The following is a 52,132-nucleotide window of genomic DNA, read 5'->3' as shown; positions in this document are numbered from 1 at the left end:
GCCAGGGCATCCATGTTGTTGTTGTCGATCACCGCGTTGGTTCCTCTCGCTCGTCTATCGCAGGACTGCAAGAGGCTGACGCGGTGATCGTCGCGTCAGGCGGACCCTTCGATCCCTACACCACTACCTGGGGCACAACTCAGGCGAACGGTCGATCTCTGACCGCCGACCTTTGGGCAGGGCCTCCATGCGATCGCAGCAACCGACCACCCGTGACCAGCTGATCGAGGCAGGCATTCGCCTGTTCCGTGAAGGTCGGGCCACGATCCTTCGCAGCCTCACTGCAGGAACCGTCGCCGCCGAGGCCGGCTACCACCGCCAGACCTTCTACCGGCACTGGGACACCCAGTGCGACTACGTGGGTGAGCTCATGGAGGTCGTCTTCTCGATCTCGGACGAGCCGCAGGAACGTCGATCGCTGATCGACCCGCCGGCCACCACCTTCGAGGATCGCGTGCGCCAGCACGCGCGTAAGGAGATCGACCGCCTGTGGGACGACCCGAAGGGGGCCGTACGCATCGGGCTGTTGGCCATGGGGCAGCTCGGCGACGGTCGGCCACGTGAGCTGGCCGAGGCCTTCTACCAGGACTCGGTGGAGCAGCTGGAGACCGCGTTGGCCGAGATCCTGACCGAGCACAACCGTCGGCCGTGCGCACCGCACACCCTCGAGGACGTGGCGCGCGGGGTGCGCGCGCAGATCAACGGCTTCGTCATCGAGGCCGCCTTCATGGGCGACGCCCGCCGGGCGCGTCGCCTGTTCGATGTGATGGTGGTCCAAGTGGTGACGGACCTGACCGAGCCCACCCTGGTCGAGTCCGCGGGCTGAACGCCGTCGAGGGGGCCGGGCGGCACGCTCACGTGCCGCCCGGGGCCGACCCGCGCCCCCGCGCGCCGACACGCGGGGCGCACGCGACGACCGCATTCGGTGGTCGATCGGTTGTCGATGGGTGGGCGCGCACTCCACCTCTGTCGTGTTGATCGACAGGACTGTCGACTGATGTGACGCGGCTGTCCACGCGAATTGTCGCGTGGCTGTAGCGCGACTCGACAGCCCGGTAGAGAGTCGTTACACCCCTGTCGCCGACGTGGACATGGGTGTCGAGGTTGGCGACAGTGATGTCCCTTGTGGAGTGACCTCCTGTGCGGCTTACTACGGCAAATGACGGGCCGGAGTACCCACTCGTCGCTGTATATGCACCCTGGGAGGGGCGAGACGATGTCCAAGTACCAGCGCGGCCGTGGCCGCATTCGACACCGGATGGTGGCGGTGGTGGCCGGTGCCGTGCTCGCCGTCGCCGGCAGCCCACTGGTGGCCACGCCGGCGGCGGCGAGCTCGCCCCCGCCCTCCGACTTCGAGGCCCCGGACTACGCGCCAGGGTCCGTCGACGGCCAGCAGGGCTGGGGCGCCCAGGGCCTCGCCATCCCGGTGAATCCCAACCTCGACCAGGAGGTCGTGACCAACGTCGACGCCCCGCCGTCGTTCGGAGCGCAGTCGTGGCGCTTCTCAAACGCCTTCACCCAGGGTTCGTTCGGGGACCAGGTCTTCTCGCCCTCCGCGCCCGACGAGGCCGGTGAGCCGTCCGCTGACGCCGGTGGGCTGTCGGGTGGCACCCGTCAGACCCGGTTCACCGCCCAGTGGGACTTCTCGTCCGCGAACCCGAGCGCCGAGCAGACCGGCCTGGGGATCACTGCCAGTCCCGACCGCGGCGACGGCGCCCGCATGAGCTGGGTGCGCATGGAGGACCACGCCGATGGCCTCGCGGTGCTCTTCAACGACTTCCAGAAGGGCGACGACCCCGGGTGTTCGGGTGACTTCGTACAGACCGAGATCGCCTCGGGCCTCGACCGCGGCGCCGCCCACACCATCACGATCGTCATGGACTTCGTCGACGGCGCCGCCAACGACGTCGTGCAGGTGTACGTGGACGGTGGCCTCGTCCACACGGGGACCAGCTGGGAGGACTACTTCCGGGATTGCGAAGGCAACCCCACCCGCACCGTCGACTCTCTGCTCTTCCGGTCGTCGGGTACCGCGGCGCCTGCCACGGACGGCTTCGGGTTCCTGATCGACAACCTCTCCATCGCCACCGAGACCCTGGCGGTCCCGGACGCCCCCACCAACCTGAGTGCCTCCGAGTCGGCCAGCACCGTCGACCTCGACTGGGACGCCCCCGCCGGCGACGGCGGGAGCCCGATCACCGGCTACACCGTCTACCGGGACGGCAGCCCCATCGGGACCACCGACGCGGTCACCACCAGCTTCCAGGACACGACCGCGCCGGCGAGCAGCCAGGCGCACACGTACAAGGTCACCGCCGAGAACGCCGTGGGCTCGTCGGCGGACAGCAACACCGACACGGCCATCGTGGACCTGTCCTGGAAGGGTCAGGTCTGGGACGTCGTCAACGGCACCGCCGTGGTCAACGGTGACGGCGGCGTCGACCTGACCCGCCTGAGCAGCGGTGAGAGCTACCTCCACCTCGTCGGCGACGCGCCCATCAACGAGAACGGCACGCCCTGGGTCCGCTTCGACTACCAGGACGACGGCACGTCGTGGCAGGGCATCGACCTGTTCATCGACTCCGAGGAGAACCCCGGCGACGATCCCCGCATCTCGGCGGGCTCGCTGTTCAGCTGCGACAGCCTCGGCTACGCCCGCCACTCGATCCCCGCGGTGGAGGAGATCGTCTACCCGAGCGACGACCAGGCCTGCGTCGGGCCCCGCTCGGCGACGGCCCACTCGCTCTACGTCGGCCAGCGTTCGGACGGCACGGTCGACTACGAGGTCGACGGCGACTGGCACTCCAACACGTTCCTGAAGGACTTCACCGGGACGTTCGCCTTCAACGACATCATCCTGCGCTGGCGGTGCGGGAGCACCACGCCAGCGCCCTGGGTGGTGCCGTGCGCAGGTGGCGAGACCGTCACCTTCGACGACTTCGCCATGGGCGACGACCACCACGAGGACCCGCCCGTGGTGACCATCACCACCCCGCCGGACGGCGTGACCTACTACAACGGCCTCTCCGTCCCGGCCGACTACACCTGCGCCGACGCCAGCGGCATCGCCTCGTGCACGGGTGACGTTCCCGACGGCGACCCGATCGACACCTCCACCGACGGTGAGCACGAGTTCACCGTCACGGGCGTGGACGACCAGGGCCAGGAGACCTCGGTCACCCACACGTACAACGTGCTCACGCCGGCGCCCGCGCTGACCATCACCAAGGCAGTCGACGAGCCGACCGCGGTGGCGGGGGCCGCGCTGCACTACCACCTCACCGTCACCAACGCCGGGAACATCCCCTTGACAGGGCTGGGCGTCGTGGACCCGAACGCGCCGACGTGCGCGGGCCCGATCGCGAACCTCGCAGTCGGCGCCAGCACAACGGTCGACTGCACCTACGCCACCACCACGGGCGACGTGGGCACCCGCGCCAACGCCGCCGCGGTGATGAGCGCCGAGTACGCCTTCGCCCTCTCGAACATCGTGACCACCACGGTCACCCCGGCCCTGCCGGGTGCGCCCACGGGGTTCACCGCCACCGAGGACGGCAGCGTGGTCGACCTGGCGTGGACGGCGCCGGCCAGCAACGGTGGCAGCCCGATCACGGGCTACGACGTCTACCGCGACAACGCGCTGATCCACACGACGGACGGCTCGACGCTGACCTACCAGGACGCGGGCGCCGCAGCGAGCAGCGCCCCCCACACCTACAAGGTGCGGGCCAAGAACGTGGCCGGCGCCGGACCCGACAGCAACGCCGACACCGCCATCGTCGACCTGACCTGGAAGGGCGAGGTCTGGGACGTCCTCAACGGCACCGCCGTGGTCAACGGCGACGGGGGCGTGGACTTCACCCGCCTCGCCGCCGGCCAGAGCTGGCTGCACCTGGTGGGCACGCCCGACATCAACGACGACGGCACCCCGTGGGTGGAGTTCTCCTACACCGACGACGGGACCTCGTACCAGGGCATCGACATGTTCATCGACTCCACCCGCCCGGTGGACGACCCCCGGCTCCAGGCTGGGTCGCTGTTCGCCTGCGGTGCCCTGGGCTACGCCCGGTACAACCTCGCTCCCGCCCTCGAGGAGATCGTGTACCCCGAGGACGACCAGGCCTGCGTCGGGCCCCGTCCGGCGGAAGGCCACACGGTCTACGCCGGTGAGCGCACGGACGGCACCGTCGACTACATCGCCGACGGCGAGCTGCACACCACCACGTTCCTGAAGGACGCCACCGGCCCGTTCGCCTTCAACGACATCATCCTGCGCTGGCGCTGTGGAGCCGGTCAGCAGCAGCCGTGGGTGGTGCCCTGCGCCGGGGGTGAGACCGTCACCTTCGACGACTTCACCATGGGTGACGACCACGACGTGGTCGGCCCCCACATCACCATCAACACGCCGGTGGACGGCGCGGTCTACGAGCTCGACGACGAGGTCCTCGCCGACTTCACCTGCGTCGACGACACCGCCGTCTCCTCGTGCGAGGGCAACGTCGCCGACGGCGACCCCATCGACACCTCGACCGAGGGTGAGCACGACTTCACCGTGACCGCGGAGGACGAGGACGGCCACGAGACGACCCTGACCCGCACCTACACGGTGATCGTCCCCGACCCGGCCCTCGAGGTCGTGAAGTCGGCGGACGAGGAGGACGTCGATCTCGGCGAGACCATCCACTACCACCTCGCCATCGAGAACACGGGCAACGTCGACCTCCATGACGTCGACGTGACCGATGCGGCCGCCCCCGACTGCGGTGACGACCCGGTGTTCGACCTGGCCGTGGGCGCCTCCACCGTCGTGGACTGCACGTACACACCGGTCGCCGCCGACGTGGGCGAGTACCCGAACACCGCCCAGGTCGACTCCGACCGGACCGATCCGGTCGACTCGAACGAGGTCGTCGTCACGGTGAACGAGCCGCTGGCCGTGGCCCTGACCGCCGACGAGGACCACGTCATCGCCGGCGAGACGATCCACTACCACCTGGACCTCCACAACACCTCGGCGCTCACCCTGACCGGGATCGACATCGCCGACCCGGCGGTGCCGGACTGCGCCGCCCAGGTCGTCGCCGACCTGGCGCCGAACGAGGAGGTGACGGTCGACTGCGAGTACACGCCGACCAACGCCGACGCCGGCACCTTCGAGAACGCCGCCACGGTCGACGCCGACCAGATCGACGCCGTGCAGTCGAACCAGGTCGACGTCGAGGTGGAGGCCCGCGCCCCGGCCATCACCCTCGAGAAGGAGGCCGCTGAGACCACGGTGGCCGCCGGGTCGCCGATCCACTACCAGCTCACCGCCACCAACACCGGCAACGTGCCCCTGACCGGCATCGGCATCATCGACGGCAACGCCCCCGCCTGTGCCGGGCCCGTCGCCGACCTGGCGGTCGGGGCCGACGTCACCGTGGACTGCACCTTCACGCCGTCCAACGCCCACGTCGGCACACGCATCAACGTCGGTGCGGTGACCACGGCGGAGTTCGCCGCCGCCCTCTCGAACGTCGTGACCACGACGGTCACGCCGGCACCCGGGCAGGCTGCGGGCACCGTCACGGAGTCCGGTTCCGGCGACCCGCTGGCCGACATCTGGGTGGTCGCCCTGCGCACCGACGACTTCCAGTTGGTGGGCAGCGACATCACCGACGCTCAGGGCGACTACGCCCTGACGTTGCCACCGGGCACCTACTTCCTGTACCTGGTGGACGCCTCCGGCGATCACACCAGTGGCTTCTTCGGGGCCCCGGACCTGGTGGTCGTCGCCTCGGAGGCCACGGTCGACGTCGACCCGGCCATGGACCCGACGAAGGGCACCGTGCAGGGAACGGTGACCGACGCCGGTAGCGGTGACCCCCTGCCCGGGGCGTGGGCGGTCGCCGTGGGCGGCACGCCGTTCGGTCCCGAGCAGATCGTGGCCGTCGACGGCAACGGGGACTACACCCTGGGCCCGCTGCCGACCGGTGACCACTTCGTGGCCTGGGTCGATCCGACGGGCGCCCACTCGCCTCGCTTCGCCCCCGACTCGCCCACCATCCAGCAGGCGACCCCGGTCGCCGTGGACGCGGGCGTGGCCGCGACCTCCGACGGTGCCCTCCCGGTGGCGACGCCGCCCCCCGGCGGCTCCACCCTCACCGGGACGGTCACCGAGGAGGGGACCGGAGTGCCGCTCGCCGGGGTGCACGTCATCGCCCTGACGGCCGCCGACTACACGATGGCGAGGGGAACCGTCACCGATGCCAACGGGGAGTACTCCCTCGACGTGGCGGCCGGTGACTACAAGCTCGAGTTCGTCCCGAGCGACGGTGCCCACGCGATGGAGTGGTACGACGACCTCGACCTCACCGGCATCGCCGACGCGGTCAGCGCCACCGCTCCGGGTATCGCGGATGCCGACCTGCCGTCCCTCACCGGCACCATCACCGGCACCATCACCGACGAGGAGACGGACGATCCCCTCGGCGGCGCCTGGGTGATGGCCATCGGGCCCCAAGGCCCGGCGGGCGGGGCCATCGCCGGTCCCGACGGGAGCTACACGCTGTCGGGGTTGCCCGCGGGGGACTACCACCTCGTCTTCGTCGACGGGACGGGCGCCCGGCAGGTCGAGTACTGGGATGGCCATCCCGAGTTCGACGGCAGTGACGTGCTGGTCGTGGGCGGCGGGGCCTCGGTGACGGCGGACGCCGCTCTGGCGCCGCCCGAGCCGGACGCATGACGGGCGGGGTGGTGGAGGTGCCCCCCACCAGCGCCTCCACCACCACCACCGCCACCATCGGCGGCGCCACCCGGGGCGGGGGTGGCGCCGGCGATCGGCCGGCGCCGCGAGCCACCACGAGCGGTCCCGGTCGGTTCCGACGGCGGCGGCGGTCGTGTCCGCAGGTGGTGCTGATCGCCTCGGACACGGCCGCCGTTCGCCGGTACCTCGCCCGTCGGCCCCCACCCGGCGGCGAGGTGCTGGCGCTCGTCGGGCCGGGCTCGATGGCCCTGCTCGACGGGGCCGAGTTGCGGCGGGGCGACCGGATCGTCTGGTTGCCGGGCTGGTCGGCCGGCCCGCATGGGCGCGACCTGGCGATCGCGGTCGAGCGGGCCGCAGCCGTCGGCCTCTTCGGAACGGCTCGCCATGTGTTCGCCGTGGACGCGTGAGCGGGGGCGCCGCCGGGCGACGGCGTTCGTGCTCGTCGTGTTGGGGGCGTCGTTGCTGGCGGGCTGCTACGGGATGGAGTACCGCTTCCTCGCCGTGGGCGGTGGGGGCGCGCCGGTGGCGCAGCGTTGCGGTCCGATGCCGTTCCGCATCAACCCCCACGGTGCCGCCGGCGACTGGCAGCTCGTCGCCGTGGTGCGAGCCGTGCAGCGGCTCGAGGCCGCCACCGGCGTCGACTGGAGGTTCCAGGGGTACACCAGCGAGCGCGTCGGCACCGGGTTCGACCCTCGTGCGCACGGCGGCCGGGTGATCATCGAGTTCACCACCTTCGATGCCCCGGGCCGACCGGTCGCGTACGGCCACCCCAAGCCGTCCGGGGCGGGCGACCGCTACCTCGGCGGCTACGTGTACCTCTGGCCGTCGCGGATCCGGGCGCTGTCGCCCTCCGGGCTCCGGGCGCTGGTCGCCCACGAGCTCGGCCACGTCTGGGGCCTCGACCACGCCGGCGACCCACCCGAGCAGGTGCTGATGAACGCCGCGCCGGTTCGCCGCGACGACTACGGCCACGGTGACCTTGCCGGGCTCCGGGCGCTGACGGGGGCGTGTCGTCGGAGCTGACGCTACAGGGGTGTCTATTGCGGACAGCGGACCCGGTGCTTATGGTCCGAATGGTCGATGCGGCTCGCCCCTTCTTCCGTCGGTCGAGCCGCCGACCGGTTCCACCCGTCCGGTTCCCCCGTCCGGTTCCACCCGTCGATCGTCCCCGGGAGGTGCGGTGCCCCTACGAGGCAACGGCAGTACGTGGCCCGGTCCCGTGGAGCGCCTGCGGCGCCTGCGGCGGCCTCGGGTCGTGGTGGTCGCTCCCGGACGCGTGTGGGGCGAGCTCTACGCCTCCGACCGCCGGCGCGAGGCCGACGACGTCATCGTGCTGAGCGGGATCGAGGACGTGCCCGAGGTGGCGGGCACGGCCGGGGTCGCCCAGTTGCGGCTGCGGCGCTGCGATCGGGTCGAGTGGCTGGCGGGCTGGTACCGGGGCCCGGACGGCGACGCGTTCGCGGCCAGCCTCGAGCGCTATGCGGCCGCCGGCGGCTTCGGCGCGGCCCGTCACGTGTTCGACGTCGCCGCCGCCTGAACGCGAGGCCTCAGGTGACGGTGACGGTGCGGGTGGGGTAGCCGGTGGCCCCGTCGGGCGCGGGGGGAGCGGTGTCCTCGGTCTGGGTCTCGCCGTCGCCATCGGTGGCGCGTGCCCGGAGTCGGTAGCGACCCGGCTCGGGCCGCCAGTCGTACACCCACTGTCGCCAGGTGTCGTCGCTCGTGCCGGGACCGAGCCGCGCCTCCTCCCAGGGCCCGTCGTCGACCTGCACCTCGACCTTGGCGATGCCTCTGGTGGGGGCCCAGGCCACGCCGGCGACGGGGACCGATCCGGCGTGCTGGTCACTGCTGCGTGGGGTGTCGATGCGGGTCTGGGTCTTGATGGGGGCCTCCTTGGCCCAGCCCCGCGGGATCCAGTAGCCGTCGGCGGCGTCAAGGGTGGTCAGCTCGATGCGTTGGAGCCACTTGGTGGCGGACACGTAGCCGTAGATCCCACCGATGATCAGACGGGCGGGGAACCCGTGCTCGAGGGGAAGCGGCTCCCCGTTCATGCCGACCGCCACCAGGGCGGGGCGGTCGTCGTCGAGGAGCTCGGTGGGGAAGCCGGCCGTGAAGCCGTCGACCGAGTGGCCCATGACCTGCGTGGCGCCGTCCTGCACACCCGCCTCGCGCAGCAGCGACCGGAGGGGGACGCCGAGCCAGCGGGCGTTGCCGACCAGGTCGCCGCCCACCTCGTTGGAGACGCAGGCGATGGTCACCTCACGCTCCACGAGCGGCAGGGCGAGCAACTCGGCGAAGGTCAGCTCGAGGGGCTCGTCCACCATCCCGTCGATGGTGAGCGTCCAGCCGGCGGGGTCCACCTGGGGGACGGTGAGGGCGGTGTCGATGCGGTAGAAATCGGCGTTGGGCGTCACCTGGGGGGTGATGCCTTCCACGTCGAGGCCGGCGTCGGCGGCGGTGGGGCGGGTGCCCCCCGTGACCTCGGGCAGGACCACGTCGGCACGGGCCGCCTCGACGGTGCGGCCGAGACCGAGCGATCGGCCCATCAGGCCCACGGCGGCGGCGAACACCCCGGTGGCACCCGCCAGCGCGAGGAACTGGCGTCGCCCGGCGTCGGCGCCCCCGGCGTGGTCGGGAGCGGTCCAGGCTGCGGCCGTACGCAGGAGGAGGCGCAGGCTGAGGGCACCGGTGGCAGCCCCGAGGGTGGCGGCGGCGATCGCACCGCCGTCGGTGGTGAGCGGCGCCCGCATCCCGGTGAGCGCCCCGAGCAGGCCGAAGGCGACGAACACCACATCGCCGACCCACCGCCGGGAGAGGGCGGCGGTGCCGGTCCTGGCCCCGATGAGCAGGGAGACGACCACGATGCCGATGAGCAGGGCGGGCTTGTCGGCGGTGCCGATGGCCCCGATCACGGTCCGGGTGACGTCGCCGGGGAGGCCGTCGACGAAGACGTCGCCGACGGCGACGATGAGCGAGGGCGCATCGGCGGTGACGGCCCGGACCAGCTCGGTGACCGCCAGGGCGGTGGCCGCGGCGACGACGCCGGCGAGGCGCGCCGGGTCCCGCAGGTCGGGACGGGCGTCGACCGACTCGGAGCTCACGCCGACAGCAACGTCAGCGGGGCCCCGAAGGTTCCCGCGGCGATCCGGCCCGGGACTCGTGGGCCGCGAGGGCGGCGCGGTCCACCTTCTGCCCCGTGGTCAGGGGCAACTCGTCCACGAGGCGCAGCGCCTCGGGCAGCTTGTGGGCCGAGAGCCGCTCGCGGGCGTGCGTGCGCAGGTCGTCGAGCGTGGGCGGGTCGTCCGCGTCGCGCGCCACGACCACGGCCACGCCGATCTCGCCCATCACGGGGTCGGGCCGAGGGGCCACGGCGACGTCGGCCACGGTGGGGTGCGAGGCCAGCACGGCCTCCACCTCCATCGGATACACGTTGTAGCCCCCGCGGATGTACATCTCCTTGCGTCGACCGGCGAGGCGCAGACAGCCGGCATCGTCCCGGTAGCCGAGGTCACCTGTGCGGAGCCAGCCGTCCACCAGGGTGGTGGCCGTCGCCTCGGGATCGCGCCAGTAACGGTCCATGACCGCGCCCGAGCGCAGGCACACCTCGCCGACCTCGCCGGGCGGGAGGTCGTGGCCCTCCTCGTCGCGGATGGCCAGGTCGATCCCCGCACGGGGGCGGCCGACGGTGTGCAGGGCCTCCTCGTCGTCGGCGTCGAAGGCCGTGCCCGTCCCCACCCCGCCCGACTCCGTGGACGAGTAGCGGATGGAGTACGCGGCGCCGAAGCGCCGTCGGGCCTCCTCGACGAGGGCGGGGGAGGAGGGGCCACCGCCGACGATGAGCGCCTGGACGGCGCCGAGGTCGTGCTCGTCGAAGTCGGGGAGGGCGAGCAACAGGGCGATCTGAGGTGCGACCCCACCGACGGCGGCCATCCCGGTGCGCTCGACGATGCGGAGCACCTCGGCGGCCCGCCACTTGTCGAGCAGGTGCAGGGTGTGGGCCTTGCGCAGGTACCAGGGGAGCTTGGTCATGAAGCCGACGTGGGCCAGCTCGGTGCCGGCCAGCATGGGCCCGCCGCCGCCCCAGGCTCCTCCCGTGTCGATCTCGACCACGGCGGCGAGCTGACGGTCGGTGAACACCGCGCCCTTGGGCCGGCCGGTGGTGCCGGAGGTCAAGACGATGGTCACGGGCCGGTCGGGGTCCGGCGCCAGTGGAGGGGGCGTGCCGCCCGCCAGGCGCCGGCCCGCGAACAGCTCGTCGACTGCCGTGGCACGCGGGACCACCAGCACCTGGGCCCCGGCGGCGTCGGACGCACCCCCGGCCTCGGCGGTGAGGACGAGGTCCGGGCGCACCACCTCGAGGCAGCGGCGCTGCTCGTCGGCGGTGAACCGGGGGTTGACCCCGGCGGTGACCGCGCCGAGCTTCGCGAGGGCGAGGTAGGCGACGGCGTAGTCGACCGTCGAGCCCAGGAGCAGGGCGGCCACCGACCCTTCACCGACGCCGGTCGCGGCCAGGGCCGCGGCCACCTCGTCGGTGACCCGGTCGAGCTGGGCGAAGCCGATGGGCCACCCACCGGCGTCGACGAACGCGGGGGCGTCCCCGAAGCGGGTGGCTGCGCCTCGCAGCGCCTCGGTGAGGGTGCCAGTATCTGACATCCCGTCAGCTTTTCGCAGGAGCTCCTCCATGGCCAGGTACGTCATCCGCTTCGACCTCCGGGCGCCCGACTTCGGCGCCCCGGCGGCGGACCTCTACTCGGCCGCGATCGAGATGGCGGCGTGGGCCGATGGCCTCGGCGCCGAGGCCATCGTGCTGTCCGAGCACCACTCGGCCGACGACGGCTTCATGTCGGCGCCCCTGGCGCTGTCGGGCGCCGTGCTCGGGGCGACCCGCACCTCGCCGGTGAGCGTGCAGGCCCTGCTCGTGCCGCTGCACGATCCCGTCCGCCTCGCCGAGGACATCGCCGCTCTGGACCTGCTCTCGCGCGGCCGCTTCAGCGTGGTCGCCGGCCTCGGATACCGCCCGGAGGAGTACGAGTTGTTCGGGGTGCCGTGGAAGGGCCGGGGCGCCCTCATGGAGGAGAAGCTCCGGGTGATGGTGCAGGCCTGGACCGGTGAGCCCTTCGCCTACCGCGGGACGACCGTCCGGGTGACCCCGAAGCCCTACAGCACCCCGCACCCGCTCGTCCTCGTCGGCGGGTCGACCGAGATCGCCGCCCGCCGGGCCGGTCGCCTCGGCCTCGGCTTCCAGCCCGCCATCCACGACCCGCAGCTGCGGGCCTGGTTCGAGGAGGAGTCGCGGGCCAACGGCTTCGAGCCGGGAATGTGCATCATGCCGGCACCCGACGTCCAGAACGTGATCGTCGCCCTCGACCCCGATGCCATGTGGGCGGAGGTCGGCCGACACCTGCTCCACGACACCGCCACCTACGCGAGCTGGCAGCGCGCCGGCCAGCGCTCGGCGGTGCACCGTGAGGTGGCCACCGTCGACGAGCTGCGGGCCGACGGCCTGTTCCAGATCCTCACCCCGGACGAGTGCGTGGCCTACGCCAAGGAGCCCGGCCGGGTGCTCGTGTTCCACCCCCTGTGCGGTGGCATCGACCCCGCCACGGCGTGGGAGGGTCTGCGACTGTTCGAGCACGAGGTCCTCCCGAGGCTCTGATGGCGGTCGAACTGCGCGCCCTCGTCGACCCCGCTCACACGGTGGTGGTCACCCAGGAGTGCCAGAACGGGGTCATCGGGCACGAGGCGGCACTGCCGCAGCTGGCCGAGATCGCCCGGCGGCACATGATCCCCGCGGCCGCCCGCCTGGTGGCGGCCGCGCGCTCGGCGGGCGTGCCCGTGGTCCACTGCGTGGCGGCCCGCCGCGCCGACGGGCAGGGCTCCAACGCCAACGCCCGCCTCTTCCAAGGCATGCGCAAGCTCTCGGTCGAACTGCTGCCGGGCACGCCCGCGGTCGAGGTGATCCCCGAGATCGGCGTGGTCGACACCGATGTCGTCCTCACCCGGCTGCACGGCCTCGGCCCCATGGGCGGCACCGACCTCGACCCGGTGCTGCGCAACCTCGGCGCCACGACCGTCGTGGGCGTCGGCGTCTCGGTGAACGTGGGCATGACCAACTTCGCCATGGACGCGGTGAACGCCGGCTACCAGTTCGTGCTGCCGCGCGACGCCGTGGCCGGCATCCCCGAGGACTACGCCGACGCCGTGATCGACAACACCCTGTCCCTGCTGGCCACGGTGACGACGGTCGACGACGTCGTCGGCTGCTGGGCCTGACGCCGGTGGCCGCCGACGCCGTCCCCCCGACCGGCGCGGAGCCCGTCGAGGAGGAGTTGCGGGCGGTCGACGGCCGGGTGCCGGGGCGCCGCGGCCTCGCCACCCGCCAGCGCCTGCTCGACCGCACCTCGGCCATGTTGACCACCACCTCCTACCGGGACCTCAAGGTGGTGGACATCGCCCGGGAGGCCGGGACCTCGCCGGCGACCTTCTACCAGTACTTCCCGGACGTCGAGGCGGCCATCCTCGTGCTGGCCGAGGAGATGGCGCGCGAGGGGTCCGAGCAGCTCATCCGCCTCGTGCGCGAGGGCGACTGGGACGGCGAGCGCGGCTATGGCACGGCCCTCGCCGTCGCCGACGGCTTCATCGACTTCTGGGACCGCCACCACTCGGTCCTGCGGGTGGTCGACCTCGCGACCGGTGAGGGCGACGGCCGCTTCCAGAGCATCCGCACGCGGCTGATGAACGAGTTCACCGTGGCCCTGCAGGACGTCATCGTCGAGCGCCAGGGCCGCCCCCGGCGCGACCACGTCGACCCCATGGCCACCGCCGGGGTCCTCAGCGCCATGCTCGCCCACGTATCGGCCCACCGGTACGGCTTCGAGTTCTGGGGCATCCGCACCGCCGACGTGCGCACGGCCATGGCCCGCATCCTCTACACCACCGTGACCGGCGACCTGCCGCCCGCGTGACATTGGCGCCTCCTTCGTCGGCACGCCTTCGGCATCCGGTTCGTCGATGGCGCCGCTCCGCTCCGCTCCTCGGCGTCACCCTCGCGGCGGCCGGCGCTGCGGTGATTGCAGGTGCGGTCTGGTGGCGACGGAAAGCAAACTCCGAGTCGGCCGGCCCGCTGGTGGTGCAGGGCACGTCGCGCGCTGCCCGGAGCGTCGATCTGGCCAAGGTGGGCGCTCGGTCGTCGGGCTCGTACGTGGTGCACCGGGCCCGCAGGGCGGTGGCGCCCGCTCACCAGCGAGAGCACCTCGACCAGCAGTTCCAGCTGAAGACCGCCGAGGCGGTGGCCGAGGCGCTGGGCAACATGAAGGGCGCCCTGATGAAGCTGGGCCAGATGGCCAGCTACCTCGACCAGGGGCTCCCCGAGCACGTCCGGGGGGCGCTGGCCGACCTCCGCCAGGACGCGCCGCCGATGGCCCCCGAGCTCGCCGCCGGCGTCGTCGAGCGGGAGCTGGGGGCACCCCCCGAGGAGGTCTTCGCGGACTGGGACCCCCTCCCGGTCGCTTCGGCGTCGATCGGGCAGGTGCACCACGCCGTCACCCACGACGGGCGGGAAGTGGCGGTGAAGGTCCAGTACCCGGGGGTGGACGACGCCATCCGGGCCGACCTGGCCAACGTCGACCTGCTCTTCTCGGCGACGGGGATGTTGTTCCCCGGGCTCGACCCGAAGGCCCTCGTGGAGGAGCTGAAGGCGCGCCTGGTGGAGGAGCTCGACTACACCCTCGAGGCCGAGAACCAGCGGCTCTTCGCCGAGTACTACGAGGGGCACCCCTTCATCACGGTGCCGGCGGTGGTGGACGAGCTGTCCACGCAGCGGGTGCTCACCACGGAGTGGGCGCCCGGCGTGCGCTTCGACGAGCTGGCCACGTGGTCCCCGGAGGAGCGCAACCTCGCCGCCGAGGCCATCTACCGGTTCGTGTTCGGCAGCCTCTACCGCCTCAAGGCCTTCAACGGCGACCCGCACCCCGGCAACTACCTGTTCGAGCCCGGCGGTCGGGTCACGTTCCTGGACTTCGGCCTCGTGAAGCGCTTCACCCCGGACGAGGTGAAGGTCTTCCACGACATGATCGACACGATGGTGTTGCACCCCGACGTGGCGGCCTTCCGCAAGGTGATCGAGGACGTCGGACTGCTGAAGGCGGGGGAGCCGTTCACCGACCAGGAGGTGGAGGACTACTTCGGCCACTTCTACGAGTTCGTGCTCGAGGACCAGGTGACGACGATCGACGAGGCCTACGCCTCGGAGACCGTGCGTCAGGTCTTCGACCTCACGGGACCCCACGGTGACATCATGAAGGCGGCCAACGTCCCGCCCAGCTTCGTCATCATCCAGCGCATCAACCTCGGCCTCTACGCGGTGCTCGGCGAGTTGCGGGCCACCGCCAACTGGCGTCGCATCGCCGAGGAGATCTGGCCCTTCGTGGACGGCGCCCCCTCGACCCCGCTCGGCGAGGAGGAGGCGGCGTGGCGGCGCCGCGCCGGCCGGTAGCGCCGGCGGGGCCGGGGCGACGTGGGGCCGACGGCCCACCGTGGGCCGCCGGGAAGGGTCCGATCGGCCCATTCACGTACCGACCGGTCACACGTACCTTCGAAGGCATGGGGACCAACGCCGAGCAGATCGTGTTGTGGGTGACCTCGTGGCCCGAGCTGGGGCTCCCCCCGGCAGCCGCTGACTTCTTCACCGCCGACGCCATCTACGAGAACGTCCCCGTACAGGGTTCCGAGGTGCTCGGCCCGCTCGCCATCGGCGAGACCCTCGTCAGCTTCCGCTCCCTCTTCGACCACATCGAGGTCGAGGTGACCGCGGTGGCCGAGCAAGGCGACCTGGTCATGGTGGAGCGCATCGAGCGCTACGTGCTGCTCGACGGCGTGACCCTGGAGATGGACGTGATCGGCGCCTTCGAGCTGCGGGACGGGCTCATCTGCGCCTGGCGGGACTACTGGGAGGTCGCCCCGACCCCCATCCTCGCCCCCGAGCCGCTCGCCGCCTGAGTCCCCGGGCCCACCGGACTGGGCCGTCCGGCCCAGGGAAATGTTCACTGAGCGTGGGCAATTTGCCCACATAGTGAGAAAAGTGGTCTAGGGTCTTCGGCATGGAGCAACGGGGACTTGAGCGGGAATCCTGGGTTTCTCTGGCCGACGAGGCGCCGGCGCCGGTCAAGGACGATCTCGTCCTCGACCTGCGCGAGGGCGCCGTCATCGATCTGCGAGGTCTCGACGCCCCGGCGTGGCAGGCCGAGCCCGAACTGCCGAGCCTCGCGCCGGCCGTGGACGACCCCAACCACGTGCCCCTGGTGGGCAGTCGGTGGGTGCTGTTGGTGGCGCTGGCCCTGCTCAACGTCCTCGACCTCATCACCACCCGGGCGGTGCTGGCCGCCGGCGGCACCGAGGCCAACCCGGTCATGGCGCCGATCATCCACCACCCCTACGCCCCCCTGTTGGTGAAGACCGGCGGCGTGGCCCTGGTGGCCTTCGTGGTCAACTGCTGCCCGCCGGACTCCAAGGTGGTGAACCGGGCGCTCGCCGGCTCGGTGCTGGCCTACGCGGCCATCGTCAGCTGGAACATGGTGAACCTGCTCGTCGCCGGCGCCTGAGCACGATCCGGCGGGGCCTGCGCCTCGCGGCCGAAATTAGAACCGGTTACCCTTCGGCGCGATGACGACCTCCTCCGGCACGCGCGGCCTGCTCATCGGTGGCTCCTGGGTCGAGGGCTCAGGGGGCGGCTACGAGGTGGTGAACCCGGCCACCGAGCAGGTGGTGGGTGTGGCCCCCGAGGCCACCGCCGAGGACGCCCGGGCGGCCGCAACCGCGGCGGCGGACGCCTTCCCGGCCTGGTCGCGCACGGCGCCCGAGGAGCGGGCCGCCCTGCTCGACAAGGTGGGCGATCTCCTCGAAGCCCGCATTGCCGACCTCGTGCCCCTGGTCCAGGCCGAGACCGGCGCCACCCTCGCGGTCACCAATTCCCTCCAGATCCCCCAGGCCATCACCCGCTTCCGCCGGTACGCCAAGGGGGCGCTCGAGCCCACCCGCATCGCCCTCCCACCGGGCCAGCAGGCGGCGACGCCGCTCGCGCCCGGCGGCCTCATCAGTGCCGTGGCGGTGCGCCAACCGGTCGGTGTGGTGGCCGCGATCACCTCCTACAACTTCCCCCTGACCAACATGGCGGGCAAGATCTGCCCGGCGCTGGCTATGGGCAACACCGTGGTGGTGAAGCCCGCCCCCCAGGACCCACTCGCCGTGATCGAGCTGATGGCCATCATGGAGGAGGCGGGCTTTCCGCCTGGTGTGGTCAACCTCGTGAACTCGTCGACCCCCGTGGCCGCGGAGGCGCTCGTGGCCGCTCCCGAGGTCGACATGATCAGCTTCACCGGCAGCACCGCGGTGGGCCGCCACATCGGCTCGGTGGCCGGCGGGGAGATGAAGCGCCTGCTGCTCGAGCTCGGCGGCAAGGGTGCCAGCATCATCTTCGACGACGCCGACCTCGACGCCGCGGTGTCCGGCACGGGCAGCACCTGGGCCTTCCACTCGGGTCAGATCTGCACGGCGCCGACGCGGGTGCTCGCCCAGCGGGGCGTCTACGACCAGGTGGTCGAGCGCCTCGGCGCCTTCGCCGGCTACCTGAAGGTGGGTGACCCGCTCGATGCGGACACCATCGTGGGCCCGCTGATCACCGAGGTGCACCGCGACCGGGTGCGGGGCTTCATCGAGTCCGGCACCGCGGCCGGCGCCACGCTGGTGGCCGGCGGCGAGGCCGCCGTGCCCGACACCGGCTGGTACGTCGCCCCCACGCTGCTGGCCGACGCCACCGTCGACATGGCCGTCACCCAGGAGGAGGCCTTCGGGCCTGTCGTGGTGGTGGTGCCCTTCGACGACGAGGACGAGGCCGTGGCCCTCGCCAACGCCACGGCCTTCGGGCTCTACGACTACGTGTGGAGCGGGGACGCCAACCGGGCCTTCAACGTCGCCGGGCAGCTGCGCAGCGGCAACGTGGGCATCAACACGCTCCAGCGCAACCACGAGGCACCCTTCGGTGGCTTCAAGCAGAGCGGGGTCGGCCGTGACGGGGGCTCGTTCGGCCTGCACGCCTACAGCGAGCTCCAGTCCGTGGTGTGGTCGTCATGAGCAGCGACACCCCGCTCGACCTCGCGGTCATGGGCGGCACCGTGGTCGACGGCTCGGGCCTGCCCCGCCGCCGCGCCGACGTGGGCGTCAAGGACGGCCGCATCGTCGAGGTCGGCTTCGTCGATGCCGGAGACGCCGCCGAGGTGGTCGACGCCGAGGGCCTGGTCGTGGCACCGGGCATCGTCGACGCCCACACCCACTACGACCCGCAGCTCACCTTCGACCCGTACGCCACCTCCTCGTGCTTCCACGGGGTCACCACCGTGCTCGCCGGCAACTGCGGGTTCTCCATCGCCCCCACCCGGGTCGACGACCGTCCGTTCATCACCCAGATGTTCGCCCGGGTCGAGGGCATGTCCCCCAAGGCCCTCGAGGGGCTGCCGTGGGACTTCGAGACCTTCCCCGAGTACCTCGCCGCCCGCGAGGGCCGCCTCGGGGTGAACCTGGCCTGCTACGTCGGCCACTCGGCCGTGCGCCGCTTCGTCATGGGCGACGCCGCCCAGGAGCGCGAAGCCACCGAGGACGAGGTCGCGGCCATGGTGCGCATCGTGGGCGAGGCGATGGAGGCCGGCGCCGCCGGTTTCTCGTCGTCGCACGCACCGACGCACTTCGACTCCCACGACCGCCCCGTGCCCAGCCGCCTCGCCGGCGACGCCGAGCTCGAGGCGCTGGTCGCCGAGGCGGGCCGTCACAACGGGGGCACCATCGCCTACCTGCCGTTCGGGTCCATCGGGGGCCTCGACGACGCGGGCGAGGAGCAGCTCATCCGCCTGAGCCTGCTGAGCCGCATGCCGGTGATCATCCAGGGCCTGGGCGCCCGTTCCAAGGTCGACGCCCCCACCGCCGGGTGGGACAGCGCCAAGCGCTTCGTCGACGGCGCCACCGAGCGCGGTGCCGCCGTGTACTCGCTGCTGATGGCCAAGCCCTTCGACCGCACCTTCACCCTGGCCGGCGGCACCAGCCTGTACCAGGGCGTGCTCGAGTTGAACCGCCTGTTCACCGAGGCCGAGACCGTCGAGGAGCGGGCCGCCATGCTCCGCGACGAGTCCTTCCGGGCCGCGATCCGTGGCTCGGTGGACCACCCGAACAAGGACCCCGACAAGGGGCCGACCCTCCCGCCGCCCCACTGGGACAACCTCGTGGTCAACCAGGTGGCCCGGCCCGAGAACGAGGCCTTCGTCGGCCGCTCGATCCGCGAGATCGCCGCCGAGCGGGGGGTCGGGGGGGAGCGCGCCGTGGAGGAGGACGTCCTCGCCGAGATCGCCCTCGCCGACGACCTCGCCACCGAGTTCGTCTGGCGCACCGAGTCGCCGGAGTGGCGTGAGGGCACCCGCCTCGCGCAACTGGACCCGCACATGCTGCTCGGGACGTCCGACGGCGGCGCCCACCTCGATCGCGACGACGGCGCCGAGTGGACCAGCTACTTCCTGCGCTACTGGGTCCGCGAGTGGGGGGCCTGGACCCTCGAGGAGGGCATCCGCCAGCTCACCCAGTGGCCGGCGGCGCTGTTGGGCTTCGCCGACCGCGGCATGGTGCGACCGCACTTCGCCGCCGACCTGATGGTGTTCGACCCGGACACCATCAGCCCGGACCGCAAGGAGTTCGTGCACGACTTCCCCAACGGGGAGGGCCGCTTCACCTCCCGGCCCACGGGCGTGCACGCCACCATCGTCAACGGTGTGCCCATCGTGCGCGACGGGGCGCTGGTCGAGGGCGCCGGCCTTCCGGGCCAGGTGCTGCGGCCCCGCACCGCCTTCGCCCGGTAGGCCCGCCATAGGAACCACAGGAGAACCCATGCTCGAAGGACGGACCCTCTGGGAGCTCATCGAGCGGCGGGCGGCCGAGACGCCCGACGCGGAGATGGCCGTCGACGAGGACGGCCGGCGCCTCACGTTCGCCGGGTACGCCGCCGACGTCGAGACGGCCGCGGCGGGTCTCGCCGCCATGGGCCTGGCCGAGGGCGACGTGGTGTCGTGGCAGCTGCCGACCTGGATCGAGTCGCTCGTGCTGGTCGGCGCGCTGGCCCGCCTCGGGATCACCCAGAACCCGATCCTGCCCATCTACCGCAAGCGCGAGGTCGGCTTCGTCGCCCGCCAGGCGGGCACCAAGCTGCTGGTGGTGCCCTCGACGTGGAAGGGCTTCGACTTCGAGGCCATGGCCCGCGAGATCGCCGGCGAGGTCGACGGCCTCGAAGTGCTGGTGTGCGACCGCACCCTGCCCGCGGGCGACCCCGCCACCCTCCCGCCGGCGCCGCCCACCCCGGACGACCCCGACGACCTCCCGGTGCGCTGGCTCTTCTACACCTCGGGCACCACGGCCGACCCCAAGGGCGCCCGCCACACCGACGCCACCATCGCCGCCATCGCCCGGGGCATGGGCGAGCGGTACGAGGTGACCGAGGCGGACCGGGGCGCCATGGTGTTCCCCTTCACCCACATCGGGGGCATCACCTGGCTGCTCACGGGCCTGATGTTCGGCAGCGCCAGCATCCTGGTCGAGGCCTTCGATCCGTCGACCACCATCGGCGTCCTCGGGCAGGAGGGGGTGACCCTCGCCGGCGCGGGCACCCCGTTCCACATGGCCTACCTCGCCGCCCAGCGGGCCAACCCCGACACGCCGCTGTTCCCGGACGTCCGAGCGCTGCCCGGTGGCGGCGCCCCCAAGCCCAAGGGCCTCCACGACGACGTGAAGGCCGAGATGGGCGGGGTCGGCATCCTGTCGGGCTACGGGCTCACCGAGGCCCCCATCCTCACCCTCGTGGCGGTCGGCGACCCCGACCAGAAGAAGTCCGACACCGAAGGGCGGCCCATGCCCGGCGTCGACCTGCGCATCGTCACCCTCGACGGGCGCATCGCCGGCCCGAACGAGGAGGGCGAGATCCGGGCTAAGGCGCCGCAGCTGATGAAGGGCTACCTCGACGCCGCTCTGGACGAGGACGCCTTCGACGAGGACGGCTACTTCCGCACGGGGGACCTCGGCGAGCAGGACGAGGACGGCTACGTCACCATCACCGGACGCCTCAAGGACATCATCATCCGAAAGGGCGAGAACATCTCGGCCAAGGAGGTGGAGGACCTGCTCTTCACCCATCCGAAGGTGGCCGACGTCGCGGTGATCGGCCTGCCCGACGCGGCCTCAGGTGAGCGGGCCTGCGCGGTCGTGGTGCTCAACGACGTCGGCGAGCCGCTCACCTCCGACGAGATGCGCGACCACCTCACGGGCGAGGGCCTGATGATCCAAAAGGTGCCCGAGCAGCTCGAGATCGTCGACGCCCTGCCCCGCAACCCGACGGGCAAGGTGGTCAAGCACGAGCTCCGCGCCACCTACGCCGACTGAGCGACCTGGCTCGGCGAGCGAGGGACGAGCGGGCCTCGACGATGCACGGAGCCTGGCCCTTCGCCGAGCGTGCCCAGCGCCAGTGCCGGGCCAGGCGACGACGCGATCAGAACAGGTAGGGGGGCAGCAGGCCGCCGAAGTGGTCGTCGACCTTGGCCACGCCGGCCAGGCCACCAGCGCCCCGGACCAGGCGGACGCTGCCCCCTTCGGTGAGGCCGGAGCGCCCGACCGGCGCGGTGGCGGACCCGGGGACGACCGTGATGACCCCGGTGGCCGCGGCGCCCAAGGCACGCTCGGTCGGGGCGGTGGCCACCAGGTCGGCGACGCCGTCGCCGTTGACGTCCCCGGTGGCAACGGACCGACCGAGGCGCGCCGCGGGCTTGGCCGCGCCGGCGATCTCGGGCAGGCCCGAGCTGAGCACGCTGGGCGTGGTGCCGACCACCAGCACCGATCCGGCATCGCGCACCGAGCCCACGTCCTTGCCGGGGATGCCCGCGAGGATCTCGGCCCGGCCGTCCCCGTCGACGTCGCCGACGGCGACCGAGGCGCCCAAGAGGTCGTTGGCGCGCGGAGCGCCGGCGCTCCCGCGGCTCCCGGACCAGAACTGACGGGACTCCGCCGCGGCCAGCCCCGTCTCGGAGCCGGGCACCACGAGGAGGGCGCCGTCGTTCACGGCCCCGGCATCCTCGCCGGGGACACCGATCACGAGGTCGGCGACGCCGGCTCCGTCGAGGTCGCCGATGGCGAGCGCGGTGCCGAGGACGTCGTCGCGCTCGGAGCGGCCGGCGATTCCGGCCTTGCCCGCGCGCACCAGGCGGCTGGCGGCGCGGTCGAGGCCCGTGGCGGACCCGCCCACCACGAGGACCTCGCCGGCGTTCGTGGCCTGGCCGATGTCCTGGCCCGGCACGCCGATGGCGAGGTCGTCGTGGCCGTGCCCGTCGAGGTCGCCGGCGACGACCGCGGCGCCGAGGAGGTCGCCGCCCTGGCTGCGGCCGGCCAAGCCGTCACGGCCGGCCACGAGCTCCTGCGCGCCCGCGTTGGTGAGCCCGGTGGCCGAGCCGCGGACGACGGCGACGACACCCGCATCGGTGGCGCCGGTGTCGTCTCCCGGGGCGCCGACGGCGAGGTCGTCGTAGCGGTCGCCGTCGAAGTCGCCGCTGGTCAGCGAAGCCCCCATCTGGTCGCCGCCCCGAGAGGTGCCGGGGAGGCCGCTGCCGCTCCATCGCTGCCGCGCGGCCGACGGCACCAGCCCGGACGCGCTCCCGGGGATCACGATGACCGCGCCGGCGTCGACGCCGCCGCTCGTGTCCTCGCCCGGCACGCCGACGGCGAGATCGTCGAAGCCGTCACCGTTGAAGTCGCCCGTCGTCACGGCGGCACCGAAGCGGTCGTCCGACTCGGCGGTGCCCACGAGACCGCCCATTCCGGGGACCAGCTGGCGGCTCCCTGCCGTGACCACACCGTCGGCCGAGCCGAGGGCCACGACGACCGCACCGGCGTTCGTGGCGCGTCCGGTGTCCTTGCCGGGCACGCCGGCGGCGAGGTCGTCGAAGCCGTCGCCGTCGAAGTCGCCCGTGGCCACCGCGGGCCCGCCCCACTGGCGCGGGGTGGGGGGCACGGGTGACGCGAAGCTGTCATTGCGCATGTCCGTCCCGAACGGGACCGAGCGCCAGCTCGTGTACCCGAAGGCGCCGGGGTAGCGGACCTCCTCGGTGCCCACCCAGCCGATCATCGGGCCGAGGTCCTTGGAGGTGCCGAGAGGACGCTGCTCGTCGTAGTGCAGGTGCGGTGAGTTGGACGAGCCCGTGTTGCCCGAGCGGCCCAGGACGGCGCCGCGTTCGACGGTCTGGCCCACGTTCACCGCGACCGACGACAGGTGGAGGTAGCGGGAGTAGATGCCGTCCGGGTGGCGCACGGTGACGTAGAGGCCGCGGGCGTCGCTGTCGGTTCGCCGGGCCTCCTGGACGACACCCGGGCCGCTGGCGTTGACGGTGGAGCCCACGGGCATGCCGATGTCGATGGCCGGGTAGCCGTGGTGGCCGCCGCAGATCCCCGGCGAGGGGTTCGACTGGGTGCACCACACCTCATAGGTGCCGAGATAGGGGACCGCCGATGCCGACTCGTCCGCCTCGGCGGGGCCCACCTCGGTGCTGGTGATGCCCAACTCGGCCGGCGCGGTCTCCTCGTGGGGGTGCTGGGCGCCGCCGGCCTCCGGAGCCGCCACCGTGGTCGAAGTGCTCGTCGAGGTGCTGGTGGGTGCGGGCTGGGCGTCGGCGGCGAGGGGCCCGAGCACCGTCACGATCAGTGAGGCGAGGACGACGAGGAGCGGCACCGCCCGGGCGCGAAGCACAGACACAACGCCTCCATGGTGGTCGCTAGGGTGCGCCCGTGACCAGTCATGCGCCGCCCCGGCACTTCAACCTGGCCGACATCTGGGAGTGCGCCGCCGGCGTCGTGCCCCATCGCGAGGCCCTCGTCGTGGTCGGCGGTCCGAACGGCCGGCGCCTCACCTACGGCGAGCTCGAGGCCCGGGCCAACCGGCTCGCCCACGCGCTCGTCGAGCGGGGCGTCGGGCCCGGCGACCACGTGGGCTGCTATCTACGCAACGGCTCGGAGTACGTCGAGGCCTTCCTCGCCGCCTTCAAGATCCGGGCCGTCCCCATCAACGTGAACTACCGCTACGTCGCCGACGAGCTGGCCTACCTCTTCGACGACGCCGACCTGGTCGCCGTCGTGCACCACGCCGAATTCGCCGACCGGGTGGCCGAGGTGGCACCGGGCCTGCCCGGCCTGCGGACCTACCTGTCGGTGGCCGACGGCACCGAGGGCGTGGACGCGGCGCTCGCCGCAGTGGGCGCCGAGGACTACGAGGCGGTGCTGGACGCGTCGTCGCCGGAGGGCGGCTTCCCCGAGCGCAGCGGCGACGACCACTACGTGCTCTACACGGGCGGCACCACGGGGATGCCCAAGGGCGTGGTCTGGCGTCAGGAGGACGCGTTCTTCGCCTGCATCGGCGGCGGCGACCCCACCCGCTACGAGGGCACCGTCGAGCGCCCCGAGGAGTTGTTGGCCCGGGTACAGGACACCGACACCCCCTTCACCTTCCTCCCGGTGGCGCCGCTGATGCACGCGGCGGCGCAGTGGACGTCGATGTCGTGGCTCTACGCCGGCGGCAAGGTCATCCTGATGCCCGGCTCGCTCGACCCGGACGCCATCTGGCGCGCCGTGGGCGACGAGGGCGTCAACCTCCTGGTGGTGGTGGGCGACGCCGTGGCCCGTCCCCTCCTCGACGCGTGGGAGGCCGGCGGGGGCGCCGACACCTACGACACCTCGTCCCTCATGGCCATCGGCTCGGGTGGCGCTCCGCTCACGCCGGCACTGCGCCGCCGCCTCGCCGCGACCTTCCCCAACTGCGTCATCAACGACGGCTTCGGCTCGTCCGAGACCGGTGCACAGGGGGCCCGGCAGGGCCTCAGCGCCGACGACCCCGACGACGGCCCGCCCAAGTTCAACCCGCTCGATGACAACACCCTGGTGCTCGACGACGAGCTGCGACCGGTCGAGCCGGGCTCAGGGGTCACCGGCCGGGTGGCGCTGCGCGGCCACATCCCCCTCGGCTACCACAAGGACCCCGAGAAGACCGCCCAGACCTTCGTCGAGGCCGGCGGCCACCGCTGGGTGGTGACCGGGGACATGGCCCGGGTCGAGGCCGACGGCACCATCGTCCTGCTGGGCCGTGGATCGGTGTGCATCAACACCGGCGGGGAGAAGGTGTACCCCGAGGAGGTCGAGGCGGTGCTCAAGGCGCACGACGACGTCTACGACGCGGTGGTGGTGGGCGTCGAGGACGAGCGCTGGGGTCAGACCGTGGCCGCGGTCGTACAGGCGGCGCCGGGGGCGGCGCCCGACACCGAGACCCTCGTGCAGCACTGCAAGGCCCACCTGGCCGGCTACAAGGTGCCCCGGGCCGTCACCCTGGTCGACGAGGTCGTGCGTTCGCCCGTGGGAAAGGCCGACTACCGCTGGGCCAAGGCGGTGGCCGGCGGCGCCTGACCGCGTTCAATCCTTCGGCGCCGCCTTCTTGGCGGTGGCCTTCTTGCGGGGGGCGCGCTTCTTCGCGGGCGGTGGGGGCGGGTCGAGGGCGGCCGCGGCCTCCGCCTCGCGCTCGGCCAGCACCGCGTCCGCGGCCGCCCGCAGGTCCTTCACCGCCTGGCCGAAGCCGTCGGCGAGCGACCAGAGGTCGGGCGCGGTCTCGGTGCAGCCGATGACGCCGAAGTCCATGTTGCCCATGTTCGACAGCACGGTGATGTTGAGGCCGGCGCCCTCGATGAGGGGGCCGAACGGGTAGACCGCGACGACGCGGGCGCCGGCGCAGTAGAGCGGGATGGGCGGGCCCGGGACGTTCGAGATGACGAGGTTCTGCACCGGCCGGTGGTGGCTGGCCAGTCCCATGCTCGAGTACAGGCGCATGGCCCGGTTGAACAGCACCGGGGGAGCGAACTGCGTGAGGTCCCGCAGGACGTCGGCCCCGATGGCGTTGTGCATCTCCTTGGCCGCCGTGGTGTCCTCGCGGATCTCGAGGAGCTGGTCGACGGGGTCCTCGAGCTGCACCGGGAGGCGCACGGCCATGCTCGACACCTGGTTGGTGCCCTCCTGGGTGCCCTCGCCGTGGACCGACACCGGCTCCATGGAGACGAGCGGCTTGTCGGGCAGGTCGTCGTGGTCTTGCAGGTAGCGGCGCAGGGCGATGGTGCAGGCGGCCAGCACCACGTCGTTGATCTTGACGTCGAAGGTCTTCTTCACGACGTGCAGGTCGTCGAAGTCGGCCTGGCCGAAGGCCACCGAGCGGTGGGGGGTGAGCGCTCCGGTGAACTTGGTCTTGGGGGCGGTGAAGGGCAGGGCCGGCGCCCGCTCGCCGTCGTCGCGGCCGATGGCGGAGGTGGCCGTGCGCACCACGGTCGAGCCGAGGCGGCCGAGGCCCCGCAGCCCGCGGAGCGGGTCGATGAGGCGGTCGCGTCCCGCTTCGGCGAGCAGCTCGAGATCGGAGGGGATGCGGTCGGGCTTCCACTCCTCGACGGGCGGTGGCGGCTCGGGGGCGTCAGGCTCGAGGTCGAAGAGCTGGCTCATCAGGTCGGCGCCCGTGACGCCGTCGATGCAGGCATGGTGGACCTTGCAGATCAGGGCCACGGTCCCGTCGGCGGCGCCCTCGACGACGATGGTCTCCCAGAGGGGCTTGCCCCGGTCGAGGGCCCGGCCGGCCACGTCGCCGATGATGTCGGCGAGCTCCTCACGGCCGCCCGGGGGCGGGACGGCCATGCGGTGGACGTGGTTGGTGATGTCGAAGTCGGGGTCCTCGATGAACACCGGGTCGTTCAGGTGGAACGGGACGGTGAGCAGGCGCCGCCGGTACGGCGGGAGGAGGTGGATGCGAGAGGCGAGCATCTCCCGGATGGCCTCGAACGAGTAGCCGCCGTGCATGGTCGACGGGTCGACGATGATCACGCCCGTCACGTGCATGTGGCTGCTGGGCGTCTCCATGTACAAGAACGCGGCGTCGATGGGTGCCAGTCGGTTCATGTCCCCGCTCCTCGTCGTTCGTCTGTGCGCCCGAGGGGCACGGCCCCCGCCCCCCGGGGCGACCATGGTGTCACCTGGCGCAGGCCGTGGCCCGGTTGCTGATGCTGGGGCCCCGCCGCCACTGGCGGAACAGGTGGGCGTCGATGCCGTTGGTGAGGTAGCAGAACGACAGGCCCGTGGCCGGGTCCGCCCACGCCACCTGGCCACCTGCACCGTTGTGCCCGAAGGCCGCCGGCGAGAGGGTGCGCCCCATCCCACGCATCGAGGCCTTGCCGTCGTCGCCCGCCACCACCAGGCCGATGGTGCGGTTGGCGGCCACCCCGGTCATGGGGTCGGGGAAGGTGTTGCGGACGTTGCTGGTGACGTCGGCCAGCAGGGCCGGGTCCCACCGCTCGCCAGGGTTCGCGAGCAACGCCTGGTAGAAGCGGGCCACGTCGGCGGCGGTGGACACCGCACCACCACCGGGGACGCCGACCGCCACGTTCTCCGGGCTGGACAGGGTGACGAACATGTCGTCGGTCAGGCCGCCCGTGAGCGCGTCGAGCGTGGCGCCGGCGATGCCCGTCACCTGCTCCACCTCTTCCATGGTGGGAGGCTCGCCCACCTTGACCACCCGTTTCACGTTCCCCTGGTCCTCGGGGGGAACGCCGAGGCGGAACTGCTCGAGGCCCAGGGGCTCGATCACCCGGCGGTGCACCGCCGCGCGGAAGTCCTCGCCGTCGAGGCGCTCGATGATCTCGGCCAGCACCCAATGGGCCGAGGTGGCGTGGTACTCGAAGCGGGTGCCGGGCTCCCAGTTGAGCCGCCAGTTCGAGAACGCGGCGAGACGTGCCTCGCGATCGGCCCAGTCGGGTGGCCCCAGCGGCGCGTACGGGAACCCGCTCGTGTGGAGGAGCACCTGTTCCACGGTCACCACGTCCTTGCCGTTGGTGGCGAACTCGGGGATGAGCTCGACCACCCGCTGCGTCACGTCGAGGCGGCCCTCGGCCAGCAACTGCCACACGGCCGCCGCCACCACGGGCTTGGTGCTGGAGAAGATGAGGAAGCGGCTGTCGGCGGTGGCGTCGCCGAAGGCCTCGTGGAGGACGAGCTCGCCATGCTGGGCCACCGCCACCTGGCACGCCGGGAGCAGGCCCTCGTCGATCTCCCGTCGGCAGCGTTCGAGCAGGGCGGCGGTGGCGTCGGGCACGGCCGCGCAGGGTAGTGCCCGCGTTCTCAGCGTTTTCTCAGGAGGACCCGCTTGACTCCGGGCCATGAGCAACCCTGTCGACCCCACCGAACCGATGGAGCCCGTGGCCGGCGCCCCCGCCGCCGCGGCCGATGCCGCCGAGTCCGCACCGCCTCCGCCCCCGCCGGCAGCGGCGGCGGCGCCCGCGGCGGCTGGGCCGGCCGGTCACCGAGGCGGCCTCGTGACCCTCGCGTGGTGGTGGCTGGCCCTCGGCGCCCTCGGCTTCCTGCTGCTCGGCAGCCTGCTCACCTTCGTGGGCACCAAGGCGAGCGATGACGGCCACGACGGCGGTCGCGGTCGGATGGAGGCCCACTTCGGTCCTGACCAGGGCCCGATGGGTCCCGGTCAGAGGGGCCCGGGCCAGATGGGCCCGGGCCAGATGGGCCCGGGCCAGAGCGGTCCCGGCTTCGGTCAGGGTGGCGGCCCCCAGTTCGGCCCGCCCGAGCAGTTCCAGGACGAGCGCGGTGACGACTCCTCGGAGCAGGGGGACGACCGGAGCAGTGACGACAGCGACTCGGGCGACGACACCACCGACACCACCGAGGCCGACGGCGGCGACGGCTCGAACTGACGTGGTGCCGGTCGGGTCTCAGTGGACGGGTAGGCGGAAGCCCACCGCCGCCCCTCCACTCGGGGCCCGGCCGGCGATGACCCGGCCGCCGTGGTCCTCCACGATCTGGCGCACGATGGCGAGGCCGAGGCCCGAGCCCGGCCGGCTGCGGGCGGCGTCCGCCCGGTAGAAGCGGTCGAACACCCGGGCCAGGTCGGCCTCGTCGATGCCGGGGCCCTCGTCGCTCACCACCAGCGCGCCGTCGGCGAGGCGCACATCGATGGTGCCGCCGGGTGGGCTCCACTTCGCGGCGTTGTCGAGGAGGTTGCCCACGGCCCGCTCGAGTCGACTGGGCCGGCCGTCCACGGTGGTGGGGGCGAGGTCACAGCGCACGGCGTGGCCGGTGCGGCGCTCGGTGCGTCGGGCGAGGCGCTCGACGAGGGCGTCGAGGCGCACCGGCTCGATCGGCTCGACCGCCTGGCCCTCCTCGGTGGCCAGGTCCACGAGCTCGGTCACGAGGGCGCTCAGCTCACCCATCTCTGCCTTCAGGTCGACGAGCAGCTCGGCTCGGTCCTCGGGGGGCAGCTCGTCGAGGCGGTCGAGCAGGTCCACGTTGGTCCGCAGGCTGGTCAGCGGCGTGCGCAACTCGTGGCTGGCGTCACTGATGAGCTGGTGCTGCTGCTGGCGGGACGCGCGCAGCGCCCGGAGCATCTCGTTGAAGCGCTCCGCGAGGTTGCCGACCTCGTCGTGGCGCTCGACCTCGATCTCCGAGCTGAGGTCGCGGTCGGTGGCGACCCGATCGACCGCGGCGGCGAGGTCGTCCACCGGGCGCAGGGAGCGGCGGGCGACCGCCCAGCCGACGAGCCCCGCGCCGGCGACCCCGACGGCACCGAGGAGCAGGTAGATCAGGGTGAGCCGGGCGATGGTGTCGTCGAGGCCGGTGACCGACCGGGCGAGCTGGACGGCCCGGCCGTCACGCAGGGAGACGGTGAGGATGCGCACGTGGTCGCCGTTGATCTCCGCGTCGCGGAAGTACGCCTCCTCGATGCCGGCAGCCACGTCCAGGTCGCGCTCGGTGAGGCCGGTGCCGGGGGTGACCTCGACGCCGTCGACCACGTTGCCCTCCTCGTCGAAGATGCGCGTGGAGGTGTCGCCGGCACCCAGGGGGTCACGCGGGGGCCCGGGTCCGCCGCGACGGGGGTCGGCCACGGCCAGGGCCCGTTGCTGGAGGGCCTCGTCCACCCCGTTGCGCAGCTCGTTGCGGGTGGTGAGGGTGGCCACCACGGCCACGAGCACCACCGAGCAGCCCACGGCCACCGCCACGAGGACGGTCAGGCGGGTGCGGAGGTTCACGGGCGGCCGCCGGTGCCGGTCACGAGGTGCGGGCCACGTAGCCCACGCCCCGCACCGTCTGGATGAGGCGGGGCTCGCCCTCCGCCTCGGTCTTGCGCCGCAGGTACCCGATGTACACGTCGAGCGAGTTCGACGACGTGGCGAAGTCATACCCCCAGATGCGGTCCATGATCAGCTCCCGGGTGAGCACCTGGCCGGCGTTGGCCACCAGCAGCTCGAGCAGCGAGAACTCGGTGCGGGTGAGCGCCACCTCCCGCTCCCCGCGGCGGACGATGCGGCTGGTGGGGTCGAGGGTGAGGTCGGCGAGGGTGTGCGGGGAACCGTCCTCCGCCGGCGCGGCCCGACGGAGCAGGGCCCGCAGGCGGGCCAGCAGCTCCTCGAGGGCGAAGGGCTTGACCAGGTAGTCGTCGGCGCCGGCGTCGAGGCCGGCGACCCGTTCGCTGAGGCGGTGCTTGGCGGTGAGCACGAGCACCGGTGTGCGGTCGCCCCGCTCCCGGAGCGTGCGGCACACCTCGATCCCGTCGAGGCGGGGCATCATCACGTCGAGGACGATCGCGTCGGGCGGCGCCTCCGCGACGGAGCGCAGCGCCTCCACCCCGTCCTCGGCCAGCGCCACCTCGTGGCCCTCGAGCAGGAGCGCGCGGCGGATGGCCTGGCGGACGCCGGCGTCGTCGTCCACCACCAAGACCCGCACCCCTCGCTCCGGCACGGGCCAAGCATCGCGCCCGAAGCTGAGAACCCCATGAGAACGACCTCCGCGTCGTCTCCGCGTCATCATGGGGCGGTGCGCGTTCTGGTGACGGGGGGGACGGGGTTCGCGGGCAGCCACGCGGCGGCGGCGCTGGGCGCCGCCGGCCACGACGTGCGGTTGCTCGTGCGCGACCCCGCCAAGGTCGACCGGGTGTTCGGCGCGCTCGGCGCTCCGGGCCCCGACCGGGTGGTGGGCGACGTGCTCGACCCGGCATCGATCGAGCGGGCCCTCGACGGCTGCGACGCCGTGGTCCACGCCGCCGCGATCGTCACGAACGAGCGGCGTCGGGCCGAGGAGGTCCTGCGCACCAACCCCGAGGCGGCGCGCAACGTGCTCGCGGCCGCGGCCGCAGCGGGCGCCGACCCCATCGTCCACGTCTCGAGCGTGGCCTCGCTGTTCCCGCCGCCGGGGCCCGTGATCGATCTCGACACCCCGATGGCGGCGCCGACCAGCGCGTACGGCCGTTCGAAGGTCGGCGCCGAGCAGGTGGCCCGAGGGCTCCAGGAGGACGGCGCCCCGGTCACCATCGTCTACCCGGGCGGGATCTGGGGCCCGGACGACCCGACCCTCACCGAGCAGGTGCGGGCCGCCGGCACCCTGGTGCGCAGCGGCCTGCCGATGACCACGGGCGGCATGACCGTGCTCGACGTCCGCGACCTCGCCACGGTCATCACCCGCGCCGTCGAGCCCGGGCAGGGTCCCCGCCGGTTCCTCCTCGGCGGCCACTTCTTCACCACCGAGGCGCTGGCCGACCTGATGGTCGAGGTGTGCGGCCGCTGCCGGCGCATCCCGTCGCCGCCGCGCCTGCTGCGCACCGTGGGCCGGTTCAACGACCTGCTGATGCGGGTGATCCCCGCCAACCTGAGCATCACCTACGAGGGCATGGTCTTCCTCACCAAGGGGGTGCCGACGGACGACTCGGCCACCCTCGCCGCCCTCGACGTGACCCTGCGACCGGCGGCCGAGACCGTGGCCGACACCCTGCGCTGGCTGCTCGCCGAGGGCCACCTGAAGCCCAAGGACGTCCCCCGGTTGTCCTGACCCCGCAGACGGGGTGCCTACACTCGGCCGTGGTGGGGGAAGGAAGTGCAGTCGTGGACGCCGCGGCACCGGAAGGACCCCTGTTGCCCCTGGGGCGGCGGGTCGAGCTGCCCGGCCGCGGGCGCACCTTCGTCCGCGAAGTGGAAGGGCCGCCCGGCGCCCCGACCCTGCTGCTGCTGCACGGGTGGATCGCCAGCGCCGGCCTCAACTGGTTCCAGGTGTACGAGACGCTCGGCCGGCACTTCCGCATCATCGCCCCGGACCTGCGTGGCCACGGCCGCGGCATCCGGGCCCTGCGCCGGTTCCGCCTGGCCGACTGTGCCGACGACGCCGCCGCGCTGATCGACGAGCTGGACGCCGGCCCTGTCATCGCCGTGGGCTACTCGATGGGCGGTCCGGTGTCGCAGCTGCTCTGGAAGCGCCACCCCGAGAAGGTGCGGGGGCTCGTGCTGTGCGCCACCGGGCATTCGTTCGTGAAGGGCGGGCGCGAGCGGTACGTCTTCACGAGCACCATGGCCACGCTGGCCGCCACCACCCGCATGGGGCAGCTGGCCGCCCACCTGCCCAGTCGCTCGGTGCAGCGGCTCATGCCCATCCGCCAGGATCGGGCCCGTCCCAACTCGCTCCAGCGCTGGGCGGCGGCGGAGATGCGCCGCCACGACCCGCGTGTGCTGATGGAGGCCGGGCACGCCATCGGCAACTACGACGCCGCCCCGTGGATCGGAGACATCGACGTCCCCACGACGGTGCTCGTGACCACCGAGGACCGCGCCATCCAGCCCGAGACGCAGCTGGACATGGCCCGGTCCATCAAGGGCTCGGAGATCCACCTCACCAAGCACGGCCACGTGCTCTGCGCCCGGCCCGAGTTCGCCCCGCCCCTGGCCGACGCCTGCGCCAGCGTCGCCGAGCGCCTGTAACCCGACCCAGCCAGGATCTCGCCTTCTGGGTACTCGCATGTGTTCTGCACAACACCTACGAGTACCCGGAAGCGGTGCTTTGGGCGGAGACGGCGGGCGAGGCGATCAGCGCAGGCGGTCGAGCACCTCGGCGGTGAGGGCGGGGTCGATGGCGTAGGGGGTGTAGAAGGCCAGCCGGTCGGCGACGCCGTCGAAGCGCTCGTGGATCTGACGGGCCACATCGGCCGGCTCGCCGCAGACCGCGATGCGCCCGAGCAGGTCGTCGTCGATGAGGTCACCGAGCTCGGCCCACCGCCCTTCCTTGGTCATCCGGTTGAGCTCGGGCTGGAGGTCGCCGGCCCCCTCTGCATCGAGCACCGGTCGGTACGCCGGCGTCGAGCCGTAGAACGCGAGGAGCCCCTTGGCGCCGGCCACGGCCGCCGCCCGCTCCTGCTCGTCGCGCCACGCGCACACGATCGTCTCGCAGACCAGGGTGAAGTCGCTGCGGTCGCGCCCCGACGTGGCGAGGCCCTCGGCGATGCCCGGCAGCGTGTGCTCGCGCACGAAGCGGTCCGAGTTGAAGGGGTGCACCAGGAGCCCGTCGGCCACCTCGGCGACCATGCGGGTCATCTTCGGGCCGAGGGCGCCGACCCAGATCGGCGGCGGGCCCGACGGGAGGGGGCCGGGGTTGAAGGTGGGCGGCATGAGGGTGAGCTCGTAGAACTCGCCGTGCACGTCGAGGCGGCCGCCCTCCTGCCAGCAGGTGAGCACGGCCCGGGTGGCCTCGACCAGCTCCCGCATGCGGGCCACCGGCTTCGACCACGTGGACCCGTACCGCTTCTCGACGTGGGGCCGGACCTGGGTGCCGAGACCGAGGGCGAAACGGCCGCCCGAGGCCTGGTGGAGGTCGTAGGCCATGTGGGCGAGGTGGGTGGGGCTCCGAGGGAAGGCGATGGCCAGGTTCGTGTAGAGGTCGAGTCCCGCCACTGCCGCCGCGGGGGCCAACGGGAGGAACACGTCGTGGGGGCCCTCGAAGGTGAAGACCCCGTCGAAGCCGGCGTCGTGGAGGGCCCGGGCTTCGTCGGCGGCGCCGGCGAGGGGGGCGCGGAGCTGGGTGTCGATGCGCACGGCGGCACGTTACCGATGCCCCGGGGGAGGGGCGGTGTGCCAGCATGGCGCGGCTCGAGCCGGGGGGAGACCGACGATGACCCGACGCAGGTGGTGGGGCGCACTGGCGATCCTGATGCTGGTCGCCGCAGCGTGCAGCGACCGGGGGGACGATCCGTCGGGCGGCGACGGAGGCGCCAGTGCGACCACCGCGACCAGCGCCCCGAGGGGTCCCGGCGCCGGTGAGGCCTTCGGTGACATGGCGTCGCCGTGCGGGGAGGGCGAGGGTGCCCCGCAGGCGCCCGAGGGAGGCTCCGAGGAGACCCAGGGCGTCACCGCCGACGCCATCGCGGTCGGCACCGTCGCCGATCCCGGCTTCACCGCCCGACCGGGCCTGAACCAGGAGATCTTCGACGCCGGCGAGGCGTTCGTCGGCTGGTGCAACGAGCAGGGGGGCATCAACGGCCGACCGCTCGAGCTCACGCAGTACGACGCGAAGTACACGGAGTACCAGGCGCGGATGGAGGAGGCCTGTGGGCGCGAGTTCGCCATCGTCGGAGACGGCGCCGTGCAGGACAACCTCTGGGTGTCCACCGGCGCCGCCTGCGGGCTCATCGACATCGCCGGCTTCTCGGTGACCCCCGAGAAGTCGGGCTCCGCGGACCCCTCCGAGATCGAGCGCCTTCGGGCCGTCCAGCCGCTGCCCAACACCTCGGACCGGTACGCGGTGAGCCCGATGCGGGTGTTGATGGAGGACCAAGAGGACGCGCTCGACCACTTCGGGATCGTCTACGGCGACATCGCCACCCTCCAGATCCAGGCCGACAAGACCATCGAGGCCTACGAGGCCCTCGGCGCCACCGTGGTCTCGGAGCAGGCCTACAACGTCATCGGCGAGGCGAACTGGGCGCCGTTCGCCCAGGGGCTGAAGAACGCCGGCGTCGAGTGGTTCACCTTCATCGGCGAGGGCGCCAACCTGGCGCTCCTCCAGCAGGCGATGAGCGAGATCGACTACACGCCCGAGGTCACCCTCCAGGAGACCAACTTCTATGACCAGGCCTATCTCGATGCGGCGGGCGACGCGGCCGAGGGCACCTACATCCGCACCGCCTTCGTGCCTTTCGAGGAGGCCGACCAGAGCCCGGCCACGCAGACCTACGTCGACCTCGTGGAGGGGATCGACGGAAAGGTCGCACTGCTGGGGGCGCAGAGCATGTCGGGCTGGCTGCTGTTCGCCCAGTCGGCCAAGGCCTGCGACGACGAGGGCACCCTCACGCGGTCGTGCGTCCTCGACACCGCGGCGTCGGTCACGGAGTGGACCGGAGGCGGCCTGCACGCACCGTCCGACCCGTCGATGACGGCCGGGACCCAGGACTGCACGGTCATCCTCCAGGTGCGCGACGGCGCCTTCGTGCGCACCGCCCCGGACGAGGGCTTCGAGTGCACAGGTGACCCACTCACCCTCGTCGGCGACTACTCGACCAGCGGGTGACGCGCGGGCCGGCCGCGCGGACCTGACTCCCCGTCAGAAAGACCTGTGCCATGATGTGCGCCGCCGTGGGGGACGCTGTCGGCCCGCACGGGATCGTGGAAGACCGATACAGGGGGAACTCATGAAGCTGCGCCGACTGGTCGTCGTGCTGGCCGCCTTGGTGCTCGTCGCCGGGGCTTGTTCGAGCCGGGGCGAGGACGCCTCGGGGACCGACGACACCGGAGGGTCCACGGACACCACCGCCGCCGCCGACGGCGGGGGCGAGACCTTCGGCGACATGGAGTCGCCGTGCGGCGAGGGCAGCGGTGAGACCACCACGACGACCGCCCCGTCCGACCCGGCCGAGGTGCAGGGCATCTCGGACGACGCCATCGCCGTCGGTACCGTCGCCGATCCCGGCTTCACCGGCCGCCCGGGTCTCAACCAGGAGATCTTCGACGCCGGCGAGGCGTTCGTCGAGTGGTGCAACGGGCAGGGCGGCATCAACGGCCGCCAGCTCGAGCTGACCCAGTACGACGCCGCCATCAGCAACTACCAGCCCCAGCTCGACGCCGCCTGCGACCAGGAGTTCGCCATGGTCGGCGGCGGCGCCGTGCAGGACAACCTGTGGGAGACCACCGGCAAGGCCTGTGGCCTCATCGACATCTCCGGGTTCTCCGTGACCCCCGAGAAGGCCGGCGTGTCCGGCGAGGGCGTCGTGCAGGAGAGCCGGACGGTGCAGCCGGTCCCCAACCCGTCGAACCAGTTCCCGGTCGGTGCCCTCCAGATCCTCGCCGAGGAGAACCCCGACGCCCTCGACGCCGTGGGCATCGTGTACGCCGACCTCGCCACCCTCACGGTGCAGGCCGAGCGCACCAAGGAGGCGTACGAGCAGAACGACGCCACCATCGTCTACGAGCAGACCTACAACGTGCTCGGTGAGGCCAACTGGGCCCCCTTCGCCAACGCCATCAAGGATGCCGGGGTCACCTGGCTGAACTTCGTCGGTGAGGGCGAGAACCTGGCGGCGCTCCAGCAGGCCATGAGCGAGATCGACTACGCCCCCGAGGTCACTCTCCAGGACGCCAACTTCTACGACCAGGCCTACCTGGACGCCGCCGGCGACGCCGCCGAGGGCACCTCCATCCGCAACGCCTTCGTGCCGTTCGAGGAGGCCGACTCCAACCCCGCCACCGCGCAGTACATCGAGCTGGTCGAGGCCATCGACGGCAAGGTCGCCCTCCTCGGCGCCCAGTCGATGTCGGGCTGGCTGCTGTTCGCCGATGCGGCCAAGACCTGCGACGACGAGGGGAACCTCACCCGCACCTGCGTGCTCGACACCGCCGGCTCGGTCACCGAGTGGACCGGCGGAGGCCTCCACGCCCCGACCGACCCGTCCACCAACAGCGGGCCCCCGTGCACCGTCGTCCTCCAGGTCGAGGGCGGCGCCTTCGTGCGCCACGCGCCCGAGGGTGAGGGCTTCGCCTGCGACGACGCCTACGTCGCCGCCCTCGAGGGTGACTACTCGGCCAGCGCCGGCTGACCTGATGGTCCCCGGGTCTTCTTCCGGGATCGGTGGAGCTGAGGTGCCGGCGTGAGCCAGTTCCTCAGCTTCACCGTCCTCGGGATCGTCACCGCCGCGATCTACGCCGTCGCGGCCAGCGGCCTCGTCGTCACCTACACGACCTCGGGGATCTTCAACTTCGCCCAGGGCGCCTTCGGGATGGCCGCGGCGTTCCTCTACTGGCAGCTGCGCGTCGAGTGGGGGTGGCCGGCGCCGATCGCGCTGGTCATCGTCCTCGTGTTCATCGCGCCGGCCTTCGGGGCGCTGATCGAACGGGTCATCTTCCGGGGCATCGAAGGCACGACCGAGGTCATCAAGATCGTGGTCTCGGTGTCGCTGCTGTTCTTCGTGTTCCAGCTGATCCCGATCATCTACCCCGCGGCCGGCCGGCGGCTCGCCGGCTTCTTCGACCCCGAGAAGGTCGACTTCGGCGCCGTCAACGTCACCTGGCACGACCTCATCACCGTGATCGCCGCGATCGTCGTGGCCATCGCGCTGCGCACCTTCCTCTACCGCACCCGCACCGGTGTGGCCATGCGCGCGGTCGTGGACGACCGGGGCCTCAGCCAGCTCAACGGCGGGCGACCCGGGCGCGCCTCGATGATGGCGTGGGCCATCGGCACCTCGCTCGCGGCACTCGCCGGCATCCTGCTCGCGGGCAGCCAGGGCAACCTCGCCTACATCCCCCTCACGCTGCTGGTCATCAACGCCTACGCAGCGGCGATGATCGGGCGGCTGCGCAACCTGCCTCTGACCTTCCTCGGGGCGCTCATCCTCGGGCTCGTCGAGTCGTACTTCGTGGGCTACCTGCCCAGCGACACCGAGATCGCATCGGTCTTCGGCTACCAGTTCTCGACGCCCATCAGCCTCTCCGGCATCCGCCCGGCCATCCCCATCATCTTGTTGTTCATCGTCTTGCTGGTGCTGCCGCCCACCCGGGTGCGCGGGGCCGGCCAGCAGCGCAGCCGGGAGTACCTGCCCGTGCCCACCGTCCGGCGGTGGGTGATCGGCGGCTTCGTGCTGGTGGGCGTGGCCTGGGCCTTCGGCCAGATGGCCAGCGACCTGCGCGTCGGCCAGGTGGCGCAGGGCATGGGCCTCGCCATCATCATGCTCTCGCTCGTCCCGCTCGTCGGCTACGGCGGCCAGATCTCGCTCGCCCCCATGGCCTTCGCCGGCATCGGCGCCGTGGTCATGGGCAACTTCGGGGTCGAGAACAACCTGTGGGGGCTCGTCCTGGCCACCGTGGTGACCGCTGCGGTGGGCGCCCTCGTCGCCCTCCCGGCGCTTCGCCTGAGCGGGCTCTACCTCGCCTTGGCCACGGCCGCGTTCGCCGTGTTCATGGACCGCATGGTGTTCAACCAGGGCCTCGTCATGCCCAACGGCGCTCTGGCCGTGCCCCGCCTCGAGGTGCTCGGCGTCTCGTTCGAGTCCGACCAGGCCTACCTCATCTTGTTGTCGGCGGTGTTCGCACTCCTCGCCATCCTGGTGGTGCTGATCCGCCGCGGTGAGTTCGGCCGTCGCCTCCAGGCCATGAAGACGAGTCCGGCGGCGTGCACCACGCTGGGCCTGAACCTCACCATGACGAAGCTCCAGGTGTTCGCCCTCTCCGCGGGCATCGCCGGCCTCGGCGGCGCCCTCTACGGGGGACAGCTCACCTCGGTCAGCCCCGACCGGTTCCAGTTCCTCCAGAGCCTGCCAGTCGTGTTGCTGGCGGTGTCGGGCGGCATCGGGGCGGTGGGCGGGGCGCTCTTCGGCGGCATGTCCTACGCCCTGTTCTTCTTCATCATCCCGGACGTCGTGGCGAGCACGTGGATCACCAACTTCTTCCTCCTGGCCCCGGGCCTGCTCGGCATCTCGCTCGGGCGGAACCCCAACGGTGCGGTCAACGAGATCGCGAAGAGCTTCCGGGAGGCCGCGGCCAAGCGCCAGGCCAAGGCCGTCGGTCGGGCCGAGCCCACGATCGACCTCGACCGGCTCGGTTTCGACGAGGACTTCACCGAGGACGACCTGCGCCTCATCGACCACGAGCTCGGCCTCGACGAGGTCGAGGGCTACGCCGAGCTGGCCCGTCCGCGGGGGGCGGGCTGATGGCGCTTCTCGAAGCCCGAGAGGTGTCGGTCCGCTTCGGCGGGCACCTGGCGGTGAACAAGGTCGACCTCGAGGTGGAGGCGGGCCGGGTCACAGGGCTGATCGGCCCCAACGGCGCCGGCAAGACCACCATCTTCAACGCGCTCACCGGCCTCCAGGAGACCTCCGGAGGCCACGTGTTCATCGACGGGGGCGACGTGTCGCGCCTCGCCCCGCACAAGCGGGCCCGTAAGGGGATGGCCCGCACCTTCCAGCGCCTCGAGCTGTTCAGCCTGCTCACCGTGCGCGAGAACGTGCTGGTCGGGGCCGAGGTCCGCAAGCGCTGGGCGCGGGACAAGGCCGCCGACCCCGAGGCCATCGTGGCCGACGTGCTCGAGCGCATCGGCCTCACCGACCTCGCCGACCAGCGCGTGGACAGCCTGCCCACCGGCAAGGCCCGCCTGGTCGAGCTGGCCAGGGCGCTGGCGAGCCAGCCCCGCGTGCTGCTGCTCGACGAGCCGTCGTCCGGCCTCAACGAGGCCGAGACCCACGAGATGGCCACCGTGTTGCGCCAGGTCGCCGACGAGGGCCTCGCGGTCCTGCTCGTCGAGCACGACATGAGCCTGGTGATGGGCGTGTGCGAGCAGATCTTCGTGCTCGACTTCGGCGAGATCATCGCCAGCGGCGATCCTGCCGCGATCCAGGGGAACCCCGTCGTGCAGGAGGCGTACCTGGGCGCCGAGCGCGAGACCGAGGCCGAGGAGCGCCTCACCGTGGTGCCGCCGGTGCATCCGGACACCCTCGACGCCGGCGACGAGCGTGCCGCGGTGGTCCCGATCCTCGAGGTCGTGGACCTCCGCGCGGCCTACGGCGACATCGACGTCCTCCACGGCGTCGACTTCGCGATGGCGCCGGGCACCGTGTTCGCCCTGCTGGGCCCCAACGGCGCCGGGAAGTCCACCACTCTCAAGGTGATCAGCGGCCTGATGGCGCCCACGGGCGGCTCGGTGGCGCTGTGCGGCCGTCGGATCACCGGTGCCGACCCGGACGCGCTGGCGCGCGCCGGTGTGTGCCTCGTGCCCGAGGGCCGGGGCATCTTCCCGAACCTCACGGTCACCGAGAACCTGCGCATGGCCACCTACACGGGGACCGACTTCGACGCCATCCTCGACCGGTCGTTCTCGCGCTTCCCGCGCCTGGCCGAGCGGCGCACCCAGGTGGCGGGCACGATGTCGGGCGGCGAGCAGCAGATGCTGGCCATGGCCCGCGCCCTCGCCACCGACCCGGCGGTGCTGCTGCTCGACGAGCTCTCGATGGGCCTGGCCCCCATCATCGTGAGCGGGCTCTACGAGCAGGTGCAGGCCATCGCCGAGGAGGGCACCTCGATCCTCGTGGTCGAGCAGTTCGCCCACGAGGTGCTGGGCGTGGCCGACGTGGCCGCCATCATGCTGCACGGCCGGGTGCAGCGGACGGGCACGCCGGCCGAGATCAGCGACGAGCTGGCGGCCGCCTACCTCGGTGGCGGGACGTGACGCGATCGATGACCGACACGTGGAGGGCCGCCGCCCTCTACGATCTGCGAACTCGGAGAGGGAGCAACGATGACTGACAACGAGGCGGGGTCCAGCCGACTGGACGAATTCGAAGCCGAGGTCGCGGGACTGCGCCTCAAGGGGGGCTCGATCGAGCGCGAGCGCCAGCTCACCACCGTGGGCCTCGTCCTCGCCGTGGCCGGCGCGGTGCTGGCCCTCGTGATGGTCTTCCTCTCGAGCAGCGCGGCCGACAGCCGCGACTCGCTGACCTACATCTCGGTCGGCGTTCTCGGTCTCGCCCTCGCCGTGATCGGCATGGTGGTCTGGCTGCGGTACTCGCTCACCGGCTACCTCCGCTACTGGCTGCTGCGCCTCGTCTACGAAGAGCGGAACCGGTCCGGCAGCTGATGGCGCATCGGCGGGGCACCCTTGCGGTGGCGCTGGCGGCGCTGCTGCTCATCAGCGCGTGCGGCACCAGGGTCGAAGGTGGCTCCGACGCCGGCGTGGACACGGCCGCTTCCTCCTCCGAGGACACCTCGGGCGGCGACAACGGCGACGCCGGCTCGGAATCCCCCTCGGACGAGGGCATGGTCGGCACCCTGCCCACGCCGTGCGGCGAGGGCGACGCGTCGGGCGCCACCGACCAGGGCGTCACCGACGATGCCATCGCCATCTCCACCATCGCCGATCCCGGTGCGCAGGCCGCCCCGGGCCTGAACCTCGGCGTGCACCAGGCCATGACCGCCTTCGTCGAGTACTGCAACAGCCTGGGCGGCGTCAACGGCCGTCCCCTCGAGCTCACCCTCCTCGACGCCGCCCTGTTCGACTACAACGCCGTCGTCCAGCAGGCCTGTGAGAGCTCGTTCGCCATGGTCGGCGGCGGCGGCGCCCTCGACGAGACGGGCGCCCAGACCGCGGTGGACTGCGAGCTCGTCGACGTGGCCGGCTTCACCATCAGCCCCGACAAGGCCGAGTCCGACCGGGTCTACCAGCCGCTGCCCAACGCCACCTACCAGTTCAACGTCGGCGCGGCCCGACACATCGCGGAGGAGCACCCCGAGGCGGCGGCCAACGCGGCGATGATCTACAGCAACCTGCCCGTGACCGAGGGTCAGGCCGCCCGCCAGATCGAGGCCTACGAGCAAGTCGGGTTCGACTTCGTCTACGAGCAGGCGGCAGAGATCGGTGAGCTCAACTGGACGCCCATCGTGGTCGCCATGCGCGACGCCGGGGTCGAGTACGTGGCCATGGCGTCCACCTTCGAGGAGTTCGTCAACCTCCAGAACGCCATGGACGAGCAGAACTTCGAGCCCGAAGTCATCGACCTCGAAGCCAACTTCTACGACGACGCCTACCCCGAGACCGCCGGCGCCGTCGCCGACGGCTCCACCATCCGCATCACCACCTCGCCGTTCGAGGACGACCCTGTCGACCCCGCCCTGGCGGTGTACCTCGACTGGCTGGAGCAGACCGCCGGCGGCGACGCCAAGCCGGCCCTGCTCGGCGTGCAGGCCTTCTCGGCGGGACTGCTCTTCGCCACCGCGGCCAAGGAGTGCGGCTCTGATCTCACCCGCGACTGTCTCATGGAGCAGCTCGACCAGATCACCGAGTGGAACGGCGGCGGCATGCACGCCCCGGCGAACCCGGCCGACAACAAGATCACCGAGTGCTTCATCCAGATGGAGGTCGCCGACGGTGGCTTCCAGCGGGCCTTCCCCGATGAGGGGTTCTCCTGCGACCCCGAGAACGTGGTGGAGCTGACCGGTGACTACGGCGAGGGCGCATCGGAGGGTGGGTGACCCGGCTGGGTGACCGGGGGCGCTGGGGCGTCGGCCTGGCGCTCTTCGCCGGCCTCTGCGGGTACCTGATCGCCTTCCAGGGCGGCTTCAGCGACTGGCTCACCTTCACCATCCTCGGCATCACCACCGGGGCCATCTACGCCATCGCGGCCAGCGGCCTGGTGGTCACCTACACCACGTCGGGCATCTTCAACTTCGCCCAGGGCGCCTTCGGCATGCTCGGTGCCTTCGCCTACTGGCAGCTGCGCTTCGACTGGGGTTGGCCGGCACCGATCGCGCTGGCGGTCATCCTGCTGGTGGTGGCGCCGCTGTTCGGCGCCGTCGTCGAGCGGGTGATCATGCGGGGCCTCGAAGGGGTCTCCGAGATCACCAGCACGGTGGTCACCATCGGCCTGCTGGCCATGGCCATCGGCATCGCCAACATCGTGTGGCCGCCGGCCGGGCGTCGGGTCGACCAGTTCTTCGCCGGCAACTCGGTGACGGTCGGCGCTCTCAACGTCACCTGGCACCGCATGGTCATCGTGGTGGTGGCCATCGCCGTGGCGGTCGGCCTGCGCTTCCTCCTGTACCGCACGCGCTCGGGCGTGGCCATGCGGGCCGTCGTGGACGACCGGGCCCTCAGCCAGCTCAACGGCGGCAACCCCGGGCGCTCGGCCATGTTGAGCTGGGGCATCGGTGCGTCGTTGGCCGCGCTGTCCGGGATCCTCATCTCGCCGTTGCTCCAGTTGAGCGTGCTGCCGCTGACGCTGCTCATCGTCAATGCGTACGCGGCCGCCATGTTCGGGCGCCTCAAGTCGCTGCCCCTCACCTTCGCCGGCGGCCTCATCATCGGCATAACCGAGAACTACAGCTCCAACTACCTCGACCTGAACACCCGCACCATCGGCGGCCTCGAGCTGGCCGGCCTCCAGCCGGCGCTCCCGGTGATCCTGCTCTTCATCATCCTGATCGCCCTGCCCAGCGAGCGCCTGCGCACCGGCGGCGTGCAGCGCGTGCGCGAGTCGGCACGGGTGCCCACGATGCGCTCCGCCGTCGTGGCGGCCGGCGCCCTCGTGTTCGTGACCCTCGTCGCGTCGCGGGTGATGAGCACGGCCAACGTCACCCGCCTCAGCCTGGGGCTCGCCACGGCGGTCATCATCCTGTCGCTCGTCCCGCTGGTGGGCTACGGCGGCCAGATCTCGTTGGCGGCGATGACCTTCGCCGGCCTCGGTGCCTTCGCCATGGTGAAGGTGGCCGACGGGCCCGGCCCCCTCATCGGATTGCTGGCCGCCGCCGGCCTGGCCGCGGTGGTCGGCGCAATCGTCGCCCTCCCCGCCCTGCGTCTCGCGGGGATCTACTTAGCGTTGGCCACCGCCGCGTTCGCGGTGTTCATGGAGAACTTCATCTTCACCCAGAAGTGGTTCTTCGGCGCCGGCTCGATCGAGGTGCCCCGGCCCGAGATCCTGGGCCTGACCTTCGAGGACGACCGGTCCTTCCTGGTGCTGCTGGCGGTCCTCTACGCCCTCATGGGGCTCGGGGTCATCTGGTTGCGGCGGGGCCCGTTCGGTCGCCGTCTCCAGGCCATGAAGGACTCGCCGGCGGCGTGCGCCACCCTCGGCCTCGACCTCACCCGAACCAAGGTCGGCGTCTTCGCGTTCTCGGCGGGCATCGCCGGCATCGGCGGGGCGCTGTTCGGGGGGGTCAGCGGGTCGGTGAGCTCGGAGACCTTCCTGTTCGCGCAGAGCCTGCCCATCCTGCTCATGGGGGTGGTCGGCGGCATCGCCCTCGTCAGCGGCGCCCTGCTGGGCGGCCTGCTCCTGCAGTTCTTCTCCACGCTCGGCGAGAACTTCACGCTCCTCGCCAGCGCCCTGTTCATCGGTCCCCTCATCACCAACTTCGCCCTCATCGCCCCCGGCCTCATCGGCATCCTCCTCAGTCGCAACCCCGACGGGCTCGTGGCCGACCTGTTGACCGGCTGCAAGCGGGGCACCGCCTGGGTGCGCGAGGGGCGCTCGCGGCCCGAAGAGGATCGCGGCCCCGAGCCGATCATGACCGCCGGCTTCGAGCATCCCCTGACGGCCGCCGAGCTCGCCGCGGTCGACGCTGCGCTCGGTCTCGACCCGGAGGAGGTGGCCGTCCGTGGCGCTGCTCGAAGCTGAAGGCATCACGGTCCGCTTCGGCGGCCACGTCGCGGTGAACCGGGTCGACCTGTCGGTCGAGGCCGGCGCCATCACCGGGCTGATCGGTCCCAACGGCGCCGGCAAGACCACCACCTTCAACGTCCTGACCGGCCTCCAGGAGACCACCAGCGGGAGGGTGCTGCTGGCGGGCGACGACATCACCCACCTGCCCACCCACAAGCGGGCGCGACGGGGGATCGGCCGCACGTTCCAGAAGCTCGAGGTCTTCAGCTCGCTGTCGGTCTGGGAGAACGTGCTCGTTGCCCTCGAGATCCAGGGCCGGGGGCGCCGCGGGCGCAAGAGCAACGAAGCCGCCGTCGCCGCCACGATCGACCGGGTCGGGCTGGGTGCGGTCGCCGGCGAGCGGGTCGACTCGCTCCCCACCGGCCAGTGCCGCCTGGTGGAGCTGGCCAGGGCCCTCGCCATCGAGCCCCGGGTGCTGTTGCTCGACGAGCCCGCTTCGGGGCTCGACGACAACGAGACGCGCGACTTCGCCGACCTGCTCCGCGCGCTCGTGGGCGACGGCCTCGCCATCTTGATGGTCGAGCACGACGTCCCCCTCGTCATGGAGGTCTGCAGGTCGATCACCGTGCTGGACTTCGGCTCCATCATCGCCACGGGCACCCCCGAGGAGATCCAGGCCGACGAGAAGGTGCTCGACGCCTACCTCGGGAGCGCGCCGCTGTGACCCTCCGCCGCCACCGCGCCGAGGCCGAGGTCCCCGCCGAGTCGCCCGCGCCCACCGAGCCCCTGCTCGAGCTCCGCGGCATCACCGCGGCCTACGGTCGCATCCAGGTGCTGCACGGCGTCGACCTCGCCGTCCCCGAGGGCAGCGTGTTCGCCCTGCTCGGCCCCAACGGCGCGGGCAAGACCACCACCTTGCGGGTGGCGTCCGGCCTGCACGAGCCGACCGCCGGCGTCTACCTGCTCGGCGGTCACAAGGTGAACGGGGCCCGCCCCGAGGACCTCGCCCGCCGGGGCCTGTGCACCGTGCCGGAAGGCCGCGGGGTGTTCCCCAACCTCACCGTGCGCGAGAACCTCCAGATGGCCACCTTCACCGGGGTGCCCCTGGAGAAGATCGAGACCATCGCCTACGACCGGTTCCCCCGCCTGGGGGAGCGTCGCAACCAGCTCACCGGCACGATGTCGGGCGGTGAGCAGCAGATGCTGGCCATGGCCCGCGCCCTCGCCACCGACCCTGCCCTCCTCCTGCTCGACGAGCTGTCGATGGGCCTCGCCCCGCTCGTGGTGGCCGAGCTGTACCAGCTGGTCGCCGAGCTGGCCGAGACGGGGGTCTCCATCCTCGTGGTCGAGCAGTTCGCCCGCACCGTGCTGGGCGTCGCCGACCTCGCCGCCATCATGGTCAACGGCCGGGTCACCCGTGTGGGTGCCCCCGACGACCTCGAAGAAGAGCTGTCCGCCGCCTACCTGGGAGCATCCTCGTGACCGACGACGCCGACGCCACCGATTCCGCCGATGCCGGCGGGTCGAGCCGGGCCGATGAGTTCCGCGCCGACCTCGCCGAGCTCAAGCTGGCCGACCCCGCCGCCTCGAGCGAGCGCCGGGCCCTCCAGGCGGGCATCGCCCTCATGGTCGTGGGCGTGGCCCTGGTCGCCCTGGGCTGGTACGGCGCGTCGGGCGTCTCCGAGGTGTGGAAGGAGATCCCCTACCTGATCTCCGGCGGCATCGGCGGCCTGACCGTCACCGTCATCGGGGCGGCGCTCTACCTCCGGGCCTCCCTCGCCCGCCAGCAGCGTCTCGTCCTGGTCCGCATGCTCCAGGAGCAGCGCACGCAGACCGACCGCCTCGTGGCCGCCCTCGAGGGCAGCTCCTGACGTTCGGCCCTGCCCTTCCCGGTGGGTCGGGCGCACGCTGGTACCAGGACGAGACGATGGAGGAGTTCCATGCGCAGCGTCGTGGTGTACGAGTCGCAGACGGGGTGCACGCACCTGGTGGCCGAGGCCATCGGCAAGGGGCTGCACGAGCTGGGTGAGGTCCACGTGGTGCCGGTGCACCACGCCGACGCCGAGCTCGCCAACGGCGCCGACCTGGTCGTGGTGGGTGGCCCCACCCACATCCACGGGCTCAGCCGGCCGAGCACCCGCAAGGCGGCCATCGAGGCCACCGAGAAGCCGGGCGCGGGCATCGAGCCCGACCCGGACGCAGAAGGCGACGGCCTGCGTGAGTGGTTCGACGCCCTGGGCGACCTCGAGGCCGACGCGGCGGCGTTCGACACCCGGATGGAGGGGCCGCCGGCCTTCACCGGCCGGGCGTCGAAAGGCATCGCCAAGCGCCTCCGCCACCACGGCCTGGAGCTCGTGGTGCCGCCCGAGAGCTTCCTCGTGACGAAGACCACCCACCTCGAGGACGGCGAGATCGAGCACGCCCGAACGTGGGGCGCGACCATCGCCTCCAAGGTGGCGGCGCGGGCGATCTGACGGCCGCTGCCGGCCGCCTGGGCGGAGCCCTCAGGCGACGGGCGTGTAGCGCACCGGCATGCGCTTGATGCCGTTGATGAAGTTCGAGCGGAGGCGGTCGACGTCACCGTCGAGCTCCATGTCGGGGATGCGGCCGAGCAGCTCCCCGAGCATCACCTTCATCTCGGCCCGGGCCAGGTTGGCGCCCAGGCAGTAGTGCGCGCCGCCGCCCCCGAACGCGACCGGGGCGCCGCCCTTGTCCGCGGTGCGGCCGATGTCGAAGGTGAAGGGATCGGGGAACACGTCCTCGTCGCGGTTGGCCGAGATGTGCCAGATGACGACCCGGTCACCGGCGGCGATGGGCTGGCCGTGCAGCTCGGTGCCGGCCGTGGCCGTCCGGCGGAAGTGCATCACCGGGCTGGCCCAGCGCAGGAACTCCTCGATGGCCGAGTCGAGCAGGTCCGGGTCGTCGAGCAGGCGCTGGCGCTCGTCGGGGTGCTCGATGAGGGCGAGCATGGCGTGGGAGATGGCGTTGCGGGTGGTCTCGTTGCCGGCCACAACGAGGAGCAGGAAGAACAGGTTGAAGTCGAGGTCGGACAGGTGGTCACCGTCGACCTCCGCAGAGATGAGGGCGGTCACGATGTCGTCACGGGGGTGGGCCCGGCGGTCCTCGGCCAGGCCTTGGGCGTACGCGTAGATCTCCGCCGCGGCCGCTTTGCCGTCCTCGTCGCTGGTGCGGAACTCGGGATCGTCGAAGCCGATGAGCCGGTTGGTCCACTCGAAGAGCATGTGACGGTCGTCCTCGGGCACGCCGAGGAACTCGGCGATGGCCTGGAGGGGCAGCTCGCAGGCCACGTCGCCCACGAAGTCGCACGACCCTTCCGCGGCGATGCGGTCGACGATGGTGCGGGCCCGCAGGGCGAGGATGTCCTGGAGCTCCTTGATGCGCCGGGGGGTGAAGCCCCGGTTGACGATCATGCGCAGCTTCGTGTGCTCGGGCGGGTCCATGTTGAGCATCATCAGCCGGGTCGTCTCGAGGTCCCCGCCCTCGGGGGTGTTGAGGAAGGAGCTGCCCTCCCACGACGAGAACAGGGTGGTGTCCCGGTTCACGGTGACGAGATCGTCGTACCTGGTGACGCACCAGAACCCACCCCCGTCGGGGTGCTCGTGCCAGAACACCGGCGCCTCGCGCCGCAGGGTGGCGAACATCTCGTGGGGCACCCCGGCGACGTAGTTGTCGGGGTCGTACAGGTCGATGTCGCTGAGGTTCACGGGGGTGATGGTAGGGGTCGCCCGACGGGCGGCATGCCCCTCAGGGCGTGGAGATCCGGGGAACGACGTCGGCCATGAAGCGCTCGAGGCTCTCGACGCCGGGGTAGTCCCGGAACCAGAGCACGAACTCGCGGCAGCCGGCGTCGACGAAGCCCTGCACCTTCTCGGCCACGACCTCGTCGGTGCCGACGAAGTTGTCCCGGACGTAGGTGTCGGGATCCTCCTTGCCCCAGAGGTGGCCGCCGCCGGGAGAGTCGAGCCAGCGTCGCAGGTCGGCATCGGAGTCGAAGAGCAGGCAGTCGGGGGCGTGCGTGCGGGTGATGTCGGCGAAGTCGCGCCCGACCGCGTCGCAGTGGCGCCGCAGCACCTCGGACTTGTGGGCGAACTCGGCGAGGCCCACCTGCCAGTTGGTGGCGTCGGCGTGCTGGGCGGCGATGCGCAGGGTCACCTTCTCGCCGCCGCCGCCGATCCACACGGGCGGGAGCTGCTGGAGCGGCTTCGGGTCGCACAGGGCGCCGTCGAGGTGGACGTGGCGGCCGGCGTAGGTGACCGAGGGCTCGGTCCAGAGGCGCTTCACCGCCTCGACCGTCTCCTCGAGCAGGGCCAGGCGCTCGCCGTCGGAGGGGTACTCGTAGCCGTAGGCGGCGTACTCCTGGTGGTACCAGCCCGCGCCCACGCCGAGGATGAGGCGGCCGCCCGAGAACACGTCGATGTTGGCGGCCTGCTTGGCCAGCAGGCCGGCGTTGCGGTACCCGACGCAGGTGACCATCTGGCCGAGCTGGGCACGGTCGGTCGCCTCGGCGAGTGCGCCGAGCATGGTCCAGGCCTCGAAGCACACCTCGGGCTCGCGGCGGGGCACGGTCTCGACGTGGTCGTAGACCCAGAGGTGGTGGTAGCCGATCTGCTCGGCCAGCAGGGCGATCTCGCGCGAGCGGTGCCACGCCTCGGCGGCACCGATGCCGGCGTACTCCAGCTTCCAGCCCTGTGGGACGAAAGCGCCCCAGCGCAGGGTCGTCATGGGTGGGTGGCCGGGTCGCCCTCGCTGACCGTCGCCTCGCCGGGGTCGACGATGGCCTCGTGGGGCACGAACTCCCAGTGCTGGATCTCGACCATCATCGGGAGGAGGAAGCCCACGTAGAAGTTGTGGATCTTCAGGCCGCCGTAGTCGTCGATGTCGCGCTCGATGAGGTCGACCCGGTCGTCCTTGGCCCGGTAGCTCTTGGCCTGGGCGTACAGGGCGTCGAACTCGGCCAGGGTGCCGACCCCGAAGCCGAAGTGGTCCAGGCGGGGCGCTTGCATGGGGGAGTCGTCGGCGATGAGGTAGATGAACTGCTCGTAGGTCCAGGCCTTGAGGATGAGGCGCTCGCGGTCGAGGGTCATGGTGGGCAGTTCCTCGAAGCCGAACACCTCACCGTAGAAGTCGCAGATGGCGGCTCGGCCGGCCTCGTCGAGCGCGTCGGCGGGCAGCGACAGCGCCACGTGGTTGAACTGCGGGGATCGAGCCTTCTTGCTCACGATCAGTCCTTCCCGGTCGGGGAGACGAGCACCTTGCCACCGATGCGGCCCTCGGCGAGGCCCTGCATGGCCTCGAGCATCCCGGACAGGGGCACCGCCCCGGGCTCGAGCAGGCGGTCCGTGGGCAGCGCGCCGGTGGCGAGCAGCTCGAGGGCGTCGGCGAAGCCGCCCTCGTCGTAGATGAACGAGCCGGTGATGGTCAGCTCGTTCATGAGGATCCGGTTGGGGTCGAACTTGGGGCGCTCGATGCCGGCGCCGACGAACACGAGGGTGCCGCCGCGTTTCAGCTGGGAGGGGCCGGCCTCCATGGCCCGGCGGTTGCCGGAGCACTCGAAGACCATGTCCCAGGGGTCGTCGGAGAGCCCGCCGGGATCGGCCTGGTCGAACGCCGGCAGCTCTTCGGGGACGAAGGCGTCGGTGGCGCCGACGGCCACGGCGAGGTCCCGGCGGACCGGGTTGGGCTCGACCACGCCGACCCGGCCGACGCCCTTGGCGCGCAGTGCCGCGATGACGAGCGAGCCGATGGGTCCGGCGCCGAAGACGAGGGCGCTCTGGCCGTGCTGGATGCCACTGCGGGTGATGGCGTGCAGGGCGACGGCGAGCGGCTCGGCGAGGGCGGCCACCCGTGGCGCCATGCCCTCGGGGAGGGCGAGCACCTCGGCTCGGTGGTTCTTCTTGTAACGGGCGAAGGCACCCTGGAAGGGTTCCAGGCCCGGGGTACCCCGCTCGAGGCACAGCGAGGGGCGGTGGTCGAGGCAGTGCTCGCACCGCCCGCAGCGCCGGCTGGCGCCGCCGACGACCCTGTCGCCGACCGACCACTCGTCGACGGCGTCGCCCACGGCGGCGACGGTGCCGACGTACTCGTGGCCCTCGATGGTGTCTGGCGTGCCCCACCCCTCGATGACCATGTGCAGGTCGCTCCCGCACACCCCGCAGTAGTCGATCTCGATGAGGACGTCCTCGGGCCCGAGCTCGGGCACCGGGTGCTCGGTCACCTCGAGGTTGCCGGGCGAGCGGTAGATCGCCGCCGGCATGGTCGTCGGGAGCACCGCAGCAGGAGGTTCGGCCACACCGCGAAGCTACCTGACACGGGCGTCACCTTTCCCCGGCGTGCCCGTCCACTCGAACTGGCACCAGATTTCGGTGCCAGGGCAGCGAGATCCGGTGCCAGGACGTCATGGGTACGCTCGCCGCGATGCTCGACGTGGTGGCGGTCGCCGTGGTGGTGAGCGGGTTCGTGCTGCTCGGAGTCTCCGCCGCCCGGCACCTGCGTTGGCGCGAGGCCTTCGTCGGGCAGCTGCGGGCGCAGCGTCTGTGGCCCGACGGCGCCGAGGTGGCGGTGGCGTGGGGCGTCACGGGAGCCGAGGCCGTGGTCGGCGCCGGCGGTGTGCTGGCGCTGTCGTTCGGACTGAGTGCGGCGGCGCTGTCACCGCTGTTGGTGGCGATGGCGCTGCTCGGGGTCGCCTTCGTCGCCCTCCAGGTCTTCCTGCTGGTGCGCCGGCCCGACGCGCCGTGCGGCTGCAACCCCGGCCACGACGGTGGGGTCGGGGTCGGCACGCTGCTCAAGGCGGCGTGGCCGGCCGTGGCCGGCGTCGTCGGTCTGGTCGCCCTGCCCGCCGAGGCGATCGACGACCTGTCCCTGGTGGCGGCGTGCCTCGCCGTGCTCGCCGGCCTGGCTCTCGCCTGGCTCCTCGACACGGTCCCGGTCCTGTTCGACCGGGCCTGAGCCCGGTCCCCGCCCCGACCTAGGTCGCTTCGTAGAAGATGCGGGTGCGGAAGCGCTCGACGTCGGGGTGCTCGGTGCGGGCGACGCCGCGGGCCATGTTGCCCATCGCCGCGATGACCTCGCCGACGTGGTGCACGCCGGCGCCGTCGGTGGGGCGGGTGGGCTCGCCCAGCTCCACCAGGCTGACGTCGGCGTCGTAGTCCACGAAGGTGGGCACGACCCACGCACCCTGGGAGCAGGCGTCGGCGATGAGCGAGCGGGTGCTCTTGCCGAACGGGTTCATGTAGACGTCGCCGTGCTCGTCGCGGAAGTCCCGGGACCCGCCACCCGCCAGCAGGATGATGCCGCCCTGGCTGGAGCGCACGAGGCGCTCGAACTCGCGACGGGTGCGCTCGTTGGAGACCTTGCGGAAGACCTTGAGGCGGCGGTCGAGGTCGGCTTCGGTGATGACGTTCTCGTCCATCACCTCGCTGCCGCTGACGGGGAAGGTCTTCAGCACGGCGGCGGCCTTGCGGAGGATGTCGTCGATGACGTTGCGGTCGCCGAGGCGCAGGAAGCCGAGCAGGCGCCCGATCATCAAGGTGACGTGGTGCTCGATCCGGTCGATGCCCTGCGCCCGCGCCACCCGGTGCAGGTAGCCGAGGGTCAGCCCCTGGTCCTGGAGCTCGAGGTGGTTGCTCGGGAAGATGAAGGTCTCGCCGTCGAGCACCCGCTCGAAGACCTTGTGCTCGTCGGCGAAGGCGGCGAAGCGGGCGGTGACGTCGGGGACCTGGGCCCCCTGGAGCAGATCGAGCAGCGCGAGGACGGCGTCCTGCTCGGCGGTGCTGTGGGGGTTGGGGGGCAACAGCACCGTGTCGTGGTCGATGGCGTCGGGCAGGTGCGCCCGATCGAGCACCGAC

General features: G+C 72.0%; 43 protein-coding genes (1 of these 43 cut by a window edge). 30 read left to right on the top strand and 13 right to left on the bottom strand.

Going from position 1 to position 52,132, the window contains the following annotated elements; translation table 11 throughout:
* The first annotated feature begins 187 nt into the window (after nucleotides 1-187).
* The 5 genes from JNK12_02960 (at nucleotide 188) to JNK12_02940 (ending at nucleotide 8,282) form a co-directional block, all read left to right on the top strand.
* Nucleotides 188-826 carry a TetR/AcrR family transcriptional regulator gene (locus JNK12_02960; protein MBL8774860.1) on the top strand — a complete coding sequence of 213 codons (639 nt, stop codon included), beginning with the start codon at nucleotides 188-190 and terminating at the stop codon, nucleotides 824-826.
* 390 nt (nucleotides 827-1,216) lie between these two features.
* Nucleotides 1,217-6,724: a carboxypeptidase regulatory-like domain-containing protein gene (locus tag JNK12_02955; GenBank protein ID MBL8774859.1), complete on the top strand. Its 5,508-nt coding sequence runs from the start codon at nucleotides 1,217-1,219 to the stop codon at nucleotides 6,722-6,724.
* The gene (locus JNK12_02950) at nucleotides 6,721-7,152 is read left to right on the top strand and encodes a hypothetical protein (GenBank protein ID MBL8774858.1); all 432 of its coding nucleotides are present in this window, start codon (nucleotides 6,721-6,723) and stop codon (nucleotides 7,150-7,152) included. The genes JNK12_02955 and JNK12_02950 overlap by 4 nt, the downstream gene beginning before the upstream one ends.
* Nucleotides 7,130-7,768 carry a hypothetical protein gene (locus tag JNK12_02945; GenBank protein MBL8774857.1) on the top strand — a complete coding sequence of 213 codons (639 nt, stop codon included), beginning with the start codon at nucleotides 7,130-7,132 and terminating at the stop codon, nucleotides 7,766-7,768. Before JNK12_02950 ends, JNK12_02945 begins: the two co-directional genes overlap by 23 nt.
* Nucleotides 7,769-7,964: 196 nt before the next feature.
* Nucleotides 7,965-8,282: a hypothetical protein gene (locus tag JNK12_02940; GenBank protein ID MBL8774856.1), complete on the top strand. Its 318-nt coding sequence runs from the start codon at nucleotides 7,965-7,967 to the stop codon at nucleotides 8,280-8,282.
* Nucleotides 8,283-8,292: 10 nt separating this feature from the next.
* Here the strand turns inward: JNK12_02940 and JNK12_02935 are convergent, their stop codons facing one another.
* Nucleotides 8,293-9,843 (bottom strand): sulfite oxidase, encoded by a 1,551-nt coding sequence (locus JNK12_02935; GenBank protein ID MBL8774855.1) that lies wholly within the window; start codon nucleotides 9,841-9,843, stop codon nucleotides 8,293-8,295.
* 13 nt (nucleotides 9,844-9,856) lie between these two features.
* On the bottom strand, nucleotides 9,857-11,440 hold the full coding sequence (locus JNK12_02930; protein ID MBL8774854.1) for an acyl--CoA ligase: 1,584 nt from the start codon (nucleotides 11,438-11,440) through the stop codon (nucleotides 9,857-9,859).
* Between JNK12_02930 and JNK12_02925 the strand changes: the two genes are divergently transcribed.
* From JNK12_02925 to JNK12_02885, 9 genes are all read left to right on the top strand, one after another.
* Nucleotides 11,424-12,398: an LLM class flavin-dependent oxidoreductase gene (locus tag JNK12_02925; protein ID MBL8774853.1), complete on the top strand. Its 975-nt coding sequence runs from the start codon at nucleotides 11,424-11,426 to the stop codon at nucleotides 12,396-12,398. The two genes, JNK12_02930 and JNK12_02925, sit on opposite strands and share 17 nt — an antisense overlap.
* Nucleotides 12,398-13,015 carry an isochorismatase family protein gene (locus JNK12_02920; GenBank protein MBL8774852.1) on the top strand — a complete coding sequence of 206 codons (618 nt, stop codon included), beginning with the start codon at nucleotides 12,398-12,400 and terminating at the stop codon, nucleotides 13,013-13,015. Before JNK12_02925 ends, JNK12_02920 begins: the two co-directional genes overlap by 1 nt.
* A gap of 134 nt (nucleotides 13,016-13,149) precedes the next feature.
* Nucleotides 13,150-13,707, top strand: coding sequence for a TetR/AcrR family transcriptional regulator (locus JNK12_02915; protein ID MBL8774851.1), 558 nt, complete (start codon nucleotides 13,150-13,152; stop codon nucleotides 13,705-13,707).
* Nucleotides 13,708-13,916: 209 nt separating this feature from the next.
* A complete protein-coding gene (locus tag JNK12_02910; protein ID MBL8774850.1) occupies nucleotides 13,917-15,236 on the top strand; it encodes an AarF/ABC1/UbiB kinase family protein in 1,320 nt (439 codons plus the stop codon).
* 107 nt (nucleotides 15,237-15,343) lie between these two features.
* Entirely contained in the window at nucleotides 15,344-15,739 is a 396-nt protein-coding gene (locus tag JNK12_02905; protein ID MBL8774849.1) for a nuclear transport factor 2 family protein, read from the top strand.
* A gap of 101 nt (nucleotides 15,740-15,840) precedes the next feature.
* Nucleotides 15,841-16,341 carry a hypothetical protein gene (locus JNK12_02900; GenBank protein ID MBL8774848.1) on the top strand — a complete coding sequence of 167 codons (501 nt, stop codon included), beginning with the start codon at nucleotides 15,841-15,843 and terminating at the stop codon, nucleotides 16,339-16,341.
* A gap of 61 nt (nucleotides 16,342-16,402) precedes the next feature.
* On the top strand, nucleotides 16,403-17,869 hold the full coding sequence (locus tag JNK12_02895) for an aldehyde dehydrogenase family protein (protein ID MBL8774847.1): 1,467 nt from the start codon (nucleotides 16,403-16,405) through the stop codon (nucleotides 17,867-17,869).
* Nucleotides 17,866-19,635, top strand: a complete 1,770-nt coding sequence (locus JNK12_02890; protein ID MBL8774846.1) for an amidohydrolase family protein — start codon at nucleotides 17,866-17,868, stop codon at nucleotides 19,633-19,635. Before JNK12_02895 ends, JNK12_02890 begins: the two co-directional genes overlap by 4 nt.
* Nucleotides 19,636-19,663: 28 nt before the next feature.
* Nucleotides 19,664-21,205, top strand: coding sequence for an AMP-binding protein (locus JNK12_02885; GenBank protein ID MBL8774845.1), 1,542 nt, complete (start codon nucleotides 19,664-19,666; stop codon nucleotides 21,203-21,205).
* A 106-nt stretch (nucleotides 21,206-21,311) separates the two neighbouring features.
* On the opposite strand, the gene JNK12_02880 is transcribed toward JNK12_02885, so the two are convergent.
* The gene (locus JNK12_02880; GenBank protein MBL8774844.1) at nucleotides 21,312-23,561 is read right to left on the bottom strand and encodes an FG-GAP repeat protein; all 2,250 of its coding nucleotides are present in this window, start codon (nucleotides 23,559-23,561) and stop codon (nucleotides 21,312-21,314) included.
* A 32-nt stretch (nucleotides 23,562-23,593) separates the two neighbouring features.
* On the opposite strand from JNK12_02880, the gene JNK12_02875 reads away from it, so the two are divergent.
* Nucleotides 23,594-25,258 (top strand): acyl-CoA synthetase, encoded by a 1,665-nt coding sequence (locus JNK12_02875; protein MBL8774843.1) that lies wholly within the window; start codon nucleotides 23,594-23,596, stop codon nucleotides 25,256-25,258.
* A gap of 6 nt (nucleotides 25,259-25,264) precedes the next feature.
* On the opposite strand, the gene JNK12_02870 is transcribed toward JNK12_02875, so the two are convergent.
* A complete protein-coding gene (locus JNK12_02870) occupies nucleotides 25,265-26,782 on the bottom strand; it encodes a wax ester/triacylglycerol synthase family O-acyltransferase (GenBank protein ID MBL8774842.1) in 1,518 nt (505 codons plus the stop codon).
* A 70-nt stretch (nucleotides 26,783-26,852) separates the two neighbouring features.
* The gene (locus tag JNK12_02865; GenBank protein MBL8774841.1) at nucleotides 26,853-27,971 is read right to left on the bottom strand and encodes a beta-lactamase family protein; all 1,119 of its coding nucleotides are present in this window, start codon (nucleotides 27,969-27,971) and stop codon (nucleotides 26,853-26,855) included.
* Between the two features lie 64 nt (nucleotides 27,972-28,035).
* Here JNK12_02865 and JNK12_02860 point away from each other — a divergent pair, with 64 nt between their 5' ends.
* On the top strand, nucleotides 28,036-28,581 hold the full coding sequence (locus tag JNK12_02860; protein ID MBL8774840.1) for a hypothetical protein: 546 nt from the start codon (nucleotides 28,036-28,038) through the stop codon (nucleotides 28,579-28,581).
* A gap of 18 nt (nucleotides 28,582-28,599) precedes the next feature.
* Here the strand turns inward: JNK12_02860 and JNK12_02855 are convergent, their stop codons facing one another.
* A complete protein-coding gene (locus JNK12_02855; GenBank protein MBL8774839.1) occupies nucleotides 28,600-29,913 on the bottom strand; it encodes a HAMP domain-containing histidine kinase in 1,314 nt (437 codons plus the stop codon).
* A gap of 19 nt (nucleotides 29,914-29,932) precedes the next feature.
* Nucleotides 29,933-30,688 (bottom strand): response regulator transcription factor, encoded by a 756-nt coding sequence (locus JNK12_02850; GenBank protein ID MBL8774838.1) that lies wholly within the window; start codon nucleotides 30,686-30,688, stop codon nucleotides 29,933-29,935.
* Between the two features lie 9 nt (nucleotides 30,689-30,697).
* Here JNK12_02850 and JNK12_02845 point away from each other — a divergent pair, with 9 nt between their 5' ends.
* A complete protein-coding gene (locus JNK12_02845) occupies nucleotides 30,698-31,705 on the top strand; it encodes an NAD-dependent epimerase/dehydratase family protein (protein ID MBL8774837.1) in 1,008 nt (335 codons plus the stop codon).
* Nucleotides 31,706-31,737: 32 nt separating this feature from the next.
* A complete protein-coding gene (locus JNK12_02840; GenBank protein ID MBL8774836.1) occupies nucleotides 31,738-32,625 on the top strand; it encodes an alpha/beta hydrolase in 888 nt (295 codons plus the stop codon).
* 105 nt (nucleotides 32,626-32,730) lie between these two features.
* On the opposite strand, the gene JNK12_02835 is transcribed toward JNK12_02840, so the two are convergent.
* A complete protein-coding gene (locus JNK12_02835) occupies nucleotides 32,731-33,732 on the bottom strand; it encodes a TIGR03617 family F420-dependent LLM class oxidoreductase (GenBank protein MBL8774835.1) in 1,002 nt (333 codons plus the stop codon).
* A gap of 76 nt (nucleotides 33,733-33,808) precedes the next feature.
* On the opposite strand from JNK12_02835, the gene JNK12_02830 reads away from it, so the two are divergent.
* The 11 genes from JNK12_02830 to JNK12_02780 all read left to right on the top strand — a co-directional run bounded on the left by JNK12_02830 (nucleotide 33,809) and on the right by JNK12_02780 (nucleotide 46,741).
* A complete protein-coding gene (locus tag JNK12_02830; protein ID MBL8774834.1) occupies nucleotides 33,809-35,203 on the top strand; it encodes an ABC transporter substrate-binding protein in 1,395 nt (464 codons plus the stop codon).
* 121 nt (nucleotides 35,204-35,324) lie between these two features.
* On the top strand, nucleotides 35,325-36,725 hold the full coding sequence (locus JNK12_02825; GenBank protein MBL8774833.1) for an ABC transporter substrate-binding protein: 1,401 nt from the start codon (nucleotides 35,325-35,327) through the stop codon (nucleotides 36,723-36,725).
* Between the two features lie 51 nt (nucleotides 36,726-36,776).
* A complete protein-coding gene (locus tag JNK12_02820; GenBank protein MBL8774832.1) occupies nucleotides 36,777-38,834 on the top strand; it encodes an ABC transporter permease in 2,058 nt (685 codons plus the stop codon).
* Between the two features lie 608 nt (nucleotides 38,835-39,442).
* Entirely contained in the window at nucleotides 39,443-40,345 is a 903-nt protein-coding gene (locus JNK12_02815) for an ATP-binding cassette domain-containing protein (GenBank protein MBL8774831.1), read from the top strand.
* Between the two features lie 69 nt (nucleotides 40,346-40,414).
* Nucleotides 40,415-40,753 carry a hypothetical protein gene (locus JNK12_02810; protein MBL8774830.1) on the top strand — a complete coding sequence of 113 codons (339 nt, stop codon included), beginning with the start codon at nucleotides 40,415-40,417 and terminating at the stop codon, nucleotides 40,751-40,753.
* Nucleotides 40,753-42,144, top strand: coding sequence for an ABC transporter substrate-binding protein (locus JNK12_02805; protein MBL8774829.1), 1,392 nt, complete (start codon nucleotides 40,753-40,755; stop codon nucleotides 42,142-42,144). Before JNK12_02810 ends, JNK12_02805 begins: the two co-directional genes overlap by 1 nt.
* Entirely contained in the window at nucleotides 42,141-44,282 is a 2,142-nt protein-coding gene (locus tag JNK12_02800; protein ID MBL8774828.1) for an ABC transporter permease, read from the top strand. The genes JNK12_02805 and JNK12_02800 overlap by 4 nt, the downstream gene beginning before the upstream one ends.
* The gene (locus JNK12_02795; protein MBL8774827.1) at nucleotides 44,263-44,991 is read left to right on the top strand and encodes an ABC transporter ATP-binding protein; all 729 of its coding nucleotides are present in this window, start codon (nucleotides 44,263-44,265) and stop codon (nucleotides 44,989-44,991) included. The genes JNK12_02800 and JNK12_02795 overlap by 20 nt, the downstream gene beginning before the upstream one ends.
* The gene (locus tag JNK12_02790) at nucleotides 44,988-45,749 is read left to right on the top strand and encodes an ABC transporter ATP-binding protein (protein ID MBL8774826.1); all 762 of its coding nucleotides are present in this window, start codon (nucleotides 44,988-44,990) and stop codon (nucleotides 45,747-45,749) included. Before JNK12_02795 ends, JNK12_02790 begins: the two co-directional genes overlap by 4 nt.
* The gene (locus JNK12_02785) at nucleotides 45,746-46,138 is read left to right on the top strand and encodes a hypothetical protein (protein MBL8774825.1); all 393 of its coding nucleotides are present in this window, start codon (nucleotides 45,746-45,748) and stop codon (nucleotides 46,136-46,138) included. The genes JNK12_02790 and JNK12_02785 overlap by 4 nt, the downstream gene beginning before the upstream one ends.
* A gap of 69 nt (nucleotides 46,139-46,207) precedes the next feature.
* Entirely contained in the window at nucleotides 46,208-46,741 is a 534-nt protein-coding gene (locus JNK12_02780) for a flavodoxin family protein (GenBank protein MBL8774824.1), read from the top strand.
* A gap of 30 nt (nucleotides 46,742-46,771) precedes the next feature.
* On the opposite strand, the gene JNK12_02775 is transcribed toward JNK12_02780, so the two are convergent.
* From JNK12_02775 to JNK12_02760, 4 genes are read right to left on the bottom strand one after another with little or no spacing between them, the layout of a single operon-like run.
* Entirely contained in the window at nucleotides 46,772-47,992 is a 1,221-nt protein-coding gene (locus JNK12_02775) for a cytochrome P450 (GenBank protein ID MBL8774823.1), read from the bottom strand.
* 40 nt (nucleotides 47,993-48,032) lie between these two features.
* Nucleotides 48,033-49,010, bottom strand: coding sequence for a TIGR03560 family F420-dependent LLM class oxidoreductase (locus JNK12_02770; protein ID MBL8774822.1), 978 nt, complete (start codon nucleotides 49,008-49,010; stop codon nucleotides 48,033-48,035).
* On the bottom strand, nucleotides 49,007-49,507 hold the full coding sequence (locus tag JNK12_02765; GenBank protein MBL8774821.1) for a hypothetical protein: 501 nt from the start codon (nucleotides 49,505-49,507) through the stop codon (nucleotides 49,007-49,009). The genes JNK12_02770 and JNK12_02765 overlap by 4 nt, the downstream gene beginning before the upstream one ends.
* 2 nt (nucleotides 49,508-49,509) lie before the next feature.
* Nucleotides 49,510-50,577 (bottom strand): alcohol dehydrogenase catalytic domain-containing protein, encoded by a 1,068-nt coding sequence (locus JNK12_02760; protein MBL8774820.1) that lies wholly within the window; start codon nucleotides 50,575-50,577, stop codon nucleotides 49,510-49,512.
* Nucleotides 50,578-50,702: 125 nt separating this feature from the next.
* Here JNK12_02760 and JNK12_02755 point away from each other — a divergent pair, with 125 nt between their 5' ends.
* Nucleotides 50,703-51,233 carry a hypothetical protein gene (locus tag JNK12_02755; protein MBL8774819.1) on the top strand — a complete coding sequence of 177 codons (531 nt, stop codon included), beginning with the start codon at nucleotides 50,703-50,705 and terminating at the stop codon, nucleotides 51,231-51,233.
* Between the two features lie 19 nt (nucleotides 51,234-51,252).
* Here the strand turns inward: JNK12_02755 and JNK12_02750 are convergent, their stop codons facing one another.
* Nucleotides 51,253-52,132 carry the 3' portion of a hypothetical protein gene (locus tag JNK12_02750; protein ID MBL8774818.1) on the bottom strand. 185 nt of this gene lie beyond the right edge of the window, so 880 of the gene's 1,065 nt are visible here — the last part of the coding sequence; its start codon lies beyond the right edge, outside the window; the stop codon is at nucleotides 51,253-51,255.

Source organism: Acidimicrobiales bacterium (genome assembly GCA_016794585.1).
GTDB lineage: Bacteria > Actinomycetota > Acidimicrobiia > Acidimicrobiales > DATDAH01 > JAEUJM01.
Note: the sequence above shows the minus strand (reverse complement) of the source record. Positions and strands in the feature narration are given on the sequence as shown.

Bases quoted from the DNA above. Each gene is read 5' to 3' on its own strand.
- JNK12_02960 (MBL8774860.1), top strand. From the start codon at position 188: ATGCGATCGCAGCAACCGACCACCCGTGACCAGCTGATCGAGGCAGGC.
- JNK12_02955 (MBL8774859.1), top strand. From the start codon at position 1,217: ATGTCCAAGTACCAGCGCGGCCGTGGCCGCATTCGACACCGGATGGTG.
- JNK12_02950 (MBL8774858.1), top strand. From the start codon at position 6,721: ATGACGGGCGGGGTGGTGGAGGTGCCCCCCACCAGCGCCTCCACCACC.
- JNK12_02945 (MBL8774857.1), top strand. From the start codon at position 7,130: ATGTGTTCGCCGTGGACGCGTGAGCGGGGGCGCCGCCGGGCGACGGCG.
- JNK12_02925 (MBL8774853.1), top strand. From the start codon at position 11,424: ATGGCCAGGTACGTCATCCGCTTCGACCTCCGGGCGCCCGACTTCGGC.
- JNK12_02930 (MBL8774854.1), bottom strand. From the start codon at position 11,440: ATGACGTACCTGGCCATGGAGGAGCTCCTGCGAAAAGCTGACGGGATG.
- JNK12_02920 (MBL8774852.1), top strand. From the start codon at position 12,398: ATGGCGGTCGAACTGCGCGCCCTCGTCGACCCCGCTCACACGGTGGTG.
- JNK12_02915 (MBL8774851.1), top strand. From the start codon at position 13,150: ATGTTGACCACCACCTCCTACCGGGACCTCAAGGTGGTGGACATCGCC.
- JNK12_02905 (MBL8774849.1), top strand. From the start codon at position 15,344: ATGGGGACCAACGCCGAGCAGATCGTGTTGTGGGTGACCTCGTGGCCC.
- JNK12_02900 (MBL8774848.1), top strand. From the start codon at position 15,841: ATGGAGCAACGGGGACTTGAGCGGGAATCCTGGGTTTCTCTGGCCGAC.
- JNK12_02895 (MBL8774847.1), top strand. From the start codon at position 16,403: ATGACGACCTCCTCCGGCACGCGCGGCCTGCTCATCGGTGGCTCCTGG.
- JNK12_02890 (MBL8774846.1), top strand. From the start codon at position 17,866: ATGAGCAGCGACACCCCGCTCGACCTCGCGGTCATGGGCGGCACCGTG.
- JNK12_02885 (MBL8774845.1), top strand. From the start codon at position 19,664: ATGCTCGAAGGACGGACCCTCTGGGAGCTCATCGAGCGGCGGGCGGCC.
- JNK12_02870 (MBL8774842.1), bottom strand. From the start codon at position 26,782: ATGAACCGACTGGCACCCATCGACGCCGCGTTCTTGTACATGGAGACG.
- JNK12_02860 (MBL8774840.1), top strand. From the start codon at position 28,036: ATGAGCAACCCTGTCGACCCCACCGAACCGATGGAGCCCGTGGCCGGC.
- JNK12_02850 (MBL8774838.1), bottom strand. From the start codon at position 30,688: ATGACGCGGAGACGACGCGGAGGTCGTTCTCATGGGGTTCTCAGCTTC.
- JNK12_02830 (MBL8774834.1), top strand. From the start codon at position 33,809: ATGACCCGACGCAGGTGGTGGGGCGCACTGGCGATCCTGATGCTGGTC.
- JNK12_02825 (MBL8774833.1), top strand. From the start codon at position 35,325: ATGAAGCTGCGCCGACTGGTCGTCGTGCTGGCCGCCTTGGTGCTCGTC.
- JNK12_02815 (MBL8774831.1), top strand. From the start codon at position 39,443: ATGGGCGTGTGCGAGCAGATCTTCGTGCTCGACTTCGGCGAGATCATC.
- JNK12_02810 (MBL8774830.1), top strand. From the start codon at position 40,415: ATGACTGACAACGAGGCGGGGTCCAGCCGACTGGACGAATTCGAAGCC.
- JNK12_02805 (MBL8774829.1), top strand. From the start codon at position 40,753: ATGGCGCATCGGCGGGGCACCCTTGCGGTGGCGCTGGCGGCGCTGCTG.
- JNK12_02780 (MBL8774824.1), top strand. From the start codon at position 46,208: ATGCGCAGCGTCGTGGTGTACGAGTCGCAGACGGGGTGCACGCACCTG.
- JNK12_02770 (MBL8774822.1), bottom strand. From the start codon at position 49,010: ATGACGACCCTGCGCTGGGGCGCTTTCGTCCCACAGGGCTGGAAGCTG.
- JNK12_02755 (MBL8774819.1), top strand. From the start codon at position 50,703: ATGCTCGACGTGGTGGCGGTCGCCGTGGTGGTGAGCGGGTTCGTGCTG.